Here is a 53955-nt window from a genome sequence, read left to right as displayed (position 1 = left end):
AGCCGCGCCTTCGGCACCGGCCAGCACCAGACGACCGCGGGCTGTCTCGCGATGCTGGGCTGGCTGCGCGCGCGGGGCGTGCGCCCCCGCCGCGCGGTCGATGTGGGCACGGGCACCGGCCTGCTCGCGATCGGTGCGCTCAAGCTCTTCCCCACCGCGAACATGATCGCGAGCGACATCGATCCGGTGTGCGACGAGATCGTGCGCGAGAACGCGCGCGACAATGGCGTCGCGATGGGTCAGCGCCCCGGCGCGCTCCATTACGTCACCGCAGCGGGCATGGATCACCCCGCGCTCAAGGCGCGCGCGCCCTACGACCTGCTGATCGCCAACATCCTTGCCGGGCCGCTGGTGGAGCTGGCGCAGGACTTCTCGCTGGCGCTGCAGCCGGGCGGTCGCGTGATCCTTGCCGGGCTGCTCGACACGCAAGCGGCGCGCGTGATCCGTGCCTACCAGCGCATGGGCCTGCGGCTGGAACGACGGATCGACGACGGCGACTGGTCGATCCTGTGCCTGCGGGCGCCCACTTGGTGAGGCCAGCGTGATGAGCGGGCTGCGGCTGACCGGCAGGATCGCTCTCGGCCTTGCCGGAGCGTTCGCGCTGGTCGTCGCAGGCTTCTTCCTCGCCGCGTGGATCGGCTCCAGCATCCCGCGCAATGCAGACTGGGTCGAGGCCGAGACGGGCATCCCGGTGATGGTCGAGACCAACGGCTTCCATACCGGGATCGTCATGCCGATCGTCACCCCGGTGAAGGACTGGCGCGAGACCTTCCCCTCCGCCGCGAAGCCGATGGCACGCGGCATGCGCCCGACGCACATCTCGGTCGGCTGGGGCGACCGCGAGATGTATCTCGACGTGCCCACCTGGGCCGACCTCAAGCCCGCCAGCGCGCTGCGAATCGCCTTTCGCGGCGGGCCCGCGGTAATGCGGGTCGCGCATTACTATCGGCCCGCAGGGGGGCCGGACCACCGCTGGCTGATCCTGCACGAGGAGGAATATGCGCGGCTGGTGGCCGAGGTCGAGAAAGCGCTGCCGCCGGTCGACGATCCGGAGGACCGCGTGAGCCACCAGGGATTCGATCGGCTGGCGAAAGTCTACGACAGCACCGGGCGCTATACGCTGGGCAACACCTGCAACCAGTGGGTCGGCGACGCGCTCGCCGCAGCCGGCATAAAAATAGGCCTCTGGACACCGCTGGCGGGCGGCGTGATGAAATGGATTCCCGAGGGCGAAGCGCGGCCCTAGCCCGCCAGGCCGTCGCGTCGCGCGGCCAGGAAGCGCGCCTCGGCAGGCTCGGGACCGAGCGCGAGCGCTGCATTATAAGCCGTCCGTGCCTCCGCGTGCCGTCCCGCCCGTGCCAGCAGGTCCGCTCGTCCAGCTTGGAACGGGAGGAAATGGGCCAGCCTCTCCGCGTCGAGTTCGTCCAGCGCCGCCAGCCCGTCTTCCAGCGCATGCGCCCGCGAGAGCGCAACCGCGCGGTTGATCGCCACCACTGGCGTTGGCCGCATGGCCAGCAGCACATCGTAGAGGCGCAGGATCGCCGCCCAGTCGGTCTCGCCCCGCTCCCGCCGCAGGGCATGGGTCAGGTGGATCGCGGCGACCGTCTGCAAGGGCCCCGGCCGGCGCAGCGCCGTCGCCCGGTCTAGCGCGGCGCGCCCCGCTTCGATCCGCTGCGCATCCCACAGGACGACATCCTGCTGCGACAGCGGCACCATCGTGCGCTCGCCATCCACCCGCGCCTGTTCGCGAGAGCGCACGAGGCTGACGAGCGCCAGCAATCCGTGCGCCTCCGCCTCGTCGGGCATCAGCTCGGCCAACAAGAGCGCCAGCCGCTCCACTTCGGGCGCCAACCCCTGCGTATCGCCCTCCCCCGCCGCATTGCGGTAGGCTATGCCGAGCGCGGTCTCGAGCGTGTCGAGAACCGCGCCGACGCGCGCCGCCCACTCCCCGGGCGGCGGGGTCTCGAACGGAATTCGCGCCGCCCTGATCTTCGTCTTGGCGCGCGTGATCCGCTGGTACATCGCAGGCTCGGTGGCGAGAAACGCGCGCGCGATCCGCGCAACCGACACGCCGCAGATCACCCGCAAAGCCAGCGCAATCCGCGCCTCGGGCGCCAGCGCGGGATGGCAGCAGGTGAACAGCAGCCGCAGCCGGTCGTCGGGGATCGGTTCGGGAAAGGGAATGACATCGCCAATCGCATCGCCCTCCGGCTCGCTCGCCAGCGCGCGCGCCTCCCGCTCGGCCCGGCGCACCGCATCGAGCGCGCGGCGCCGCGCCGCGACATAGAGCCATGCCGCCGGGTCGCGGACTTCCGTGCTTTGCCTCAGCAAGGCCTCGCACGCGGCGGAGAACCCGTCTTCCGCCAGGTCGAGATCGCGGAACTGCGCGGCGAGGGCCGCGATGACCCTCGGCCGCGCATCTCCGATCGCGTCCTCTACTCGGGCCATATCGCGCGGATCTCGACCGAGCCCTTGCCCGGGACCGGGATCAGCCTCGCCCAGCGCACCGCTTCGTCGTGGTCCGCTGCCTCGATCACGTAGTAGCCGCCCAGCTCCTCGTGCGTTTCGGCGAAGGGGCCGTCGTGCAGCGTGCCCTCGCCGCCATTGGTGTAGCGGATCGTGGTCGCGCTGTGCGCTTCCTTCAGGCGGTTTCCGCTGAACTCGACGCCGCTGGCCATCAGTTCCTCGACCAGCTTCATGTGCCCGGAGAGCGTTTCCTCGATCCGCGCGGTGCCATCCTCGCCTTCGTAAAAGCTCTCATCCTCGTAGATCATCAGCATGTACTGCATCATGCGCCTCCGGTTCGGCATCGCCCCTGCGGCGATACTCTACACCCGAGACGCCACTCGGCAGCGCCATTCGACAGGCGTGCGAGAATTTTTCCTACGACCGATCGGCAGGCTCGCCTTCGCCCTCGTCATCGCCCCCGTCATCGCCCTCGCCACCGGACGCCGCGCCCGGCCCCGTCACCATCTCGTGGTAGCCCGCGACCGCGCGGACCACGGCGTGCATCATCTCCATGCGGGCGGGGATCGGCACACTGGTGCGGCCGATCATCACCGCCACCGTGTAGGTGCTGCCATCGGGCGCGGTGAGGATGCCGACATCGTTGTAGCCTGCCTGCGGCGCGGGCGCCTGCGTGTCGAGCACCTGCCCCGTGCCCGTCTTGTGTGCGATGCTCCAGCCCTGGGGCAGCCCGCCCTTGAGCCGGTTGGGGCCGCTCTTCACCGCCTCCAGCCACGCGAGGAAGCGTGCGGTATTCTGATCGGACAGCAGTTCGCCCTGCTTGAGTTGCGCGAGCGCGGCGGCAATGGCGACCGGGCTTGCCCCGTCGACCGGATCGGCCACGTAGGCATCGAAGTTTCGCTGGCGGACATCGTCCGGCACCGCCCGGCGGACCTCGAAGAACAGGTCGTCGAAGGCGAAGGCCTGCTGCCATTCCAGCCCTGCAATGGCGGACTGCATGGGCCGCTCGCCCGGCCCGAAACGGATATCGGCGAAGCCCTTGCGCGCAAGCATCTTGCGCACCGCGTCCGGCCCGCCGACGCGGCGCAGGACCATGTCGTTCGCGGTGTTGTCGCTCTGCGTCAGCGCGCGTTCGATGAAGTCCGCATAGCTCGCCGTGAAACTGCCATTGGCGACCACCCCGCCGCGAATGGGGCTGTGGAACACCGCCACATCCTCGCGCCGCACCGTGCCGGTCTGCGCGAGGTCGAGCTTGCCGCGATCCGCCTGGTCGAGTGCGGTCAGCGCGACCCACAGCTTGCTGACGCTCTGCTGCGGATAGAGCGCCGTGCCCTCGAAATGCACCATCCGGCCGCGCGCCGGATCACTCACCGCGATCCCGACCTTGCCGTCGAACCCGGTGCCGATTTCGAACAGCTGGTCGTCGAGCCATTCCTCCTGCTCCGAACGCTCGACCACAACGTCCTCCGCCGCCTGTCCGATCCGCTCCTCGATGCTGGGCGCGGGGTCGCGCTCCTTCGCCTCCCGGCCGAGATGGCACGTGGCGAGCGTGCCGAGCGAAAGGAGGCCGAAGAGGACGAGCAGAATGGTGCGCATGACTCGCGATATAGCTCCAAGTCTTTGAAAAGAAATGGCCTGCGCCGGATACTATCCCGCGTCGGCGACGATTTGCGCCCAGCCCGCCTCGTCGATCACCTCGATCCCGAGCTCCTCGGCCTTCTTCAGCTTGCTGCCCGCGCCCGGCCCGGCGACCAGCAGGTCGGTCTTGGCCGACACGCTGCCCGCGGCCTTTGCGCCGAGCCGTTCGGCCTGCGCCTTGGCCTCGTCGCGGCTCATGGTTTCCAGCTTGCCGGTGAACACCACAGTCTTGCCCGCCACCGGGCTTTCGACCGTCTCGACCTCGTAGACCGGCGGGTCCACCTCGCCCTCACCCGGCTTCGCGCCAATCAGCTCGTCCCATACCCGGCGGTTGTGCTCCTCATGGAAGAAGTCCGCGAGCGCGTGGCCCACCGCCGTGCCGATGCCATCCGTGCGCACCTCGTAGATGCGCCGCACCGCTTCGAGCATCCGCGTGTTGAAGGGGCTGACCTTCTCGTCCTCGCCGCGCGGGTTTTCGGTGCGGTATTGGTGGAATTCGGCGGCCTTGCCCGGCAGTTTCCGGATATCGCCGAGGCCCTTCATCAGGTCGCGCGCGGTCACGCTGCCGACATGCCGGATGCCGAGGCCGAAGAGCAGCCGCGCGGCATCGGGGGCGCGCTTGGCCTCGATCGCTGCCAACAGGTTATCCACCGACTTGTCCTGCCAGCCTTCCAGCGCGAGGATATCCTCGCGGCGCTTGCGCAGGCGGAAGATGTCGACCGGGCTCTCGAGCCAGCCGAGGGCATGGAACTGCGCGATCGTCTTCTCGCCCAGCCCCTCGATGTCGAGCGCACCGCGGCTGACGAAATGCTCCAGCCGCTCGGTCGCCTGCGCGGGGCAGATCAGCCCGCCGGTGCAGCGCACGTCGACCTCGCCCTCCTCGGCCACCGCCTCGCTGCCGCATTCGGGGCAGTGATCGGGGAAGTGGTAGGCCGCGCGCTCGGCATCGGGCGTCAGGTTCTCGACCACCTGCGGGATGACGTCGCCGGCGCGCTGCACGACCACGCGGTCGCCCGGCCGCACGCCAAGCCGCGCGATCTCGTCGCGGTTGTGGAGCGTGACGTTGGTGACGGTCACCCCGCCCACCAGCACCGGCGCGAGGCGGCCCACCGGGGTCAGCTTGCCCGTGCGCCCGACCTGGATATCGATCGCCTCCAGCGTCGTCTCCGCGCGTTCGGCGGGGAACTTGTGCGCCAGCGCCCAGCGCGGTGCTTTCGCGACGAAGCCGAGCCGCTCCTGCCAGTCGAGCCGGTCGACCTTGTAGACCACGCCGTCGATCTCGTAGGGCAGGTCGGGCCGCTGGGAGGCGATCGTCTCGTAATGCGCGAGCAGCGCGTCGAGCCCTTCGACACGCGTGAACAGCTTCGAGACCGGCAGGCCGAAGCCCTCGATCGCGCGGATGACCTCCTGCTGCGTCTTGCCTGGAACATCGCTCGCCGCGCCCCAGCCATGCGCCCAGAAGCGCAAGGGGCGGCTGGCGGTGACCTTTGCGTCCTTCTGCCGCAGCGAGCCCGCGGCGGCATTGCGCGGATTGGCGAACTGGCGGACTTTCGCAGGGTCGAAATCCTCGCCCTTCGCTTCGGCCGCAGCGCGCGCTTCGTCCATCAGCCGCGTGTTGAGGTCGGCGAAGGCGGCGCGCTCCATGTAGACCTCGCCGCGGATCTCGAACAGGTCGGGCGCATCGCCTTCCAGCCGCGCTGGGATGTCCGCGATATGCGCGACATTGGCGGTCACATCCTCGCCCACCTGCCCGTCCCCGCGCGTCGCCGCGCGGACCAGCTCGCCCTTCTCGTAGCGCAGCGAGCAGGACAGGCCGTCGATCTTGTCCTCCGCCGTGAAGGCGATCGGCGTATCGGCATCGAGATCGAGGAAGCGCCGCACGCGCGCGATCCATTCGCCGACCTCCTCGCCATTGAACGCATTGTCGAGGCTCATCATCCGCACTTCGTGCGTCACCTTGGACAGCGGCGATGCGGCAACCTCGTGCCCGACGCCCTGCGAGGGCGAATCGACGCGGACCAGCTGCGGGAAAGCCGCCTCCAACGCGGCGTTCCGGCGGACCAGCGCGTCGTATTCCTGATCGGTGATCTCGGGCGCGTCCTCGGCGTGATACAGCCGGTTATGCTTCGCGATCGTGCGCGCGAGCCGCATCAGCTCGTTCGCGGCGGCGGCTTCGGAGAGGGTTTCGGCAAGGTCGGCGGCATCATCCATGGCGAAATCCGATAGGCCACCGATACGCTCCGACCAAAGCGATTTTCGCGCAGGCCGCCCGGACGTATGATCGGGGTCCGGGTCCGCAGGAGAAATCTGTCATGCGCTTGGGAAAGAAGATCGGTTGTGGTTGCGGCGGGCTCGTCCTGCTGCTCGTGCTGGCGGCGATCGCCATCTGGACCTGGAAACCGTGGGCCAGCATGGTCCCGCTCGAGATGGTCGAGCCCGAAGCCGCGCGGGGCCAGCGCGTCGATACGGGCGACGTGCTCGGCAATTATTATCCCGCGAAGGGCGTGGAGAATGGCCCCGGCATCCTCCTCATCGGCGGCAGCGAAGGCGGCCTCGGTAGCGACATGACACGGCTGGCGCTGGCTCTGCAGGCGGACGGGTTCTCGGTCCTCCAACAGAGCTACTGGCGCGCACCGGACCAGCCCGAACGGCTCGAAGGCGTTCCGCTGGAGACGTTCCAGCGCGGCCTCGCGTGGCTGCGGGCGCGACCCGAGGTCGATCCGGCACGCACCGCCATGATGGGCTGGTCGCGCGGGAGCGAGGCGACCCAGCTGATCGCGATTCGCGATCCGAGGCTGAAGGCGATCGTCCTCGGCATGCCGGGCAATGCCGTCTGGCCGGGCTTTACCTGGGAGGAACCGTGGAAGCAGTTGGGTTCGCCGTGGACGTGGCGCGGCGAGGACCTGCCTTATCTCGACACCAGCGGCGTGCAGATGTTCGGCGCAGACCGCGAACAGGTCGCGCAAGACCTGCTGGCGCTGCAGGACGCTCAGCCCGACGCGGTGATCGCGGTCGAAGAGATCGGCGCGCCCATCCTGATGATCTGCGGCGAAGCGGACAATGTCTGGGCCTCGTGCCCGATGGCCCGCAAGATTGAGAAGCGCGCGGGCACCAACGGCAAGGAGGACGTGACGCTGCTCGCCTACGCCGGTGCCGGGCACTACGGCTACGGCGCACCGGTGAGCGAGGACGATCCCGACTATGCGAACCTGTCACGCCTCGGCGGATCGAAGGACGGCACCGCGCAGGCGCTGCGCGAGGGCTATCGTGAGATCGTGGCGTTCCTGAAGGACGAGCTCGGGGGCGAAGGCGAGGAGCCCTAGGCCCCTTCCAGCAGCCGGTCGGCCTGGGCGCGGGCTTCGGGGGTGATCTCCGCGCCCGAGAGCATGCGTGCGATTTCCTCCTGCCGGCCCGCGTCGTCGAGCAGCACGACCGAGGTCTTCGTCACCGCGCCCGAGCTTGCCTTGGCGATCTGGTAATGGACCCGGCCACGCGCCGCGACCTGCGGACTGTGCGTGACGACCAGCACCTGGCCGTCGCTGGCGAGCCGCGCCAGCCGCTCGCCGATGGCGGAGGCGACCGCCCCGCCCACGCCGCGGTCGATCTCGTCGAAGATCATCGTCGCCGCGCCGCCCTGCTCCGCCAGCGCCACCTTCAGCGCAAGGATGAAGCGCGAGAGTTCGCCGCCGCTGGCGATCTTGTTGAGCGGGGCGAAGTCCGCGCCCGGATTGGTCGCGATCTTGAACTCGACCGCATCCATGCCCGACGGGCCCCATTTCTCCTGCGGCAGCGGCTCCACATCGCTGCGGAACCGCGCAGAATCGAGCTTGAGCGGCGCCAGCTCCGCCGCAACCGCCTTGTCGAGCGTTTTCGCGGCCGCCTTGCGCGCCTTGCGCAGCTGCGTCGCCGCGCCCTCGTAAGCGTCGTAGGCCTCACGCTCGGCAATGCTCAGCGCGTCGAGCTGCGCCTCACCGCCCTCGATCGCATCGAGCTTGGTGCGCAACTCGCGCATCCTGTCGGGCAGTTCGTCCACCTCGCAGCGGTGCTTGCGAGCGAGCGCGCGCAGGTCGAACAGGCGCGTCTCGGCGGCATCCAGCGCCGCGGGATCGTGAACCAGCGCCTCGGCCGCTTGCTCCAGCTTTTCCTCTGCCTCGGTCCCTTCGAGAATCGCACGGTCGAGCGCCGCGAGCGCTTCGGCGAGCAGCTTGTGTTCGCCCGCGATCCGGTCGAGCCGGCGCGCGGCGGTGCGCAGCTCGCTCAGCGGCGAATCCGATCCGTCCCAGATGTGGCGCAGTTCCTCGAGATCGCCCGACAGGCGCTCCCCCTTCTGCATCGAGGCACGCGCCTCGGCCAGCCGCGCCTCCTCGCCCGCCTGCGGCGCAATCTCCGTCAATTCGGCCAGATGGGCGAGCAGCAGATCCTGTTCCGCGCTCGCCGCATCGATCGCCTCGCGCGCCTCTTCCAGCGCCTGCGCCGCGCGCTGCCATTCGCGCCAGGTGCGCGCGACCCTGGCGGTGTCGGCACCGGCGAAACGGTCGAGCAGCTGGCGATGACCGCGCGGATTCACGAGCCCGCGATCATCGTGCTGGCCGTGCAGTTCGACCAGAATCGGTGCGAGCGCGCGCAGCAGCGCGACGCTGGCCGACTGGTCGTTGACGAAGGCCTTCGACCCGCCATCGGCCTTTACCTGCCGGCGGATGATCAGCGGCTCGCCCGGTTCGATCTCGATACCGGCGTCGTCCAGCGCTTCGCCGAGCGCGGGCGGAAATTCGGCGAATTCGAAACTGGCGGTCACGCTCGCCTGCTGGGCGCCGCTGCGGACCAGCGATGTCTCGGCCCGGTTGCCGAGCACGAGGCCGAGCGAATCGAGCAGGATCGACTTGCCCGCGCCCGTCTCGCCCGTGAGCACGCCGAGTCCGCGCCCGAAATCGAGGTCGAGCGCTTCGATCAGCACGACATTGCGGACGGCGAGTTGAGTCAGCATTCCTGGGACAGGTTAGCGCGCGTGCAACGCAAAGTCAGCGCCGCAGCAGGCCGAAAGCCCGTCGTTCATGTGTATAAGCGCCGTTCGCCGCCGCCGCAGCACCTCAGCCGGCGGTCGCGACCTGCACGTCGGGCGCGTGGTCTTCGATCAGCTCGTACGCCTTTTCGTACCACTCGTTGCCCGGATAGTTCGCGCCGAGCACGGCGGCGTACTTCTTCGCCTCGGTCGGGATGCCGAGCGCAAGGCTGGTTTCCGTCAAGCGATAGAGCGCTTCGGGGGCGTGGCTGGTGGTCTGGTAGGTCTCGATCACGTTCTGGAACCGGATCTGCGCGGCAGTCCAACGGCCCGACCGTTCGTAGAAACGGCCGATTTCCATTTCCTTGCCCGCGAGGTGATCGTTCACGAGGTCGATCTTGAGCCTTGCGTCGGATGCATATTCGGACTGCGGGAAGCGCCGCTCCACCTCGCGCAGCGCGGTCAGCGCCTGCTCGGTCGTGCGCTGGTCGCGCGTCACGTCGCTGATCTGCTCGTAATAACTGAGCGCGATCAGATAGTAGGCGTAAGGCGCGTCCTTGTTGCCCGGGTGGATCGACAGGAAGCGCTGCGCGCTCTGGATCGACTTGTTGTAATCGCGCGCGACGTAATAGCTGAATGCGCTCATCAGCTGCGCGCGGCGGGCCCAGGGCGAATAGGGATGCTGGCGCTCCACCTCGTCGAACAGCGCGGCGGCCAGCGACGTCTGCCCGCGATCGAGGCGGTCCTTGGCGCTGGCATAAAGCGTTTCGACATCGCGCGCGACATAGGCTGTGTCTGCCGGCCCCGACCCGCTTCCGCCGGCACAAGCGGTGGTGAGCGTGGCGAGGCTGCCGAGGACGGCTGCGGCGGCGATGTTTTTGCGGAAAGCTCTCATGGCGGCGCGATATAGCGCCGGGCGCCCTGAACGCCAAGTGAAAGGGGGACGCCTTTGAGGCACCTCAGGCGCGGTGCCTCCGACCACCCATGGTTAAGGAGGTTACACCTCTAACTTTCTGCAATCGGAAAGTATTCAAGTAGCAATGCTGCTTTCGACCATTGGGGTCGCCTTATGAGGAGCCTAGGAATGACCAGAAAAAGCATTGTTTCCGCCTTTATGTGCGCGGCCATGTTCGCAACGGCCCCGGTCGCGGCGCAATGGGTTGGCCCGGGCGGGCCCTACCCGGGTGCGCCGAATGCGGAAATTACCAAATATTATTCGGACTCTTCCTATCGCGAGCAGGTTGGCGAGCTCGTCGTGTGGTGCGACGGAAGTTTCCATATGGACGGCATGATAACGGCCTACGACCAGGTCGAAACCTTCCCCTGCCCATAATTGCGAGTGAAAGGCCCGGTCGCTCCAGCTTCCGGGCCTTCAGATTACCGATTCACGTAACCGCCCGGCTGAAGCGCAAGGGCAACCCGCGCCCTTGTCAGCTCGCCGGGCGCTCTCCGTGGCCCGACATTTCGCTGCCCTCGGGCGCGTCCCACAGCAGGTGGCGTCCTTCGAGGCTGACGAGATTCTTGGACCGGATCACTTCGCCCTTGGTCTTGTAGCCCAGCAGCTGTTCCGCATCGAGATGCGGGTTCACCGCAAGGACGCGCAGTTCCTCCGATGTGAAGTCGGAAAGGCCGCGCGCACGCTCCTGCCCCTGCTGATCGTAGATATGCAGCACGTCGCCGCGGCTGAAATCGCCGTCGATCGAGAGGATGTCCTCGCGCCTGATCGCGCGGCTGCCCTCGGCGAGCTCGTCCGCCAGTTCGTCCGAAATGCCGAGGCTGCCCGCCATCTGCAGGCGGTTGGCGATCCAGCGTTCCCAGCCCGAGGTCGGCGTATCGTGCGCGATGAACTTGGTCGCGCGCCGCTCCCCGTCCAGCACCGAGGTGAGCGGATTGTCGTGCTCGCCATGCGCGATGTAAGTGGTGACGCCCGCTTCCTGCGCGATATTCGCAGCCATCAGCTTGGTCGTCATGCCGCCGGTGCCCAGCGTGCTCTTGCCCTTGGTCGCCTCCATGAAGGGGGCGACATCGGTGACTTCGGGGATGAACTCGGCGCCTTCCTCGTCCGGGTGGCGATCGTACAGGCCTTCCACCTCGGTCAGGATGATGAAGTCTTCGGCGTCGACCATCTGCGCGACCTTGGCGGCCAGGCGGTCGTTATCGCCTACGCGGATTTCCTCGGTGGTGATCGAATCGTTCTCGTTCACGATCGGCATCACGCCCGCCTCGATCAGGCGGAAGACGGTGTTGCGCGTGTTGAGGAAGCGGCGGTGATCCTCGAAATCGCCGAGCGTCAGCAGGACCTGCGCGATCTCGAAATCGAATTCGTGCCCGATCTGCTTGTAGGCATTGGTCAGGATCGGCATCCCGCAGGCGGCGGCGGCCTGCTTGTCGCTGACCCCGGCGGTTTCCGGTTTCTCACCCACGATCTTCAGCCCCAGCGCGACCGCGCCCGAGCTGCACAGGATAACGTTGGTGCCCCGCTCGCGCAGCTTGGCGACATCTTCCAGCAGACGCTGGATGAACCCGAAGCGGGGCGTTAGGCGTTCACTGTTCGCAACCAGGGTGGAGCCGATCTTGACGACAACGGTATGCGATTGCGGCATGTTCTATCCATCTTGGCGGCCAAAAGAGTGGCGCGGACATAGGCAAGGGTGCTGCATCGCACAACCCACTGGAAAAAATTGCGTAGGTGTGTTATAAAAGAATAACACAATTCAAAAGGCGGTGCCGGCGCGTCGTGAACACCGATGCGCCAACCGCCGCGGACAACGAACGGAGAGATATTATCTTTCAAGACATACTTCTTATCGGCTGCGGCAAGATGGGCGGAGCCCTCCTCGAATACTGGAAGCGCGGAGACGAAAGCTTCACGATCGTCGATCCGTTTCTGGAAGATGCGCCCGAGGGTGTTGCCCTGGTAAAGGACAGGAGCGCGCTGGGAGACAAGCGCTTCGACGTGATCATCGTGGCGATCAAGCCGCAGATGATCGACGACATCCTGCCCGACTACGCGCCGGTGCTGTCCGATAATGGCTATGTGATCTCGATGGCCGCAGGCGCGGGCATCGCGCGGATTTCCAAGGTGATGGCCACGGGCGACGAGCCTGCCCCCGTCATCCGCATCATGCCCAACCTGCCCGCATTCGTCGGCAAGGCGACCAACGGCCTCGTCGCAGGGCCCGGCGTCACCGACGACCAGCGCAAGCATGCGCACGCGATGATGGAGCGGACCGGGACCGTGGTCGAAGTCGACGACGAGGACCAGCTCGACCGGGTGACCGCCGTCGCAGGATCGGGCCCGGGCTACGTCTTCGAACTCGCCCGCGCCTATGTCGCGGCGGCCGAGGGTATCGGCTTCTCGCACGAACAGGCCCGCGCGCTGGTGCTCGGCACGCTTGAAGGGACGATCGCGATGGCGATCGATCAGGACGGACAGACGCTCGAGGAACTGCGCAATTCGGTCACCAGCAAGGGCGGCACCACCGCGGCCGGGCTCGACGCGCTGAACGGCGACGGCGCGGTCTCGCGCAAGTTCGAGGAAACGCTGGCCGCGGCCTACAACCGCGCCGTTGAGCTGAGGTAGCGACCGTTCGGAACCCGGGGCACGCCTTGCCCGTCTATCAAGCAGAGCTTCAAAAATAACAGATCCGAAGAGGACCACCATGAACGACCAGACACTCGATCCGGCGATCCACATCCACGAACTCGGCAGCAATGCGCGCGCCGCGGCCAAGGGCCTGCTGACCGCGTCGACCGATGCCAAGAACACCGCCCTCACCGCCGCCGCCAAGGCGCTGCGCGACAACCAGAGCGAACTGCTCGACGCCAATGCCAAGGACGTCGAGAGCGTCGCGGGCAAGAAGCCTGAAAGCTTCGTCGACCGGCTGAAGCTGACGCCCGACCGGATCGAAGGCATGGCAGCCGCGCTCGAACAGATCGCCGAGCTGCCCGACCCCGTGGGCCGCAAGCTTGCCGAGATCGACCGGCCCAATGGCCTCAAGATCGAACGTGTCGCCGTGCCCATCGGCGTGATCGGCATGATCTACGAATCGCGCCCCAACGTGGGTGCGGACGCATCGGCTCTGTGCCTCAAGAGCGGCAACGCGGTGATCCTGCGCGGCGGTAGCGAGAGCCGCAACTCGACCCGGGTCATTGTCCGCTGCATGCAGGAAGGCCTCAAGGCAGCCGGCCTGCCCGAACATGCCGTGCAGACCGTCGGCACGACCGACCGCGCCGCGGTGGCCGAGCTGCTCAAGGCGGACCAGTTCGTCGACCTCGTGATCCCGCGCGGCGGGCGTGGCCTTGTCGAGCTGGTACGCGACCAGGCCTCCGTGCCCACGCTGCTCCACCTCGACGGCAACTGCCACACCTACGTCCATTCCAAGGCCGATCTCGACAAGGCGGCCGAGATCATCCGCAACGCCAAGCTGCGCCGCACTGGCGTATGCGGCGCGACCGAGAGCATCGTGGTCGACAAGGCGGTGGCCGAACAGGCCATCCCCAAGATCGCCGCGATCTTCGGCGACGACTGCGAGCTGCGCGGCGACGAGACCGCCGTCTCCATCGCGCCGAGCATCAAGCCCGCGACGGACGAAGACTGGGGCACCGAATATCTCGACCCCATCGCATCCGTGAAGGTGGTCGACGGCCTCGACGAGGCGATCGACTGGGTGGACACCTATTCGAGCCACCACACCGACGCGATCATCACCGAGGATGACGACGCTGCGCGCAAGTTCATGACCAGCATCGACTCCGCGATCCTGATGCACAACGCCTCCACCCAGTTCGCCGACGGCGGCGAGTTCGGCATGGGCGCGGAGATCGGCATCGCGACGGGCAAGATGCACGCGCGCGGCCCGGTCGGCCTCGAACAGCTGACCAGCTTCAAGTACCTCGTCCACGGACAGGGCCAGACGCGTCCGTAGCTTGTCTGGCCTCAAACGCCGGCGGGGCCATCCGGCCCCTTAGGCTTTCCTCGCAGGAGCTCGGGCGGGCGGTCGCCCTTGCCTCCCTGCGGTCGGATTGGCGCATTTAACGCTGTCCTACAGCACAAGGGCCGGGGCATATGCCTCGGCCCTTTTCGCATGAGGAGACCCCGCATGACCCGCAAGGCCGACAACCGCGAACAGCGCCTGCCCGTCCGGCAGGTGGTCGAACAGGGCGGCGAGCTGCCCGACTTCGTCCCCGTCCCCCGGCCAGTGCGAGCGCCACGACGGGTGGACGGTCGAGCGCCAGCGCCGCTTCATCGAAGCGCTCGCCGATACGGGCAGCGTCCACGCCGCGTGCAAGGCGGTCAACATGAGCCAGGCCGGCGCCTACCACCTGCGCCGCCAGCGGGGCGCGGAGAGCTTTCGCAAGGCTTGGGCTGCGGCGATCGACCTCGGCGTGCAGCGGATCGAGGATGTCGCGATGGACCGCGCGCTCAACGGCGTCGACGTGCCCGTGTACTCCTACGGCAAGCTGGTCGGCACGCGGACCGCCTATAACGACCGCCTGCTGATGTTCATGCTCCGCAACCGCGCGCCCGAGCGGTTTACGGAGGGGCGCGCAAAAGGCCTCAACGCGGTCGGCCAGATGGAGCTGAAGCGGCTCAAGAAACAATGGCGCGAAGAATACGAGCGCGAGCGTGCGCAGGGCGGCGAGCAGCGCGTGTACGATGAGCTCGACGCGAAGCTGAACGCCGCGCGCGACAAGTGGCTAAACGCCCTAAGCCCCCGCGCCCGCGCGGCCTACGACGCGTTCCGGGAAATCGAGGCCGAGGACAAGGCCGCAGGCTACCGCTGGTGGGACGACCCTGAGCATCCGGGGTTTGTTGAGAGCGAAGGCGACTAGCGCCGGAGGCTGCGCAGCAGCCGACAAGCTAGGAGCCGGTGCGCGGGACGCGCATCGCGAACACCGGCCGGCGGGTCCGCGAAGCGGAACCCGTTCGACGTCACGCGACGCATGAAGCGTTTGCGCCAGCAAACGCGGAACGTCGCGGGATAAGCTCAAAATTGCGCCAGTTCGACTACAATTCCCATTGTGGATATTTCAATCCCCGGACTTACCCAAATCGCCACAACTGAATAGCAAGGTTAATAAATCGTAATGGGGTCCCAATGTCGAAAGACGAAGTTTACTTGCGAGCTATCCTAGCGACCGTCGCGCGCCAGACATTCAGTTTGGACGAAATTTTGTCTCATGTCGCTCCTCGATCTGGCAGCCTCAAGCAAATAGAAGCTTACAATCTCTGTGACGGCACTCGCTCTGTGACCCAGATTGCCGCTGACACTGGGCTAGACAAGAGCAACCTTCGAAAGTCGATCAACCGATGGACTGACGCAGGTATCGTGATCCGTATTGAAGAGGGACAGGAAATACGGCCAGTCCACGTTTATCCGATCCCCGACGCAGAGGCTAAGAAAGCTAAGTGACCGACAACGTTCTTGAGGAGATCAACGCGAAGTTGGACACGCTTATCCGTATACAAGCGCTCGTCGCCGTACGGGATATGGATATACAGAAGGACAGGATCATCTATCTGAGCGGTGCAGATATTCGCCCGAATGATATTGCTACGATTCTCGGAACGACATCCAATACCGTCAACGTCGCAATTGCCAAACACAAGAAAGCGACTGCACAAAAGACCAAGGATTAGTAAGGTGTCCGAAGATAAGAAGCACGACGAAATTATGGATGTTCTACGGACGCTCTTGAAAGTTCAAGCACTTTACGCCGTACGAGACCTCCCCAACAAGAAGGAGAAAATTCTATTCCTTAATGAGGGAGGCCTAAGTCACTCAGAAGTAGCACTCATTGTCGATAGTTCACCCGCTGCAATCCGTCAGGTGGTGTATGAAGCAAAAAAGAAAGCTGAAAAATGAGCAAATCAGCCGAAGACCTCCTTTCGGAGATGCGCGACGTAAAGCGCCTTCTTATCCTTCAACTTCTTGAAAGCGGAACACCGCAAAGTCGGATCGCCTCGATGCTGGATATTAGCCCCGCGACGATGAGCAGAATGCTCCCAAAAGGGCTCGCAAAGAGCATCAAAGGGGGGGAGTAGACATGACCCAACTCGACGAGGATATTTTGAAAGAACTTCAGATGCTTCGGAAGCTCAAAATGATGGAGCTAACCGAGGCCGGCTTTCCGCAATCCAAGATGGCCGATGCGCTCGGCGTAAGTACCCGCACAATCAGACGGCTCATGGCTAATCCGAAGCAAGGGAAAGACAATGGACAGCAAGAAGCTTGAGCAGCTTGCGGACGATGTGGAGGCGATTAAGAAATTCATGGTTATCGACCTCATTTCCCGAGGTTTCTCGCAGGAAGAAGTTGGCAAATTGCTAGGTGCTGATCAAAGCGCTGTGAGCAAGATGTTTCCCGGCGGAATCTTAAAGAAGGCTAAGGGCCTCAAGAAGGCGTGAACTATCTATGACGATTTCCGTTTCTGACACTGGCTCTAATACTGAAGAAAACATCGAACGGGCAGTCAGAGCATTAGGCCGGTCAAAGCCTCGGTTGACGGTCTTTGAGGCCGTATATTTCCACAAAAAACGCATTAAGACCGTCCAAGAGATCGCTGACAAGACAGGTCTAGACCGAAAGACCGTGCTCACTCATGGAAAGTATTTGGTTGAAAGTGGGCTAGCGGAACAAACGAAGGCCGAAGATGATACAGCGTACCGGACACTTTCATTTTACCAGCATCACAAACAGCGCATCCTCAGATTAGTTGCAGACCCGAAGAAGCTCGAGAAGATGGCGACGACGCGTCGCCCCGAACTCAGCACGCCAACTTCCTTTGTACGAACAACGAAAGCGCGGAGAAGTTCACCAAAGGCACCAAAAAAGATGCTACGGGTAGCTTACCTTGTTACCAATCCAGAACCGGCTTCAACGCTGAACACACTTCAGGAAGCAAAGCAGGTCAAAAAGGCAATCGAGGCGTCATCCTTCGCGAGCAAGATCGAGCTCATGCCATTTCTCGCGCCAAGTTTCGACGACCTGATCGATGCACTTAACAAGTTCAAGCCCCACTTGGTTCATTTTTCGGGTCATGGTGGTGACGAAACTCTTCTTTTCGATAATGAGAATATCGGAGAAACCGGTGGGACTGTTCTAGATTTTGATACCGTCGCTGACCTTCTCGATGCTGTCGATTTTAAGCCCAAAGGCCTGATCCTGATGGCTTGTGACACCGTCGAGGGTGCAGATAAGTTCCTAGAAACCACCGACTTTGTAATCGCAATGGCTGACTCGATCGACGACGATGCAGCCTCGGAATTTTCGGTAAGGTTCTACAAATCCATCAGTTCTGGGGTAGAGCTCGAGACCGCTGTCAAACAGGGAAAGTTGAGTATCAAGTCTAAGGGTTATACAGATTCCGATCTTCCCACTCTAATTAGCAGAAATTCGGGCGTCCGGACTAGGCCCCTTGTAAGCTGACCAGAAGGTTTTCAACCTTCGCAAAAGTTCTCTTCACTCTTCCCCCATCCGCAGCGCAGCGATAAACGCCTCCTGCGGAATGCTCACATTCCTCCCCGCCTTCGCGGGGACAGGCCGCCCTACCGGCGCTCGCGCATCCGGGCCTTGCCCTTCTTCTGCTTGTCGAGCAGCTTCTTCTTGCGGCTGATGTCGCCGCCGCCGTCCCTCGCCGAGAGCTGACCGCGCCCCTACCCCTTCTTCCGCTTCTTGCGGGCAGCATACTTGGCGTCGCGCGCCTCTTTCAGCTCGGCCTCGGTGGGCTCGGGCACGTTGGCGGCGGCTTCCTTTTCCGCCTTGGCCTCGGCAATGGCGGCCTTGCGGGCAGCGCTCTTTTCGGCGGCGGCGGCGGCGCGCTCTTCCTGCTTCGCCTTGCGACGGGCGACCTCTTCGGGGTCCATCGGCTTCTTCGCGGCCAGCTTCTTCAGCGCCTTTTCACGGTGCGCTTGCGCCTGGTCGGCGCGTTCCTGGAACGTGGGTACTTTAAAACCTGCCATAGCGGGTGTTGTTATCCTTCATCGGGCCGGCGCGCACGCCGGCAGGGGTGAGTATCGGGTAAGGGAGCGAGGGGGCAAGCAGGCGGGTGCCTACTCCTCCCCCATCCGCAGCGCGGCAATAAACGCCTCCTGCGGGATGCTCACATTCCCGTACTCGCGCATCCGGGCCTTGCCCTTCTTCTGCTTCTCCAGCAGCTTCTTCTTGCGGCTGATGTCGCCGCCGTAGCATTTGGCGGTCACGTCCTTGCGCAGCGCGGCGATGGTCTCGCGGGCGATCACCTTGCCGCCGATCGCGGCCTGGATCGGGATCTTGAACAGGTGGCGCGGGATCAGGTCTTTCAGGCGTTCGCACATGCCGCGGCCGCGCTCTTCGGCGACGCCGCGGTGGACGATCAGCGACAGGGCGTCGACCGGCTCGTTGTTGACGAGGATGTTCATCTTCACGAGGTCGCCTTCGCGCAGGCCGATCTGCTCGTAATCGAAGGAGGCATAGCCGCGGCTGATGCTCTTCAGCCGGTCGTAGAAGTCGAACACCACCTCGTTCAGCGGCAGCTCGTAGGTCACCTGTGCGCGGCCGCCCACGTAGGTCAGGTCGGTCTGGATGCCGCGCCGGTCCTGACACAGCTTGAGGATGCTGCCGAGATATTCGTCGGGGGTGTAGATCACCGCCTTGATCCACGGTTCCTCGATCACCTCGATCCGGTTGGGGTCGGGATAGTCGGCCGGGTTGTGCAGCTCGATCACCTTGGCATCCTCGGTCTTCGATTTGCCGAGGTGGATGCGGTAGACGACCGATGGCGCGGTGGTGATCAGGTCGAGGTCGTATTCGCGGCTGAGCCGTTCCTGGATGATCTCGAGGTGCAGCAGGCCGAGGAACCCGCAGCGGAAGCCGAAGCCCAGCGCGGCGGAGCTTTCGGTCTCGAAGGTGAAGCTGGCATCGTTGAGGCGCAGGCGCGCGATGCTCTCGCGCAGCTTGTCGAAATCGGCGGCGTCGACGGGGAACAGCCCGCAGAACACCACCGGCTGCGGCTCGCGATAGCCGGGCAGTGCCTTGGTCGCGCCGTTCTTGACCGTGGTGATGGTGTCGCCGACGCGGGCCTGCTCCACCTCCTTGATCTGCGCGGTGATGAAGCCGATCTCGCCCGGCCCGATCTCGGCCAGGTCGATGCGCTTGGGGGTGAAGGCGCCGACGCGGTCGATCAGGTGCTGCGTGCCGCCCTGCATGAACTTGACGTTGAGACCCTTTTTCAGGACGCCGTCGATCACGCGCACGAGGATGACGACGCCGAGATAGGGGTCGTACCAAGAGTCGACGAGGCTGGCCTTGAGCGGCGCGTCGCGGTCGCCCTGCGGCGGGGGGATGCGGGCAACGATCGCCTCGAGCACGTCCTCCACACCGATGCCGGATTTGGCGCTGGTGAGCACCGCGCCGCCGTTCTGCCAGGTACCGGTGGCCTGGATGCCGACGATCTCCTCGACCTCCTCGGCGACCCGCTCGGGCTCGGCCGCGGGCAGGTCTATCTTGTTGATAACGGGCAGGATTTCGTGGTCATGCTCGATCGACTGGTAGACATTGGCGAGCGTCTGCGCCTCCACCCCCTGCGCCGCGTCGACCACCAGCAGCGCCCCCTCGCACGCGGCGAGGCTGCGGCTGACCTCGTAGGCGAAGTCGACATGGCCGGGCGTGTCCATCAAGTTGAGCTGGTAGGTCTCGCCATCGGAAGCGGTATAGTTGAGGCGCACGGTCTGCGCCTTGATGGTGATGCCCCGCTCGCGCTCGATATCCATGTTGTCGAGCAGCTGCTCGCTCATCTCCCGCTCGGTCAGCCCGCCGGTGAGCTGGATCAGCCGGTCGGCGAGCGTGCTCTTCCCGTGGTCGATGTGGGCGATGATGCTGAAATTGCGGATCTTGGAAAGGTCAGTCATTATCGCGCCGCAATAGACTCGGGGCGGGCGTCTGTCAGCATGTTTGACGGCCTGCACGATTTGCCCTGTGCAGGACCGCCACGTTCAGGCGCTGCGGCGCTCGCTTGGGCTCTCGGCCCGCTTGTTGCGGTCGATATTGGGCACCTGCCCTTCGAGAAAGCCGCGCTGGTCGTGGCGCAGTGCCTCGTCGAACTGCACCCCGATGCGGTTTTCTATGCACCAGCGCACTTCGCTATCGACGGCCAGCCGCTCGCTGAGCGCAATGCGGAAGCGCGTGCCGATCGGCACATTCCACAGGCCCTCGATCATTGCCCCCTTCGGCGAGATATTGCGCACCGTTCCGTTGTAGAAATCCTCGCCGTGCTGCAGCACTACGCGGCGCAGCATGGCCTTGCGCGGCTCGCGCGAGAGGCGCGGACCGGTGGCATCGACCGACAGCCCCCGGGACAGAAGCTCGTCGGCCTCCTCGGTCGAAAGCGGCTTGGAGTAGATGTAGCCCTGGATATGGCTGCACCCGTGCATCCGGACCAGTTCCAGTTCGTCCAGCGTTTCGACACCCTCTGCCGTGGTGTCCATGCCCAGCGCACTCGCGAGGCTGCTGATCGCGGCGATGATCGCCCCGTTGCGGCTGCCCGGCGCGGTGGCCCCCCGCACGAAACCCTGGTCGATCTTGATCTTGTCGAACGGCGCATTCTTGAGATAGCCGAGCGAGGAATAGCCGGTGCCGAAATCGTCGAGCGCCAGCCGCACCCCCACCTTTTTGAGCGCGGCGAAGGTCGCATCGGTGCCCTCGTCGTCGTTGAGGAACACGCTTTCGGTAATCTCCAGCTCCAGCCGCGACGGCTCGATGCCCGCCCGGGCGATCGTTCGCGCGACCATCGCGGGCAGGCCGGGGTCGGCGAACTGCAAGGGCGAAACGTTGACGGCGCAGCGCACTTTTTCCGGCCAGCGCGCAAGATCGGTACACGCCTGCTGGATCGCCCATTCGCCGATCGCCGCGATCAGACCGGCGTCTTCGGCCACCGGGATGAACTTTTCCGGGCTGATCCAGCCCTGTTTGGGATGTTTCCAGCGAAGCAGCGCCTCGAAGCCCGAAATCTCCTCGGTCGCGGTATCGACCACAGGCTGATAGTGCAGCTGAAGACTACCGTTGTCGATCGCAACGCGGAGCTCCTCCTCCAGCTGGTTTCGTTCGCGCGCGGCCACGTGAAGGTCGTCCGAAAACAGCCGGAAGCGCCCCCGCCCCGCATCTTTTGCCGCATAGAGCGCAAGATCTGCGCTGCGGATCACCCGTTCGCTCGTCCCGCCATGATCGGGAGCGAGTGCGATCCCCACCGAAACCCCGATGACGAGCCGCTTGCCGTCGATCGAGTAGGGCTGCGAAAGGCTGTGAATAATGTCACGCCCGAGGCTTTCGATCGTCACCGCCTCGCACCTGTAGGGAACGACGACCTGGAATTCGTCGCCGCCGATCCGGCCGACCGTGCCGAGCGATCCGACGACCTTTTCGAGACGTCGCCCCACTTGGGCGAGCAACGCATCGCCCGTCGGGTGACCGAAGGTATCGTTCACATGCTTGAACCGGTCGAGATCGAGCATCAGAATGGTGCACTGGCGTTTGCGTGCGTCGGGATGCGTGAGCAGCTTGGACAGCATCTGCGAAAGCGAGTGGCGGTTGGCGAGACCCGTCAGCGAATCGAACAGCGCAAGGCGCGAGGCACGCTCGGCGCTGCGCCGACGCTCGGTCAGATCGGTGCCCGAGCCGCGGAACCCGCAATAATTTCCGGACTTGTCGAATATCGGCCGCCCGTTGACCGCCCACCAGACGGAGCCTTCGCCATCGCGATCTTCCCCTTTCACGGGCAATTCATGAAATGGCGATTGCGCGGTGAAGTGAAACTTGATCGTGCGCTCGGCTTCGCAGTCTTCGGGATCGACCTCGAACACGTTCGTGAAGATCTTGCCCATCAGCTCGTCGTGATCGAAGCCGTAGCGGCGGGCGAACTCTTCCGAAATGTAGGCGATGCGGCCATTGGCGTCGGTCTCCCAGAACCATCCCTGGCCGGTCGCCTCGTAATCTTGCATGATGTCGATGGAGCGGTTGCGCAGCCGCTCCTGCGCCTCGTCCTCCGCCGCGTCTCTGCGGTTGAAATAGCCTTGGTAGTAAGCGATCGCAACAAGCGCGAGGCTGCCCGCCGCGAAAGCGATGCCAACCATGATGTCGCCCGATACGACGCCTCCGAACGCCAACGGGGCCCACAGGCCGAGCTTGACGAACAGCATGTGGAACGGGCGACCTCCGAGGAAAACCGTCGCCATGCTGCCGATCACGAGGAGCGAGGCCACAGCGAGAACCGGCGGAAGTCCGCCATGGCCCATCCAGTTGGCGAACCCGAAACCGACCAGCAGGTGCGGAGCGAGGCCGAAAACGCTCAGGACCGAGACCCGGCGCACCGATCCGCGCTGCTTCACCATCCGCGAGAGCGAGAAAAGCAGACCGGCACCGAGGAACGCGCTCAACGCAGGGAGCGTCGGAAGGCTCTGATTGATCGCAGCACAACCCCCGGCCGTCAGCAAAAGCACGACCGCAAGCATCGGCCATTGTGCGGGGAGGGTCCGCGTATGGTACTCGGAAATCTGCGACTCGGAATGTCCAGCGCCGGCCGGAGCCGCACGCACGGGGGGCGCGGTTGGGGCACGGGACGTGCGTCCTCGCTTTCTTTCGGGCTCTCCCGCTGCTGCGGATTGCCTCACCCGTATTGACTGCTCGCGTGCGCTCATGCGGATACCCATGCCATGCAGACAATGGAAAAGGATGAAGCGACGTGCCTACTTTTGCCTTAACGCGCGCCTCCGGACGGTCCGATCCTGCTGCTATTGCTTGTGCTCGCGACCAGCAATCGCCATCATCGCGCAATGACCGGTATGGATGTCACTGCGGAGCGGGATCGTCGTACGTGTACCGCGCGCCACGACACGGCGCCCTTGCCAGAATACACCGCTTTTCAAGGACTTCGGCATGATCTGGCGCGGTGACTTCGACCTTTCCATGCCGGGCTGGGGGCTGTTCGGCGCGGCCGCCGGAAATGGCCGGCGGAAGCCGGTGCAAAGCGGCGAACCTGGCGCCCCGTTGAGCGCGGAGATCTCGTTCGAAAAGGTTGACGGCTTCGAACTGCGGGTGGCGCGCTGGCGACTCGATCAGGCGTCCGAACACCCGCCACTGCTGTTCTTCAACGGGATCGGCGCGAACATCGAAGCGGTCGCCCCGCTGGCCGAAGCTCTCACGGAGCGCGGCTTCATCATGTTCGACATGCCGGGCACGGGCGAGTCGCCCGATCCCCTGCTGCCCTACAATCCCGTCACCATGAGCTGGACGGCACGCGCGCTGCTCGAGCGGTTCGGGCTCGACCGGGTCGATGTGATGGGAATGAGCTGGGGCGGCGCGATGGCGCAGCAATTTGCACTACAGCACTGCGCCCAGGTGCGCCGGGTCGTGCTGGCGGCGACGTCCCCCGGCATGATGATGATTCCGGGTGATCCGCAAATGCTGGCGCAGATGGCCGATCCCTACTCGGCCATCAACGAGATGCTGCTGCGCGAATACCTGACCGCGATGGACAATGCGGACGAGCGCAAGCTGGCCCGCAATTCCATCGGCAATATCTCGCCCCCCAGCACGACTGGTTACCTCTACCAGCTGATGGCGTTGGCAGGCTGGACGTCGCTTCCTGCCCTGCCCTTCCTCGACAAGCCGGTGCTGGTGATGATGGGAGAAAACGACCCGATCGTGCCGCTGTCCAACGGGCGGCTGCTGGCGAACACCCTTCCCGATGCGCGTCTGGAGGTGTTCGAGGATGCCGGCCACCTGTTCCTGATGACCCATCCGAAAAAGGCGATTCGCGTGCTGCGGGACTTTCTGGACGCACCCGAAACCTGACCCGCGATAGCCGAGCGGCCTGGCGGCCGTTTCGTGCAGTCGATTCGCAACCCATCTCGTCAACGCGACCGTCGGCGGCGATCCGTCGCGACAGAAGGCTATCCGGCGGGCGGGACGAGGAGAAGAGGTGCAGAACCACCGAGGCAGAGCTTCCGCCACCCCGATGGCACTCCTTCGGCTCCCCCAAGTACCCGAGAGTCGTCCGGTTGGGCGTTACACCCGCATCGGCATGAGGACGTAGAGCGCGGGGCTGTTCTCGTCGCGCCGGATCAGCGTGGGCGAGCCCGCATCCGCCAGATGCAGTTCGACGATGTCAGAATCGATCTGGTTCAGGATGTCCTTGAGGTAGTTGGCGTTGAAGCCGATCTCGAACCCGTCCGACTTGTATTCCGCCGCGATCTCTTCGGCCGCAGTGCCGTTGTCGGGGCTGGTCACCGACAGCGTCACCTTGTCCGCATCGAGGCCCATCTTCACCGCGCGGGTCTTCTCCGTGGCGATGGTCGCCACGCGATCGACGCCGTCGTAGAAGCTCTTGGGATCGAGCTTCAGCAGCTTGTCGTTGCCCGTCGGGATCACGCGGCTGTAATCGGGGAAGGTGCCATCGATCAGCTTGCTGGTCAGCACAACGCCGCCCTCGCCACCCAGCGCGAAGCGGATCTTGCTCGCCGAAAGATCGATCTGGACGTTCGAATCGAGCGCCTCTTCCAGCAGCTTGCGCAATTCGGCCACGGCCTTTCGCGGCACGATGACGTCGGGCATACCCGCCGCGCCTTCCGGCCGGTCGATCGTGTAGCGCGCCAGCCGGTGGCCGTCGGTCGCCGCAGCTTTCAGCACCGGACGCGCCTCGTCGGAGACGTGCAGGAAGATACCGTTGAGGTAGTAGCGGGTTTCTTCGGTGCTGATCGCGAAGCGGGTGCGGTCGATCAGTTCGGCCAGCTCGCGCGCGGGCAGTTCGAAACTGGTCGGCAGCTCGCCCTCAACGATCACGGGGAAGTCGTCGCGTGGCAGGGTGGGCAGCTGGAAGCGGCTGCGCCCCGCCTTCACCGTCATCCGGTTGTCCGCCGTCTCGAGGCTCACCTGGCTGCCATCGGGCAGCTTTCGGGCGATGTCGAACAGCAGGTGCGCCGAAACGGTGATCGCCCCGCCGCTTTCCACGCTGGCTGCGGTCATGGTTTCGACGACCTGCAGATCGAGGTCGGTCGCCATGACCTTCACCCCGCCGCCCTCATCGGCATCGATAAGGACGTTGCTCAGGATCGGGATGGTGTTGCGGCGCTCCACCACCGACTGCACGTGTGACAGGCAGCGGAGCAGCGTTGCGCGTTCGATGGTGGCCTTCATCGGTCCTTCTCTCGTCTCATAAGCGCTGATGGGTGGGCGCGACTCCCCCTCGAGTCTGCCCGGGCGCGAGAAATCTTATCCGGTTTCCTTATCGCGCCTGCACTTAGGGGCAAGCGACAAGCGCGAGTCTGCCGGAAAGGCTGGGGATAAGGCGTTGAATGCGCTTAGGCCAGCGGTAGCTGCCTTTGAAGCACGTTTGTCACACCCTTGCGCCCGTTATGTCAGCCGTCAGCTCAGCATCGCCATGCCGCCGTTGACGTGCAGCGTCTGCCCGGTGACGTAGGCGGCTTCGTCGCTGGCGAGGTAGGCGACTGCGGCGCCGATCTCGTCGCCCTCGCCCATCCGGCCCGCCGGAATGCGGCCGTTGATCGCGGCTTTCTGCTTGTCGTCCAGCGCATCGGTCATCGCGGTGCGGATGAACCCGGGGGCGACGCAGTTGACGGTGATGCCCCGGCTGGCGAGTTCCTGCGCAAGGCTTTTCGACATGCCGGTGAGGCCTGCCTTCGCCGCGGTGTAGTTCATCTGCCCCGGATTGCCGGTCGCGCCGACAACGCTGGTGATCGAGACGATACGCCCCGAACGCGCCTTCATCATCGGGCGGGCAGCAGCGCGCATCAGGCGGAAGGCAGCTTCGAGGTTGATGCGGATCACCTGATCCCACTCTTCGTCCTTCATTCGCATGGCGAGATTGTCACGCGTGATGCCGGCGTTGTTGACGAGGATATCGAGCTTGCCGAGCGTGTCGATGGTTGCGGGCACCAGTTCCTCGACACTCTGCGGGTTCGACAGGTCGCAGGTAATCTCGACATGGTCGCCGCCGACCTCGTCCTGCAACTGCTCGCGAAAGGCGCGCAGCTTGTCGCCGTTCGAGCCCGACAGCGCGAGCCGTGCGCCCTGCGACGCCAGCGCCTTCGCGATCGACGATCCGATCCCGCCACTCGCGCCGGTCACCAGCGCGGTCTTTCCTTCGAGTGAGAACATCAGACGAGCTCCTTCGCCAGTGCTTCGAGGTCTTCCATCGTGATGCAGCTGGAAACCTTGGCTTCCTTGTCGGTGCGGCTGACCATCGGGCCAAGCACCTTGCCGCCCAGCTCCACGAAATGCTCGACACCATCGGCGCGCATCGCGAGCACGCTTTCGCGCCAGCGCACGCGGCCGGTGATCTGCTCGACCAGCAGCTCCTGCTCTGCGGCCGAGTCGGCGACTTTCGCAGCAGTGACATTGGCGTAGAGCGGCAGATCCATTGCCGAGGGGCCGTTGTCCTTCAGCGCGATGCTCATCCGCTGTGCGGCAGGCTTCATAAGCGAACAGTGGAAAGGCGCGGACACCTGGATGCGCACGGCGCGCTTCACGCCGAAATCCTTCGCCATTTCGAGCACGCGAGCGATCGCTTCGGCATGGCCGGAGAGGACGACCTGCGAGGGATCATTGTCGTTCGCGATCTCGCACACCTGGCCCTGCGCCGCTTCGTCCGCCAGCTTTTGCGCGGTCTCGATGTCCGAGCCGAGCAGCGCGGCCATCCCGCCGACGCCGATGGGCACCGCGTCCTGCATCGAAATGCCGCGCAGGCGCAACAGCTTGGCGGTCTCACCCAGCGAGAAGGCGTTGACCGCACACAGCGCGGTATATTCGCCGAGCGAGTGGCCCGCGACGCAGCTGCCGGCGTCCTTCAGCTTCATGCCGAAGTCCTTTTCCAGCACGCGCAGCGTGGCGATGGCATTGGCCATGATCGCGGGCTGCGCGTTGGAAGTGAGCGTGAGTTCCGCATCCGGTCCGTCGCGCATCATCGCGGACAGCTTCTGGTTCAGCGCGTCGTCGACTTCCTGAAAAGTCTCGCGCGCGGCGGCGCTGGCGTCGGCGAGGTCGGCACCCATACCAACCTTCTGGCTCCCCTGCCCGGGGAAAATAAAAGCTCTCATCTAAATCTCCTTATGGCCCGGGGGCCTAGGAACCGCGCGCCGGACTGGCAAGGCCGAAGGGGACGATCCGGTTGTCCGCCGTATGGCCGATCTCCGCCCGCCCTAGATAGGGAATGCCCGCGCGCGCGCACCAGAACTGCGCGATTTCCTCTGCGCTCATGCCGAATTCGCGGTCGTTCTCGGGCACGTTGGTGACCGCGCCCAGCCTCAGCCCCGCGACCCGCGGCAGGGTGTTGGACAGGCTGAAGAACAGCCGGTCGACCGCATAGAGATGCTCGCTCACCTCCTCGACCATCACCACGTGGCCCGAAAGATCGGGCAGCATTGGCGTGTCGACCATCATCGCCAGCGTGATGAGGTTGAACGCCACCGTAGGCGTCTTGCCGTCGAGGCTCGGCTCCAGCCCGCTGCCATCGCCCGAGAACCAGCGCAGCACGCGGCGCACGGCCTCGCGCCCACGCTCGCTGCGCGCGCTGACGGGCATGGAACCGTGGACCGGCTGGCCGATCCCTGCGCGGTAGAGCGCGGCAAGCATGTAGCCCATGTCCGAAAAGCCGACATAGGTCTTCTGCCGCGCGGCATCGTTCATCTGCGCGACCGCCGCCTGCGCGATCCGGTTGGAGCCGTAACCGCCTTTGGCGAACCAAACCGCGTCATACTGAGGATCGTTGGCGCATTCGAGCAGCGCGGTCAGACGCTGCAGGTCGGTCCCGGCGAAATGCCCCCAGCTCTCGAAGCATTGCGGGTGCACATAAACGCTGTGCTCGGGAAATTCCTCGGCGACCAGCTGCTCGATCGCCTCGGCATGGGCGGGCGTGATCGCGGTGGCGGGCGCGCAAATGGCGATGCGTGTCATGGGCGCACCCTACCCCGCTTCCCCTACCCCGTCATCCCCGCGCAGGGGGGGGGGGGATCCCGCTTCCTCTTGCAGTTCGATACGACAAAGAGCGTCACCCCCGCCTGCACGGGGGGTGACGGGAAGAAGGATTGCCAATAGTGCTCACCTCATGACCGACCTTCCCGATCCCACCGCCGACCTGACCGCCCGCCCCTGGTTCTTCTGCGGGATCGGCGGATCGGGGATGCAGCCGCTCGCGGCGATCCTGAAGGGGCGCGGGGCGGAGGTAGCCGGGTCGGACCGCAGCTTCGACCAAGGACGCACGCCAGAGAAATTCGCCGCACTCGAAGCGCAGGGTTTCCAGCTCTTCCCGCAGGACGGCAGCGGGATCGACCGGCCTGAGCAGGTGCTGGTGGCCAGCGCGGCGGTGGAAGACACCGTGCCCGAAATGGTCCGAGCGAGAGAGCTGGAGCTCCCGCGCCTGACCCGCGCAGACCTGAACGCGGCACTGTTCAACGCTGCCGAAACCGGCGTGGCCATCGCGGGCACCAGCGGCAAGTCGACCGTGACCGGCATGCTCGGTTGGATTTTGCACCATGCGGGCAAGAACCCAACGATCATGAACGGCGCGGTGATGAAGAACTTCGTGTCCGAGAACCGCCCCTTCGCCAGCGCAGTGGTCGGCGATGCGGACCTGTATGTGTCCGAAGTGGACGAGAGCGACGGGTCGATCGCGCAATACAAGCCCGCGGTGGGCATCCTGTTGAACGTTTCGCTCGACCACAAGAGCATGGACGAACTGCGCCAGCTATTCGGCGATTTCCTCGAGGCGTCGGAGCGCGGCGTTGTGAATGCCGATGACGAGGAAGCTTTCCGGCTGGTCGCGCATGCCAATGCGCCGCTGACCTTCGGTGTGACCAATGGCTGCGCCGCGCTCGGCATCGTGGACGGCAGTATCGCCGAGGGGCCGACACGGCAGGCCGCGATGGTCCACGACAAACGCGACGATACCCAGCATGCGCTGACACTCAACCTGCCGGGGCGGCACAACCTTTCGAATGCGCTCGCCGCGATTGCGGGCGCGAATGCGGCCGGCGTGCCGGTGGCCGACGCGGTTGCCCGGCTGGCCGAGTTCAAGGGGCTCGCACGCCGGTTCGACATCGTCGGCACCTCGCCATCGGGCGTGACGGTGATCGACGACTTCGGCCACAACCCGGAGAAAGCGGCGGCGACCTTGCGCACGCTCAAGTCGCATCCGGGCCGCGTGCTCGCGTTCTTCCAGCCGCATGGCTACGGGCCGTTGAAGCAGATGGGCGCCGAACTGGCCGAGACCTTCGCCCGCGAACTCGGCCCCGAAGACGTCACGCTGTTGTGCGACCCGGTCTATTTCGGCGGTACGGTCGACCGCTCCGAAGGCAGCGAACGGATCGTCGATCTGATCGCCAAGCACGGCGGAAAAGCGATGTGCATCAACACCCGCGAAGGCTGCGGCGACTGGCTGGTTGCAAATGCCAGGTCCGGCGACCGCATCGCGGTCATGGGCGCGCGAGACGATACGCTGAGCGTGTTTGCGCGCGACATTCTGGAGCGGCTCGGGTGAGCGTCTACGAACGCGCCCGCCGCCACGCGCTTAAGATGCTTGTCGGGGTGGGGATAGGCTTCCTTTTCATCATCGCGGTCGATGCGTGGATCGGCCATTCGAGCATCGCCTTCGCGATCGTCATCTTCGGCCTGTTCATGGCAAATATCGGCATCCTCGGCTTCAACTGCCCGAATTGTCGCAAGAACCTGTTCTTCTATCGCGGCGTCCTGATGCTGCCTTGGCCCAACAGGGTCTGCGGCCGCTGCGGGACGGACCTGACGAAGGAGCCTTGGAAAGGCCGCTAGTGCGCGCCCTCGCCTTCTTCCTTTTCATGCCCAAGCCCGAAGACCTTGTGTAGCACCAGAAAGATGATCGCACCCAGCACCAGGCCGAGTAACGCCGAAGCAGCGGCATAGGCGACCCAGCCAAGGATGCCGCCCAGCGCCCCGGTGGTGCTCTCCACCGCATGTTCCAGCCCGTGGCTCGCATCATAAAGCGTGTGGAAGCCCAGTTCGTGCGTGCCGTGCAGGATGATCCCGCCGCCGACCCACAGCATCGCGGCGGTCCCCACGACCGACAGGATGGTGAGGATATGCGGCATCGCATTGAGCATCAGCTTGCCGACTTTCTTCGCAAAATCCCCCGGCTTCTTCATGAGGTGCAGGCCGATATCGTCCAGCTTCACGATCAGCGCGACCGCGCCGTAAATGCCTACCGTAACCGCCAGGCCGACCAGTGCCAGCACGACCGCGCGCGTCACCAGGGTTTCCGCCGCAACCTCGTTCAGCGCGATGGCCATGATTTCCGCCGACAGGATCAGGTCGGTGCGGATCGCGCCGTCGACCCGCTTCTTCTCGAACGCCTTCTCGTCCTTGATCGGCGCCTCCACGGTCTCGCCGTGCTTCGCGCCGGTCAGCTTCTCGATGATCTTTTCCGCACCCTCGTAGGAAAGGTAGCAGCCACCCAGCATCAGGATGAAGACGATCGCCTGCGGCAGGAACTCGCTGAGCAGCAAGGCACCGGGCAATAATATCAGTAGCTTGTTCTTGATGCTGCCGACCGCGATCTTCCCGATGATCGGGAGTTCGCGCGCCGGGCTGAAGCCGGTGACATAGCTTGGCGTCACTGCCGCATCGTCGATCACCACGCCCGCAGTCTTCGACCCTGCACGGCCCGCGGCCGCCGCGACATCGTCGACAGATGACGCCGCCGCGCGCGCGATGATCGATACGTCGTCGAGTAAAGCGGCGAGACCACCGGGCATTGCAATTCCTTCTCACATTGTGCGTATGCCACGCCAACGCAGCAGAGCCTTCTTTGGCACCGCACGGGCGCCAAGCGAAGCCTTGCATTATTCCCCAATCCAGCTATGTGCCCCGCTTCCCTGCTGTCAGCGACGGCTGGCAGTGGGGAAACCAAGAAAGCCGGAGGGGCCCCGTCATCCGGACGGACAAGCCAGCGATCGGCAGCAACGTGAAAGGACAAGGGATGGCTCTTTACGAGCACATTTTCCTTGCGCGCCAGGATTTGAGCCAGTCGCAGGTCGACGCTCTGGCAGCGCAAGCTACCGAAATCATCGAGTCGAATGAAGGCAAGGTCACCAAGACGGAGACCTGGGGCCTTAAGAACCTCGCCTACAAGATCGACCGCAACCGCAAGGCGCACTTCGTGCTGCTGAACGTGGAAGGCCCCGGCAGCATGGTTGCCGAGCTGGAGCGCCAGACCCGCATCAACGAAGACGTCATCCGCTACATGACCATCCGCGTGGACGAGCACGAGGAAGGCCCCTCGGCGATGATGCGCAAGAACGAACGCGATTCCAAGAAGCGCCGTGAGCGCTCGGATCGGGGAGACGAATAATGGCCCGCCCGTTTTTCCGCCGCCGCAAGACCTGCCCGTTCTCGGGCAAGAACGCACCGGTCATCGACTACAAGGACGTGCGCCTGCTGCAGGGCTTCATGTCCGAGCGTGGCAAGATCGTCCCCAGCCGCATCACCGCCGTCAGCGCGAAGAAGCAGCGTGAACTCGCCAAGGCGATCAAGCGCGCGCGCCACATCGGCCTTCTTCCCTACGTCGTGAAGTAAGAGGAGCGAGACACATGGATATCATCCTCCTCGAACGTATCGGCAACCTCGGTTCCATCGGCGACGTCGTGACCGTCAAGGACGGTTACGCCCGCAACTTCCTGCTTCCGCAGAAGAAGGCGCTGCGCGCCAACGCCGCCAACAAGAAGGTGTTCGAAGCCAACCGCGAACGCCTCGAAAAGGAAAACGCGGAACGCCGCGGCGACGCTGAAAAGTCTGGCGAGAAGATCGCCGGTGCAGAAATCGTCCTGATCCGCGCTTCGTCGAATGCCGGCCAGCTGTACGGTTCGGTCAACGTGCGCGACATCGTGGCGGGCCTCGAAGCCCAGGGCCACGAAGTCGACAAGCGTCAGGTCGTCATGGGTAGCCCGATCAAGACGATCGGCATGCACGATGTCACCGTCGCCCTGCACCCCGAGGTGCACGTGACGGTGAAGGCCAACGTCGCCCGTTCGGACGACGAAGCCGAACTGCAGAGCCAGGGCATCGACGTTCTCGCCCAGATGTTCGAAGACGAACAGAAGGAAATCGAGGAAGCGGCGGCTGCCAACCAGACCGACCCGAACCTCGAGCCGGGCGAAATCCCTGCCGAGCTGATGGAAGACGGCGTGAGCACGCCGGAAGACCAGTCGACCACCGAATCGCTGATCGAAGCGACCGAGCCGGACACGAGCTCGGACGAGGTCACGCCGCAGGGCGAATAAGCCTCGGCTTCCAGCCAGGAACGACGAAGGGCCGCTTGCATCACCCGATGCGAGCGGCCTTTTCTTTTGGCACCGTCAGCGTTCGGGGAAATGACCGACGGGCCCGGCCGCAATCTTCCCCGCTTGGCCCCGCCCCGTCCGCAAGCTAGGACGCGGTGACAATGATGACGATAGACCAAGCTCTCGATGCGCTCGAAGCGCAGTACAACACCGCCATCGATGCCCTGCGGGCCGATATCCTCACCTATGCGGAAAACGGCGCGCTGCCCACCGCGAGTGCGCGCAAGGGCCGCTATACCTACCCGCGCCTGCTGCTCCATTACGACGGCAGCGAGCCGCAGGATTCGCGCAGCCGCGCCTTCGGGCGCCTCGCTCAGGCGGGCATCTACGCCACCACGGTCACGCGCCCGGCGCTGTTCCGCAACTACCTGCGCGCGCAGCTGGAACTGATCGAGAGCGATTATCCGATCCGGCTGGACGTTCAGCCCTCGGACCAGGAAATTCCCTTCCCCTACGTTCTCGACGGCGAGACCGCCGCGAAGCTCGCGGGCATCACGCCGCAGGAAATCGCGCGCCATTTCCCGCATACCGACCTCGCCGATATCGGCGACGAGCTGGCCGACGGGATTGAGCTGGACGATCCCGACGCGATGATCCCGCTGTCGCTGTTCGATGGCCTGCGCACCGATTTCAGTCTTGCACGGCTGGCGCACTATACCGGCACCGACCCCGAGCATTTCCAGCGTTTCGTCCTGTTCACCAACTACCACCGTTATGTCGACGAATTCGTCGACTGGGCGGGCGCGAGGCTGGGCGAAGACGGGTGCAACGCCCTCGCCGGTCCTGGAGGGCTCTACCTGACTGAGCCGACGCAGGACGCGAAGTCGCAGCTGTCCGACGCGGCCTGGCGGCGGCACCAGATGCCCGCCTACCACCTGATTGGAGAAAACGGCGACGGGATCACGCTGGTTAATATCGGCGTCGGCCCCAGCAATGCGAAGACGATTTGCGATCATCTGGCGGTGCTGCGGCCCGAGGCGTGGCTGATGATCGGCCACTGCGGCGGGCTGCGTGCGAGCCAGAAGATCGGAGACTATGTACTCGCCCATGCCTACCTGCGCGACGACCACGTGCTCGACCCGGTCCTCCCGCCCGAAATCCCGCTGCCGGCGATTGCCGAAGTGCAGCAGGCACTGGCCGCAGCTGCGGAAGAGGTTTCTGGCCAACAGGGCAGCGATCTGAAGCAGCGGCTGCGCACCGGCACAGTGGTGACGACCGACGATCGCAACTGGGAACTGCGCTATGCGCTCTCGGCCAAGCGCTTCTCGCTGAGCCGCGCGGTGGCGATCGACATGGAAAGCGCGACCATCGCCGCGCAGGGCTTTCGCTTCCGGGTGCCCTACGGCACGCTGCTATGCGTCAGCGACAAGCCGCTGCACGGCGAGATCAAGCTGCCCAAGCAGGCCAACACCTTCTACGAAGAGGCGATCGCCGCGCACCTGCAGATCGGCATCGCGGCGTGCAAGCATCTGCGCGAGGAAGGCCCGCGCCTGCACAGCCGCAAGCTACGCGCATTCAACGAGCCTGCGTTCAGGTAGGGTCTCTGCAACTTCTCGGCGGAGGTGTTGGTACCTGCCTCACACGCTGACCGAGAAGTTACGCCCTTCGGGCTAGGGACTCGTGCTGGTAGCATGGGAGCCCCAGTTCCATGCCGGATCGCGGGTAACCCCATAGACGGCAAGCGCCATCATCCGGGTGACATTCCCCCGGTCTTTGAGTGAGGGGGGCCGACTTTCCTGGAGGGTTCGTGCAGACGACGGGCCGGAGGTTTGGCCTTCCATCAGACAAACCTAGATAGGCATCCAAGTTCAGACTGGACGGCGATCTCGCTCGCGATCCGGATTAGCCGCCACGCTCTTCGGCGAACACGAGGTTCGCCACCCTGTCGACCGTTTCCGCATAAACGCGAACCGCAGTGGAGAAGGTGCCGACCGGCACGCCATCGCGGCCCGTCACCACGTCCCACGAGATCCACGGATCGCCTTCGTCGTCGAGCCATACCGCCGCGAAACGTTCCTTCTTGCTGACCTCGATCGCCGACACTGCATCCCACTCCTCGTCCCGGTCGAACCCGGTCACGAACATGAGCGAGGTGCATCCGGCATGATCCCGGTCGCAGCCGTAGAACGCGATTGACGAAGGCATGCCCGCAAACTCGGTCCGTATAGTGGGGTCCCCATCCCCATCGACGTCCAGCTCCGCCTTGTAGCCCCCCATTTCCAGCGCGGATACGAGTGACGCGGGATCGTGCGCGCCGACCATTGTCGGCGGGCTCTGCGCCGCTGCCTGTGTGACGATCGTCGGCAGCACGGCGGCTGCCAAAAGCAGTTTTCTCATGAAATTTCCCGTTCCGGCGCGGGTTGTTAACCCGCGCCCTTGGTCTTCGTCGCGCCGATCTTCGCGTTCGCGGCGATAAAATCGATGATCTGCCCGGCGATGTCCTTGCCCGTCGCCGCCTCGATTCCTTCGAGTCCAGGTGACGAATTCACTTCCATGATCACCGGCCCGTGGTTGGACCGCAGCATGTCGACTCCGCATACGTTCAGCCCCATGCGCTTGGCCGCACGCACCGCAGTACTGCGTTCCTCTGGCGTGATCTTGATCAGCTGGGCGCTGCCGCCACGGTGCAGGTTGGAGCGGAAATCATCCGCCGCGCCGGTGCGTTTCATCGCCGCGACCACCTTGCCGCCGATCACCAGTGCGCGGATATCCGTGCCGCCCGCTTCTTTGATGAACTCCTGCACCAGAATGTTCACGTTCGCACCACGAAACGCCTCGATCACCGACTTGGCCGAGGACATCGAGTCCGCCAGCACCACGCCGATGCCCTGCGTACCCTCGAGCAGCTTGATGACCACCGGCGGGCCCTTCACCGCGCGGATGATCTCCTCCGCCTTTTTGGGATCATTGGCATAGGCGGTCAGCGGCAGGCCAAGACCGTGCTTGGCGAAGATCTGCATCGAACGCAGCTTGTCGCGGCTACGGCCGATCGCGACGCTCTCGTTCAGCGACCAGCAGCCGCGCATCTCGAACTGGCGCAGGATCGCGAGGCCGTAATTGGTGACCGAAGCGCCGATGCGCGGGATGATCGCATCGAAGCCCTCCGCAGGCTCGCCGTCGTAGAACACCTCGGGCTTGTGGCTCGCGATGTGCACCGTGCAGCGCAACGTGTTGAGCCAGACGATTTCGTGACCGCGCTCCTCCGCCGCCTCTATGAGCCGTTTGTGCGAATAGAGGTTCGGGTTGCGGGCAAGCAGCGCAATTTTCACAACTTGGTCCTTCTGGGCCGGAATCTCATGGTTTGTGGCCTTTCACCGGATCTCGGCCGGGGGACTGGAGCCAGGAATTGCCCGAATCGACGAGGAAGCGTCGTCGCAAGGCACTCCTTCCTATCAGCATCGGAAACTTCATGTCGCTACGATCTGCTAGACTGATCTCAGCGCGAAAGGTTTCCTCCCCAAGAGTCAGCGGCGTCTTGATGACGTAGCGCAGCTGGGTTTCGCCGTTCGAGCTGGTGATGCCGCGCACGTCGACATGCACCGCCTCACACACCTGCATGACCTTGTTGCCGGGGAAGAACACCTCGAAGCGAACGAACTTCTCGCCATCGCGCCGAAACTCTTCGACCACGATGCCGTGGAGCGAGCTGGTGCGCGCGCCGCTGTCGATCTTGGCGGGCACGCGCTTCAAGCCCAGCTCGGGCAGATCGACCAGTTCGCGCCAACCGACCGTAATCATGCCCGGGCCCGCCCGATGGAGAGCTTTACCATCCGCTCGGCTTGCCGGCGTTCTGTTCGTCGAGCCACTCCTTGAGCGGAGCGAAATACTCCATCATCGCCGCGCCGCTCATCTCGCGGCTGCCGGTGAAGGCTTCGAGCGCGTCGGGCCACGGCTTGCTCGCGCCCATTTCCAGCATGGCGTTCAGCTTCTCGCCGACCTCTTCGTTGCCGTAGAACGAACAGCGGTGCAGCGGCCCTTCCCAGCCCGCCTGGTCGCATGCGGCCTTGTAGAACTGGAACTGCAGGATGCGCGCGAGGAAGTAGCGGGTGTAGGGCGTGTTGCCGGGGATGTGGTACTTCGCGCCCGGATCGAAGGCATCGGCGGGCCGCTCGACCGGCGGGGTGATGCCCTGGTATTCGCGCTTCAGGTCGTGCCACGCGGTGTTGTAGTCGGCCGGGGTGATCGACCCGTCGAACACGCCCCAGCGCCACTTGTCGACCAGCAGGCCGAAGGGCAGGAACGCGACCTTGTCCATCGCCTGGCGCAGCAGCAAGCCGATATCCTTGTCCGCGCTCGGCACGTCGGCACGGTCGAGCAGGCCGATCTGGACCAAATATTCGGGCGTGATCGACAGCGCAATGAAATCGCCGATCGCTTCGTGGAAGCCATCATTCGCGCCGTTGAGGTGCAGGTAGTCCTGCGCGTTATAGGCGCGCTGGTAATAGTTGTGGCCCAGCTCGTGGTGGATGGTGACGAAATCGTCCGCATTCACCTTGATGCACATCTTGATGCGGATGTCGTCCTTGTTGTCGACGTCCCACGCCGATGCGTGGCACACAACTTCACGGTCGGCGGGCTTGGTGAACATGCTGCGTTCCCAGAAGGTTTCCGGCAGCGGCTCGAAGCCGAGCGAGGAATAGAACCCCTCTCCAATCTTCACCATGTCCATCGGGTCCTTGCCCTGCGCCTTCAGCAGGTCGCCGATATCATAGCCCAGATCGCCCGAGCCCTCGGGCGCGACCAGCGGATAGATGTTGCCCCATTCCTGCGCCCACATATTGCCCAGCAGGTCCGCGCGGATCGGGCCGTTCGCGGGCTGGATGTCGTCGCCGTATTTCTGGTTCAGCTTGGTCCGCACATAGGTGTGCAGCGACTGGTAGAGCGGCGCGACCTCCTGCCACATCCGCTCCAGCTCGTCGGAGAATTCCTCAGGCGGCATGTCGTAGCCCGAGCGCCACATGGTCCCGACATTGTCGAACCCGAGCTCTTCCGCGCCTTCGTTGGCGATCTCGACCATGCGGGCGTAATCGTCCTTCATCGGCGCGCCGACATTAGTGTGCCAGCTGGCCCACATCTCGGCGAATTCGGCAGGCGTTCGCTCGAGATTGCCCATCTCGGCTTCGATGTCCGAGCCGCTGATCTCTTCGCCGTTCAACGTGCCCTTGCCCTTGCCGTACTGGCTGTTGAGGCTGGTCGCGATCTCGTTCAGCTCGGTCGCCGCACCGTCGGCGGTCGGTGCAGGCAGCACGATGCCGTTGCGCAGGATGTCGAGCTTGCGCGCGACCTCAGGGTCGAGCCCTTCGACCTCGGCATATTTCGCGGCTTCGAGGGCGTACTGAACCGACTTCTCGGTCCCCTCGGCGCCCACCTGCGCTGCGAGCGCATCGGTATCATGCGTGATGTAAGTGGCGTTGACCCAAGCGATCTGGCTCGAATGCACGGTGAAATCGAACAGATCCTGCTCGACCATCGCGACCCAGTCCGCCGCGCCCTGCGGCGTCATCGGATACTGCTCGGCCGTCTGCTCGCTCTGCGTATGATCATCGGCCAGCGCGGGCGTGGCAAGCGTAGCGGCGGAAATCGCGGCGAGCGAGACGGAAAGCAGTTTCATGGGAGGCATCCTGTGGGCATTTATCATCGCCCGCGAAACTACCGCCGCGCGGTGTAATAGCAAGCGGACGAATTACGCCCCGGCAGGCCCCAGCCACTCGGCCATCGCGCGGCCCAGATCGGGCTTGGTGACGCTGCTCATGTGGGTGCCCGGTACCTCGACATAGGTGGCATCCGGCAGGCGCTCGGCCAGATCCCGGGCAGAGCCGTTGTCGCGGTCCTCGTCCCCGCACACCACCAACGTGGGGCAGGTGATATTGGCCAGTTCGGTCAGGTCCATATCCTCCATGCTGCCCAGCAGAAGCCGGGCGGCGGTGCGATCGACCTTCTGCGATTTGAGGAACTGCATCGAGAAATAAGCCGGGTCGCCCTTGGGAATCGCGTCGAACTCCTCGACCACGCGGATGAAGAAGGCAGCGCGCTTCTGCCATTCGCCCAGCCCGTCGATCCCCATACCGCCCAGGATCAGCCGCCGGGGGCGCAGAACGCCGGACGAAACGGCATGGATCGCGGCCCGCGCGCCGAGCGAGAAGCCTGCAAGATCGTAATCGGTCAGGCCCAGATGATCGACGAGCGCCGCCGCATCCTTCACCAGCACGCCCTGCGGGTATTTCTCCGCCTCGCGCGGCGCCTCGCTCTCCCCGTGGACACGGAAGTCGAGCATCAGGACTTCATAGCCCTGCTGAGCGATCCGTTCCGCATGGCCCCACTTGATCCAGTTCATCTGCGCGCTGGAGAACAGGCCGTGCAGCAGGACGAGCGGCCGCGCGCCGCGATCGCCCAGGCGGTGCAGGGCAAGGCCGGTGCCGTCGAAGGACTGGAAATGTTCGGTGGTCATAGTGGCCCTGATCATTAGCGGAAGTTGCAGTTCGTCCCGCCCCACAAGGTCGCCACCTGATTGTCCTCGATCAGGCCGGAGACGAGCATCTCGCTGTCGCCGAGCATGAACTCTTCGCCCAGCGTGCTGTCTTCCAGCGCATCGTAGCTCGGCAGCTTGCTCACATCGGCTGCGGCCATGCCCAGGCTGACGCCGTCCGGTCCGGTAAAGACCGCGCGTTCGCTCGGCCCGTTGACCATCCAGCCGATGAAGCGCTCGTCCTGGAAGCCGGCGACGAAGGTGTCGAAGGTCGCGAACTCCATAGGCCCCGCGCCGCATTCCTCGTTGCTGCCGAACTGCGGCCCGCCGAAGACCATGGTCAGCTGTTCGACCACCGCATCCTGCGGGTCGCCAAAATCGAGCGCAACGGCAGGACCGCCGGCTTCGGGTGCGGCGATAACCAGTCCGTCGGCGCGCAGCTCGATCGGTCGATCCTTTGGGGCATTGGGAGACTGCGCGGCAATTTCCTCCGCCGTGGGCGGTTCGCTCGGCTGCGGTTCTTCTCCACCGTCGCCACAGGCCGCCAGGGCGAAAGCCGCAGCGCCCGTCAGGGCCAATCCGAAACGCACGCTCATCTCTCTCTCCCGATGGTGTGGTCGCACGGTGTCAGACGCCCGTGCGGATCACAAGCGCGAGTCCCCGTCGGGATCGCGCTGGTCGATAATCACTCCGGCAGGCTCATCATCGGGCGCGCGCCCGGGCGGGTCGGTGCGCGCATCGCCGGTGGCATCGCGCCATTGGCCGTCGATGGTTGAGCCGCCTCCACCCATCGCGCCCATCTGGCCGCGCATCCTCTCCAACCGCTTCATCAGGAAACGCCGGAACAGGAGCGGGACGCCAAGCGAGAGCACCGCGACGGGCACTGCAATCCACCACAGCCAGTCGAGCCAGTCGACCGCCTGCGTCAGCAGGAAGATCACTCCGAGAATCACGGCCCAGCGCACCGCCCAGCGGATCGCAAGCCGTTTGAAGAAGGCCCCGAAATCGCGCTCGACCTGCTCGATCGAGCGGTCCATTTCCGCAGCCATGCGGGCCTGCTGCTCGGGATCGGGGCCGAGCATGGCTCAGCCCTTCTTGAGGTGCCTGCGGCCCAGCAGCTCCGCGATCTGCACCGCGTTGAGCGCCGCGCCCTTGCGCAGGTTGTCGGAAACGCACCACAGGTTGAGGCCGTTCTCCACCGTCGGGTCCTCGCGCACGCGGCTGATATAGGTCGCGCCGTCGCCCACGCATTCGACCGGGGTGATGTAGCCCTCATCCTCGCGCTTATCGACCAGCATGATGCCCGGCGCCTCGCGCAGGATATCCTGCGCGGCTTCGGCAGAAAGCTCACGCTCAAATTCGATGGTCACGGCCTCGGCATGGCCGACGAATACCGGCACGCGCACGCAGGTGGCGGTCAGCTTGACCTTGGGATCGAGGATCTTCTTCGTCTCGACCACCATCTTCCACTCTTCCTTGGTCGATCCATCGTCGAGGAAGACGTCGATATGCGGGATCACGTTGAAGGCGATCTGCTTGGTGAACTTGCTCGGCTCCACCGGATCGCCGACGAAGATCGCGCGGCTCTGCTGGAACAGCTCGTCCATGCCTTCCTTGCCCGCGCCGGAGACCGACTGGTAGGTCGACACCACCACGCGCTTGATCCCTGCGGCATCGTGCAGCGGCTTCAGCGCAACAACCAACTGCGCGGTCGAGCAGTTGGGGTTCGCGATGATGTTCTTCGCGGTGTAGCCGTCGATCGCATCGGGGTTCACCTCGGGCACGATCAACGGCACGTCCGGGTCCATCCGGTAGTGCGAGGAATTGTCGATCACCACGCAGCCCGCTGCGGCTGCCTTGGGCGCATATTCCTTGGCGATGGAGCCGCCTGCCGAAAACAGCGCAATGTCCCAGCCGGTGAAGTCGAAATGCTCGAGGTTCTTGCATTTGAGCATCTTGCCGGTGTCGCCGAATTCGACCTCGGTGCCCTGGCTGCGCGAGCTGGCCAGCGCGACCACCTCGTCGATCGGAAACTCGCGTTCGGCGAGAACCTGCATCATTTCGCGCCCGACATTACCCGTCGCGCCTACGATGGCGACCTTGTAGCCCATCAAAAACTCCTGTCCGTGCTGCGTTGCCACATGGGGCCAAGGACGCCATGTCGCAAGCGGAACCGGGTCAAATCGCGCCGAACATGTGCAGCACCAGCACCGCCAGCGCCGCGAAGGCGAGCACCGCGCCGGGCAGCGTGATCCATCGCCTGCCGACATTCTCTTTTACTGCCAGCGCGTTGAGCGTGCCGAACACCAGCAGGAAAACCACGCTCGCGCCGCTCACCAGCCCGTCGAGCCCGCCCATCACCGCCAGCGTCAGCGCCAGCGCCGCGAGCGCCAGAACCGCCCATTGCGGCGATCCGTGCGCGTTCTTCTTCCCCAGCACATCGGGCAGGCCGCCATCTTGCGCCACTTCGCGTGCCAGCCGGGCGGAGCTGAACAGCGTCGCGTTGATCGCGCTCGCGGTCGAGAATGCTGCGGCGATGGTCACCGCGATCAGCCCCGGCGTTCCCAGCGCGGCCTGCCCGGCGCGCGACAGCGCCACCTCCCCATCCTCGATCACGGCCTGCGTGCCGGTCAGCATCGGCACCGCAAGCGCGACGAGGACATAGATCAGCGCCGCACTGCCGATGGCGAGCGGCATGATCCGGCCCATCAATTCCTTGCGATCCTTCATTTCGTCATAGTCGTAGGCGAGCAGTTCGAAGCCTTCGTAAGCCATGAAGACCGATGCCGCGCCGATCACGATCCCGATCAGGCCGGGCTGCTGCGCGATCGAGAGCTTGTCCGCCTCGAACTGGGAGAGGCCGATCGCGGAGAGCCCCGCCAAGATGGCCAGCTTCACGACGACGATCGCGATCTCCACCCCGGCCGCCTGCCCCGCACCGCGCAGGTTGATCCCGGTCATGGTCAGGATCGCCGCCGCTGCCATCGCCGGTGACAGCCACGCCGGCCCGCCGATCGCCTGCCCCAGATAAGCACCGAAGGTATAGGCATAGACCGCGCAGGTCAGCACATAGCCTGCCAACAGCACCCAGGCGGAGCCGCGTGCGAGTCGGGTGAAGCCCAGATCGCGCAGGAAGGTGTAGATGCCGCCGGCCTCGTCCTTGTCCACCGTCAGCGCGGCAAGCGAGTGGCCGGTGGCATAGGCGACCAGCCCGCCCAGCACGAAGCTGAGCGCGGCCCAGTGCCCTGCATTCGAAATGACGACGCCGAGGGTGGAGAAGATACCCCCGCCGACCATCCCGCCCACGGCGATCGCCCAGACCGCCGCCAACCCCAGCTGGCCGTCGCTTGACGATTTGCCGCTCATTGCGGCGGGGTCACGTCATGGCTTTCGAGGAACCGGAAAATCGTGTTCCACAGATGCGGGCTGATGTTCTCGCCCGATACCCGGTGCGTGTAGCCGGGGTAGAGCATCATCTCGAACGGCACGTTGCCTTCCTGGAGCTTGGCGATCAGCTCGGACGAATTCTCGAACACCACGTTGTCATCGGCCATCCCGTGGACCAGCAGCAGCGGATCCGCGATCTTCTCAGCATCGGGTATCGCGCTCGCCGCCTCGTAGGCTTCGGGCACCTCGCGCGGATCGCCCATATAGCGTTCGGTATAGTGGGTATCGTACAGGCCCCAGCGGGTCACCGGTGCGCCCGAAATACCCGCCGCGTAGAGGCCCGGATCGGCCTCCAGCTGCTTCAGCGTCATGTAGCCGCCATAGGACCAGCCGTAGATCGCCAGCTTGTCGGGATCGACGAAATCGAGCGTCTTGAGATAGTCCGCTCCCGCCTTCTGGTCGCGCACCTCGACGCTGCCCATCGCACGGTAGATCGGCTGTTCGAATTCGACCCCGCGATTGGCCGACCCACGGTTGTCGATCGCGAAATAGATATAACCCTTGTCGACGATCGCCTGCGCCAGCGCGCCCTTCCAGCCACGGTCGACGACCTGCGCGTGCGGCCCGCCGTAGTGCGAGATGAAAACCGGATATGTCTTGCCCGGCTCCATCTCGGGCTTGAGCATCATCCAGTGCAGCGGCGTGCCATCGTCCGCCGGGATCGTGCCGAATTCGGGCAGCACGTGGCTGGCGAGGTAGGGCGCATAGGGGTGATCGGCGCCGAGCGCGTTTTCCTCTACCCATGCAAGCCGCTCACCATTGGTATCGGCAAGATAGCTTTGGGTCGGCTGACTGGGCGAAGAGCGACTGATGAGCAGCGTCTGCGCGTCCTTGTCCATGCTTGCCGAGTGCGTGAAGCCGCGCTCGGTCAGGCGCGTCACACCGCCGGGGGACGCCATGTTGAGCCGGTAGACGTGCTCTTCCAGCACGCTGTCCTTCGTGCCGGTGAAGAACACGTCGCCGGTGTCCTCGTTCACGCCAACCAGCTTGGTGACGACCCAATCGCCGCTTGTGAGCTGCACCGGCCCTTCCCGCGTGCGGCGGTAGAGATGGCCGTAGCCGTCGCTTTCCGACCACCACAGCAGCGTTCCGTCCTTCAGGAAGCGATAATTGTCGGAAAGATTGATCCAGTAATCCTCGATCGCCGCCTTTTCGGTCAGGATCACTTCGCTGGCACCGGTGGCGGGATCGACGGCGAGGAGTTCGAGAACGGTCTGCTCGCGATTCTCCCGCTGGACATAGAGGAAACCATCATGCGCCCAGTCGACCCGCGCGAGGTAGATGTCGGTATCCTCGCCCAGATCGACCTTCACGCGGTTGCCGCCGTCGGGGTCCATCACGAACAGCTCGACAATGGCATTGTCGCTCCCCGCAACGGGGTAGCGCTGGTCGAACACCTTGGTACCGGTCGCGCCGATGGCCGCTCGGGTGACGACGCCCACCGGAGCCTCGTCGGTCCGCTGCACCGCGATCCGCGTGTCATCGGGATTCCACCAGTAGCCGGTCATCCGGCCCATTTCTTCCTGTGCGACGAACTCCGCCTCGCCCCAGCGGATCAACTCGCCTTCCTTCGGCGTGATCGGGTGCGCATCACCTCCGACCGGGCCGACCCACACCTGCCGGTCGCGCACGAAGGAAACATAGGTTCCCTGCTCACTCAGCTTGGGATTGAGCTCGCTCTCCTCGGTGTCGGTCAGCCGCGTGACGGTTCCATCCAGCTTCGCGAGATAGAGATCCCCGTCGAGCGGAACGAGCACCCCCGAACCGTCGGCATTCCATTGGTACGTAATGATGCCCTTGAGGTTGCCGACCCGCGCCCGCTCGCGCTGCATCTTCTCGTCTTCGGACAGCTCGCGCCCCGAACCGAGCGCTTCGCTGTCCACCAACATGCGCCACGCACCGTCCGCGCGGTCATAGGCCCACAGGTCGTAGCGCTCGCGGTCGTCCTCGCGATTGCGCAGCAGGGTGAGGTAACGCCCATCGGGCGAAAGCTTGGCACCGCGCGGGCTGGCCCCGTCGAGGCCGGGGCTCGCGAAGACGCGTTCGAAGGAAAGGTCGCCAGTCTGGCTCGTCTCGGTCTGCATATCCTCGCTTTCCTGCGCCGCGAGCGGCGTTGCAAGCGCGAGAATGGCTGCGGCGGCAAGCAGGTGGCGCATCAGATCGTGTCCTATCCATCGTCATCGCGAGCGCCCCCCATGGGCCGCGCGGCGACCCATGGACCGAACGCCTGACTGTCAGAGCGGCGCGCCATGGATCGCTTCGTCGCCAATGCTCCTCGCAATGACGGGGGAAAATGACAAGCGGCCAACGAAAAAGGGCGGCCCTACCGGACCGCCCTTCTGTGTTTCGCTTGATAGAAAGACGCGCTTATGCGTCTTTCTTCTCGCCCTTGGCAGGGCGCGGATCACGACGTTCGGCGATACGCGCGCTCTTGCCGGTGCGGCCGCGCAGGTAATAGAGCTTCGCACGACGCACGACACCGCGACGGACCACGGTGATCGAGTCGACGATCGGCGAGTAGAGCGGGAACACACGCTCCACGCCTTCGCCGAAGCTCATCTTGCGAACGGTGAAGTTGGAACCCATGCCGCGGTTCGAACGCGCGATCACCACGCCTTCGAAGTTCTGGACACGCTCGCGCGTGCCTTCGACGACCTTCACGCCGACGCGAACGGTGTCGCCGGGGCGGAATTCCGGAATATCCTTGCCGAGGTTATCGATCGCCTCGGCTTCGAGCTGCTGAATCAGGTTCATTGGTCCTGGTCCTTCGTTTCTCGCTGCGCGCCAGAGGCAGACTGGACCGGAGCACCGACATGGCGCTCCCACAAATCCGGCCTGCGTAACCGTGTCATCTCTTCGCTGCGTTGCTTACGCCACGCCGCGATCTTCGCATGATCCCCCGATCGCAGCACTTCGGGGATCGTGCGCCCTTCCCATTCCTGAGGTCGGGTGTAGTGCGGGTATTCCAGAAGGCCGTCCTCGAACGACTCCTCGGTCCCGCTTGAAGCCGCGCCCATTACTCCGGGAAGCAGCCGAATGCAAGCGTCGAGTATGGCCAGCGCGGCAGGTTCTCCGCCGGACAGGACGATATCGGCGAGGCTGACTTCCTCGATCTCGGGCCGCGCTTCGAACAGCCGCTCGTCAAACCCTTCGAACCGGCCGCACAGCAGGGTGACGCCCGACCCGTCCGCGATCTCCCGGATGCGCGCCTGCGTGATCGGCTTACCGCGCGGTGTCATTGCGAGGACGGGCACCTTCGGCTGCAGCCTGCGCGCATGATCGACCGCCGCCGCCAGCACATCGCATTTGAGCACCATGCCAGCCCCGCCCCCTGCCGGCGTATCGTCGACCGTGCGGTGCTTGTCGGTGGCAAAATCGCGGATCTGGATCGTATCGATCGACCAGCGCTGCTCCTCCAGCGCACGCCCGGCGAGCGACTGGCGCAGCGGCCCGGGAAACATCTCCGGGTAGAGGGTGAGGACGGTGGCAGCGAAGGTCACGGGATCGGTTACTCGAAGGTCTGGGGTGAAATCGCGTCCGGACGGCGCCTGGCGACGAGGTAGGCGATCGGGAAGCCGATTATCGCCGTCAGCACAAGCCCGCCGACGAGCAGTGCCATGATCGGAACCAGCATCGCCCCTGCCGAGCGACCGTCCATCCCGGCTACGAGCGCAACGATCCCCGGGATGGCGGGCAGAAAGCCTGCGACAAGCGCCGAGATGGCAGCTCTCTTGCGAATGTTGGCTCCGGCGAACATCACGTTGGCCGCGAATGCGCAGCCGGCCGCAAGGATCGCCACGAAGAGCGCAACGCCCAGGATATAGAGAACCATCGAACCTCTTGCCCTTTCCGGTGTGCGCTTGTGTCAGGCCATATGCGACGGCCCGTCAACCGAACAGGTCACGGGCGTTGCCGGCGGTCATGCTCAGCAACGCTTGGAATAGCCCGAACCGCCCTCGTCGTAATAGGTGTAGACCAGTTCGCGGCTTACGGGGAGGACGGTGAAGGTCGTCGCCGTGGCGCCGCTCCCGAAGGTCAGGCGGTTGCCGTTCAGCGACCATTTGCCGCTTCCCCCACCCGGAGCGGTGAAGGTCCCGTCGGCGCGCATGACCAGCCGGTCCACCTCGCATGAGGGGCCATCGACCCATTCGCCAACGAAATAGCTCGCGGTGAAGGCGTAGGGCAATTCTGGCGCGGCCTGCGCTTGGGCCTGCGCCTGCATCTGGGCACCCGCAGCGGTCGCCATCGAGAGGGACAGCGCGGCAGTGGCGGCGAAAGCGAATATCTTCATGGGACTTCCCTCCTTTTGCGGCGAGGGCTTATCGCAAGCTCCGCCTCGGTCAAGCGGCCGGGCAGCCCCCGCATCCTCCGCAGCCGCCGCGAACTTACTGGCTGGTCTCGGCGAGCCCGCCAGCCCGCGCCGGCGGATCGGCCCGCGATGCGTCCTGCACGATCAGCGTGCCCTCCCCCTGCATGCAGAAGCTCGCATCGGCGATTTCGCCGCGCAGGCGGACGTAGTCGCCGGGGCCGATATCGGTCTCGCGGAAGCTGAGCGCATAGGTCTTGCCGTCGGGCGTGCGCAGCACAGGGCACTCGACGCCGTCCTCGATCCGGCCCTCGACGCTGACGAGATCGGGCTCTCCGGCCGGACGTGTCCCGGCCGCCGCAGCGGTCTCGTCCCCGGCTCCTTCCGACGCCCCGTTTTGGGTCGCTTCGGGGGTCTCAGGATCACCCGCGCAGGCCGCGATGGTCATGAGCGCGGTGATGAGGATTGCGGTGAATTTGCGTTCGCCCATGACGGGTCAAGGGGCGAAAGAGGTTCCTGTTCCGAGATTTATCCGGGCGCCTCGCGCCATTCTTACCCGTGCTTGCGGAAATGCATGATGCCCCAGGTCAGCTTTCCGGCATCCGCACCGCGCACCCAGTGGGCGAGACCTTCCAGCATCCGGTCGACGAAGCCATCGTCGGTCGAAAGCTCGCCACGCTGCGCATCGAGATCCTTCGCGACCTGCGCATAATGGTTGCGCAGCTGCGGGCTGAGATCCTCGATCCGCACCTTCTCCATGCCCCGCTGCTCCAGCGCGTCGCGGTAAAAGCCGAAGGACGCGAGATTGGCGAGATGGATGCGATCGTAGATCGGCTGGAGGGAGGATGTATCCCCGATCCCGTCCGCCTGCATCGGATCGGTGAAGATGAACTCCCCGCCTGGCTTGAGCACGCGGGCAACCTCGCTCAGCACCGCGCCGCGATCGGGCGCGTGCAGGATGGCGTCCTGGCTCCAGACGAGGTCGAAGCTGCCATCGCCGAAGGGCAGGTCGTCGAACGATCCTTCGACCACCGCGATCCGGTCCTCGAGCCCCGCCTCGGCGGTCAGCTTGCGGTTGCGCGCATTCTCGGCCGGGGCGATATTGAGGCAGGTGACATGGCCCGCATTGTGCTTGCTCACCAGCCGCCGTGCGCCGCCGCCATAGCCGGAGCCGATATCGAGCACGGCCTTGCCCCCGACATCGCCGACGCTCGCCGCCATCGCATCGACCGTGCGGCGGCTCGCCTCGCGGATATCGCTCGTGTCGTCGTAGAGGCCAACATGAATATCCTCGCCGCCCCAGACGGTGGAGTAGAACTCGACCGCGTCGTCGCTGGTGTAATAGTCGCGCGCGGTATCGGTGGTGGCTTCAGTCGGCATAGTCTTTCTCCGCCACGTGGATAAAGAAATCGGGCGCTTCCTCGTCGTCGTCCTGCTGGAAATCGCCGTAGGTGCGAATCTGCTGGAAGCCGACATCCTGCAGCAGGCCGCGCACGTAGCTCTTGCGCAGCGGGAACATGTTGAGGAAATATTCGGAGCCGTCGGGGAAGGTATATTTGAACCGCGCGAGGCTCTCGTCGACATGCTCGGGCTCGGCGGTCACCTGGTCGCCGCAGTAGTAATATTTGTGCTTGGTGCTGAACCCGTCGTCGAGAATGCCGTCGTAATTGCGCTGGTCGATGATGAGGATGCCATCGTGCTTGAGCGCGGCGTAGAATTCAGCCAGCGCGCGGCGCCGGTCGTTCTCGTCGTGCAGGTGGGTGAAGCTGTTGCCGAGACAGATGATCGCATCGAACTTGCCGTGCACATCCTTGTTCAGCCAGCGCCAGTCGGCATGGACGGTCTTGAGCACCAGATCGTGATCGGCCGCGTTCTGGAACGCCATCGCCAGCATTTCGGCCGAGCCATCGGCGGAGGTCACGTCGAACCCGTTCCTGAGCAACTGGACCGAATGGAAGCCGGTACCGGTCGCCACGTCGAGGACGGATTTCTTGCCCCGCCCCGCGAGGATGTCGACGAAGAAACGGCCCTCGCTCTGTGCGCGGGCCTCCCAGTCGATCAGTTCGTCCCACTTCTCCACGAAGCCGCGGACATATTCCTTCTGGTAGCTTTCGGTCGTACGCACGGCGTGCGGATCTTCGCCGTAGTCCTGTGTCGCCTCAGGCGCGAAGGCGCGCCTCTTCGTCTCGGTGCTCATCGTAATCGTCCCTCGCGCGTCGAAACCCGGGCCAGCCTTCGCCAGAAAGCCGCCGGTCGTGATGGGAAGCCTGCCGCATGGCAGGCCGGTCGAATGCGTGTTCGCACGTTAGAACATGCCCGGCAGGGGCATTCAAGCGCGCTGGGGGAGTACCCTATCCTAGGGCAGGAACGCGCGGCTTAGCACCAGTCGCTGCGCATCCCACTCGGGAATCGCGGCGGGTATCAGCGGCGCGAGGAAGGCCTTGCCTTCGACCGGCGCGATCTCGACGATGTCGGTCGCGCCGTAATTCATGACGTCGGCGACGGTGCCGACGGATTCGCCGTCATCGGTGACGACGGGCAGGCCGATCAGATCGGCGTGGTAGAATTCGTCGTCTTCGAGCGGGGGCAGTGCCTCGCGCGAGACGGTGAGCAGGGTCCCGCGCAGCGCGTCGGCAGTGGCCCGGTCCGCGATCTCGGCGAAGCGGGCAATCGCACCGCCCTTGTTGTCGCTGCGGATCTTAATGGTGGTCAGCGTGCCTTCGTTGAAGGTCTTGTGCGCCTTGAGCGCGTCGACCCCGTCGCCGAACAGCTTGAGCCGGACCTCGCCCGCGACCCCATGCGCACCGGTGACGGCGGCAAGGGTAATGCCCGAGTCGTCCCTCCCCGCGCTCTGCGGGAGGTTCGGGAGGGCGGAAGCGGAGGACGCGACACTCTGAGCCGCGCCCCCTCTTCCCGACCCTCTCCCCCGCTGGGGAGAGGGAGATGTCATCAGCCTTCGGCCTTTTCTTCGCCTGCGGCCTCTTCAGCCGGAGCGTCTTCCGCCTTGGCTTCTTCTTCGGCCGGGGCTTCCTGGGCAGCCTTCAGCGCTTCGGCGGCTTCGGCTTCCTTGGCGGCCTTTTCTTCAGCGCGTTCCTTGGCCTTTTCACCCGGCTCGGCCTTGTTCGGGTTGTTGCGTGCAGCGCGCTCGCGGATGCCGGCAGCATCGAGGAAGCGGGCGACACGGTCGCTCGGCTGCGCGCCGACGCCGAGCCAGTACTTGGCGCGGTCTTCGTTCAGCGTAACGCGCTTCTCGTCGTCCTTGGCGAGCAGCGGGTTGTAGGTGCCGATCTGCTCGAGATAGCGGCCGTCACGCGGGTAGCGCGAGTCGGCGGCGACGATGCGGTAATAGGGGCGCTTCTTGGCGCCGCCACGGGAAAGTCGGAGTGCAATAGCCATTTCGGTTCGTCCTTGGTCTTAATCTAAGTCGGTTTCGGTTATTTCTTGGGCAAAAGCTTTTTGAGGTCGGGCGGCAGCTTGCTCATATCGACATCGCCCATGCCCTGACCGTCCATTCCCGGCAGCGAGCCGCCCTTGCCGCCGATGCCGGGAAGGCCGGCCATGCCGCCGCCCCCGCCCATCATCGCCGCAAGGCCCTTCATTCCGCCCATCTTCTTGATCTGCTTCATCGCACGGGACATTTCCTGGTGCATCTTCAGCACCTTGTTCACGTCCTGCACCTGCGTGCCGCTGCCCGCCGCGACGCGCTTCTTGCGCTTGGCGTTGAGCAGTGCGGGATTGGCGCGTTCCTTGGCCGTCATCGAGCCCATGATCGCGTCCATATGGACCAGCACCTTGTCGTCCATGCCGCTGGCCTGCATCGCGGCCTTGGCCTTCTTCATGCCGGGCATCATGCCCGCCAGCATGCCCAGGCCGCCCATGTTCTGCATCTGCCGCAGCTGCATGCGCAGGTCGTTCAAGTCGAACTGGCCCTTGGCCATCCGCTTGGCGAGCTCTTCAGCCTCTTCGACCTTGATCGATTCGGCGGCCTTCTCAACCAGCGAGACGACATCGCCCATGCCCAGGATGCGTTCGGCAACGCGGCGCGGGTGGAAAGCTTCGAGCGCGTCTAGCTTTTCGCCGACGCCGGCAAACTTGATCGGCTTGCCGGTGACCGCGCGCATCGACAGCGCCGCACCGCCGCGCGCATCGCCGTCCATCCGCGTGAGGATAACGCCGGTCAGTGGCACTTCGTCGGAGAAGCTCTGCGCAACGTTGACTGCATCCTGCCCGGTCAGGCTGTCGACCACCAGCAGCACTTCGGTCGGCGTCGCCACCGAAGCCACCGCCTTCATTTCCGCCATCAGCGCTTCGTCGACATGCAGGCGGCCCGCGGTGTCGAGCAGGACCACATCGACATTGCGCAGCTTGGCGGATTCGAGCGCGCGCTTCGCGATCTCGACCGGCTGTTGGCCTTCGACGATCGGCAGCGTATCGACCTGCGCCTGCTCGCCCAGCACCGCCAGCTGCTCCTGCGCAGCGGGACGATTGACGTCGAGCGAGGCCATCATAGCCTTCTTGCCGTGCTTCTCGCGGATCAGCTTGCCGAGCTTGGCGGTCGAAGTGGTCTTACCCGAGCCCTGCAGGCCGACCATCATGATGACGACCGGCGGCTTGGCTTCCAGCGTCAGCGGGACGTGGCCGTCCTCACTGTCGGACCCGCCGAGCATCGCCACCAGCTCGTCGTTGACGATCTTGACGACCTGCTGGCCCGGCGTGACCGACTTGAGGACGCTCTCGCCGACGGCCTTCTCGGTAACCTTCGCGATGAAGTCGCGCGCGACGGGCAGTGCCACGTCGGCTTCGAGCAGCGCGATCCGCACTTCGCGCATCGCATCGCGCACGTCCTGTTCGCGCAGGGCACCGCGCCCGCGAAGGCGGTCGAAGGTATTGCCAAGGCGATCCGACAGTGCGTCGAACATGCTACTCCAAACTGCGCTTACCGCAGTAAACGCGAAAAACGCCGGCGGACGAAAACTCGTCGGCCAGCGTCGGGGCGGTGCCCCTTCTGAAACTCACATCGGGATAGCGAGCTATCCCTGAAACCGGTGGTGGAGCCTAGCGGGATCGAACCGCTGACCTCTACAATGCCATTGTAGCGCTCTCCCAGCTGAGCTAAGGCCCCGTGCCGGTTGTGGGAGGCGCCGTTTAGAAAGCACGGCGCCCCTTTGCAAGCGGAATATCCACCTGCGATACGAAAAATCAGGTGTCGTCGCTTTCGTCGTCGTCACCCTTGGATTTGGCAACGCCCAGATCGTCGTCACCACCCAGATCGACCTCGTTATCCGGCGAATCATCGTCGTCGTCGACGTCGATGTCTTCCAGATCGTCATCGGCAAGGTCGCTGTCGGCTTCCTTGTCCTTCTTTTTCTTGTCCTCTTCCTCGAAGGGAATCGGCTGCTTCGACTTGAGCACCGGCTCGGGCGTCCAGGTGTTCTCGCATTCGATGCAGGTCACCGGATCTTCGTTGCCGAGGTCGTAGAATCGCGTGCCGCATTTGGGGCAGGTACGCTTGGTTCCCCATTCGGGTTTGACCATGATCGAGGTATTCCTTGTTACGGGCGCTGCCGTGCTTGCGCGCGCCGGATTGAATTTCGCGTAAATTGACTTGGGGCCAAGCGGCCTGCGAATCAAGAAGGCGCGCGCCTTGCCATGCGCCACAGCGGGTGTCAAAGCCGCCGCCCGATGGATAGTCACACCTCCGCCCGACGCTTTGCCGCTTCCGGCCCCCTGCGGGGCACCATCGCCGTACCCGGCGACAAGTCGATCAGTCACCGCTCGCTGATCCTCGGCGCGATGGCCGTGGGCGAGACTCGCGTCACCGGCCTGCTGGAAGGCGAGGATGTGCTGGCGACAGCCGCAGCGATGCGCGCGATGGGCGCCGACATCGCTCGCGACGAGGATGGCACCTGGCATATTCATGGCGTGGGCATCGGTGCGCTCCTGCAGCCCGAATCCGCGATCGATTGCGGGAATAGCGGCACCTCGGCCCGCCTGCTGATGGGTCTGGTGGCGAGCCACGGGATCACTGTGAACTTTACCGGAGACGCCAGTCTTTCCAAACGCCCGATGGGCCGCGTGATCGATCCGCTCAGCCAGATGGGCGCCAACTTCACCTCCAGCCCCGGCGGCACCATGCCGCTGATGCTGGAGGGCGCGCATCCAGCCGTGCCGATTAGCTACCGCCTGCCGGTGGCGAGCGCGCAGGTGAAGAGCGCGGTGCTGCTCGCGGGCCTCAACACGCCGGGCATCACCACCGTGATCGAGCCAGTCCCCACCCGCGATCACAGCGAACGCATGCTGCGCGGCTTCGGGGCGACGATCGAGCTGGGCGAGGACGATGGCGCACGCGTGATCCGCCTCACCGGACAGGCCGAACTGCAACCGCAAACGCTCGAAGTGCCCGGCGATCCTTCCTCCGCCGCATTCTTCATGGTCGCAGCGAGCCTGGTCGAAGGCAGCGACCTGATGATCCGCAATGTCGGCATGAACCCGACCCGCGCCGGGCTGGTCGGCGTGCTCCGCGCGATGGGCGCGGATATCGAAGAGGTCGATGCGCGCGAGGTCGGTGGCGAACCGGTGTGCGACCTGCGCGTCCGCCATGCCGATCTGAAGGGCATCGAGGTCGACCCGGAGGTCGCGCCGAGCATGATCGACGAATTCCCCGTGCTGTTCGTCGCCGCTGCTTTGGCGCAGGGCACCACGGTCACGCGCGGTCTGGAAGAGCTACGAGTGAAGGAGAGCGACCGCCTCGCCGTCATGGCCGCAGCGCTCACCGCGATCGGCGCGCGTGTCGAAGAGAACGAGGACGGGCTGACGATCCACGGCACCGGCGGCGAGCTGCTGGCCGGAGGCGGACCGGTTGCCACGCATCTCGACCATCGCATCGCGATGAGCATGGCGGTGGCGGCCCTCGTCAGCCGCGACGGGGTGGAGGTGGACGACACCAGCCCCATCGCGACGAGCTTCCCCAATTTCACGCGCCTGATGGACGAGGTGACGCGGTGACCAGCCGCCTCTCTCGTCGCCCCTGCGAAGGCAGAGGCCCATGCAACGGCCCCGATCGACCGACAGCCTATCTGGATCCCCGCCTTCGCGGGGATGACGACAAAGGGTGTGTAAGCACATGACCGGGCTCGACATCTATTCACTCGTCGGTTTCGTGGGGATGGCCTGCATCATCGGGGCCTATTTCTATCTCACCGCCAGCAAGGCGGCGAACCCGTATATCCTGCACGGTACCAACCTGGTGGGAGCGGCGCTGCTGACCGTCAGCCTGC

General features: G+C 64.8%; 59 protein-coding genes, 1 tRNA gene and 1 pseudogene (2 of these 61 cut by a window edge). 22 read left to right on the top strand and 39 right to left on the bottom strand.

Annotated elements, in window-relative coordinates; all coding sequences use genetic code 11:
• Both ACYQ0L_RS11295 and ACYQ0L_RS11290 read left to right on the top strand, forming a co-directional pair.
• On the top strand, positions 1-534 hold the 3' portion of the coding sequence (locus tag ACYQ0L_RS11295) for a 50S ribosomal protein L11 methyltransferase (protein ID WP_459789309.1). It extends 408 nt beyond the left edge of the window; only the last 534 of its 942 coding nucleotides appear in the window; its start codon lies beyond the left edge, outside the window; its stop codon occupies positions 532-534.
• A gap of 10 nt (positions 535-544) precedes the next feature.
• Positions 545-1246 carry a DUF2459 domain-containing protein gene (locus ACYQ0L_RS11290; RefSeq protein WP_459789307.1) on the top strand — a complete coding sequence of 234 codons (702 nt, stop codon included), beginning with the start codon at positions 545-547 and terminating at the stop codon, positions 1244-1246.
• Here ACYQ0L_RS11290 and ACYQ0L_RS11285 read toward each other — a convergent pair.
• The 4 genes from ACYQ0L_RS11285 to ligA form a co-directional block, all read right to left on the bottom strand.
• Positions 1243-2448, bottom strand: a complete 1206-nt coding sequence (locus ACYQ0L_RS11285) for an RNA polymerase sigma factor (protein ID WP_459789306.1) — start codon at positions 2446-2448, stop codon at positions 1243-1245. The two genes, ACYQ0L_RS11290 and ACYQ0L_RS11285, sit on opposite strands and share 4 nt — an antisense overlap.
• Positions 2436-2792 carry a YciI family protein gene (locus ACYQ0L_RS11280; protein ID WP_459789305.1) on the bottom strand — a complete coding sequence of 119 codons (357 nt, stop codon included), beginning with the start codon at positions 2790-2792 and terminating at the stop codon, positions 2436-2438. Before ACYQ0L_RS11280 ends, ACYQ0L_RS11285 begins: the two co-directional genes overlap by 13 nt.
• A 91-nt stretch (positions 2793-2883) precedes the next feature.
• On the bottom strand, positions 2884-4062 hold the full coding sequence (locus tag ACYQ0L_RS11275; protein WP_459789303.1) for a serine hydrolase: 1179 nt from the start codon (positions 4060-4062) through the stop codon (positions 2884-2886).
• Positions 4063-4113: 51 nt separating this feature from the next.
• The gene (ligA, locus tag ACYQ0L_RS11270) at positions 4114-6315 is read right to left on the bottom strand and encodes an NAD-dependent DNA ligase LigA (protein ID WP_459789302.1); all 2202 of its coding nucleotides are present in this window, start codon (positions 6313-6315) and stop codon (positions 4114-4116) included.
• Between the two features lie 101 nt (positions 6316-6416).
• Here ligA and ACYQ0L_RS11265 point away from each other — a divergent pair, with 101 nt between their 5' ends.
• Positions 6417-7427 (top strand): acyl-CoA thioester hydrolase/BAAT C-terminal domain-containing protein, encoded by a 1011-nt coding sequence (locus ACYQ0L_RS11265; RefSeq protein ID WP_459789301.1) that lies wholly within the window; start codon positions 6417-6419, stop codon positions 7425-7427.
• On the opposite strand, the gene recN is transcribed toward ACYQ0L_RS11265, so the two are convergent.
• The gene (gene recN / locus ACYQ0L_RS11260) at positions 7424-9088 is read right to left on the bottom strand and encodes a DNA repair protein RecN (RefSeq protein ID WP_459789300.1); all 1665 of its coding nucleotides are present in this window, start codon (positions 9086-9088) and stop codon (positions 7424-7426) included. The two genes, ACYQ0L_RS11265 and recN, sit on opposite strands and share 4 nt — an antisense overlap.
• A gap of 103 nt (positions 9089-9191) precedes the next feature.
• Positions 9192-9998, bottom strand: coding sequence for an outer membrane protein assembly factor BamD (locus ACYQ0L_RS11255; RefSeq protein WP_459789299.1), 807 nt, complete (start codon positions 9996-9998; stop codon positions 9192-9194).
• 189 nt (positions 9999-10187) lie between these two features.
• On the opposite strand from ACYQ0L_RS11255, the gene ACYQ0L_RS11250 reads away from it, so the two are divergent.
• Positions 10188-10436 (top strand): DUF6289 family protein, encoded by a 249-nt coding sequence (locus tag ACYQ0L_RS11250; RefSeq protein WP_459789297.1) that lies wholly within the window; start codon positions 10188-10190, stop codon positions 10434-10436.
• 97 nt (positions 10437-10533) lie between these two features.
• Here the strand turns inward: ACYQ0L_RS11250 and proB are convergent, their stop codons facing one another.
• Positions 10534-11706, bottom strand: a complete 1173-nt coding sequence (proB, locus tag ACYQ0L_RS11245; RefSeq protein WP_459789296.1) for a glutamate 5-kinase — start codon at positions 11704-11706, stop codon at positions 10534-10536.
• A gap of 86 nt (positions 11707-11792) precedes the next feature.
• Here proB and ACYQ0L_RS11240 point away from each other — a divergent pair, with 86 nt between their 5' ends.
• Together ACYQ0L_RS11240 and ACYQ0L_RS11235 are read left to right on the top strand one after the other, a co-directional pair.
• Complete coding sequence (locus ACYQ0L_RS11240; protein ID WP_459789295.1) at positions 11793-12686, top strand: pyrroline-5-carboxylate reductase family protein; 894 nt, start codon at positions 11793-11795, stop codon at positions 12684-12686.
• Positions 12687-12765: 79 nt separating this feature from the next.
• Positions 12766-14031, top strand: coding sequence for a glutamate-5-semialdehyde dehydrogenase (locus ACYQ0L_RS11235; RefSeq protein WP_459789294.1), 1266 nt, complete (start codon positions 12766-12768; stop codon positions 14029-14031).
• Positions 14032-14148: 117 nt separating this feature from the next.
• Here the strand turns inward: ACYQ0L_RS11235 and ACYQ0L_RS11230 are convergent, their stop codons facing one another.
• The gene (locus ACYQ0L_RS11230) at positions 14149-14406 is read right to left on the bottom strand and encodes a hypothetical protein (protein ID WP_459789293.1); all 258 of its coding nucleotides are present in this window, start codon (positions 14404-14406) and stop codon (positions 14149-14151) included.
• Between ACYQ0L_RS11230 and ACYQ0L_RS11225 the strand changes: the two genes are divergently transcribed.
• From ACYQ0L_RS11225 to ACYQ0L_RS11195, 7 genes are all read left to right on the top strand, one after another.
• Positions 14405-14938, top strand: coding sequence for a hypothetical protein (locus ACYQ0L_RS11225; protein ID WP_459789292.1), 534 nt, complete (start codon positions 14405-14407; stop codon positions 14936-14938). The two genes, ACYQ0L_RS11230 and ACYQ0L_RS11225, sit on opposite strands and share 2 nt — an antisense overlap.
• A 577-nt stretch (positions 14939-15515) precedes the next feature.
• Positions 15516-15746: a hypothetical protein gene (locus ACYQ0L_RS11220; RefSeq protein WP_459789291.1), complete on the top strand. Its 231-nt coding sequence runs from the start codon at positions 15516-15518 to the stop codon at positions 15744-15746.
• 4 nt (positions 15747-15750) lie between these two features.
• Positions 15751-15972, top strand: a complete 222-nt coding sequence (locus ACYQ0L_RS11215; protein ID WP_459789289.1) for a hypothetical protein — start codon at positions 15751-15753, stop codon at positions 15970-15972.
• Complete coding sequence (locus tag ACYQ0L_RS11210; RefSeq protein ID WP_459789288.1) at positions 15969-16151, top strand: hypothetical protein; 183 nt, start codon at positions 15969-15971, stop codon at positions 16149-16151. Before ACYQ0L_RS11215 ends, ACYQ0L_RS11210 begins: the two co-directional genes overlap by 4 nt.
• Before the next feature lie 2 nt (positions 16152-16153).
• A complete protein-coding gene (locus tag ACYQ0L_RS11205) occupies positions 16154-16342 on the top strand; it encodes a helix-turn-helix domain-containing protein (RefSeq protein WP_459789286.1) in 189 nt (62 codons plus the stop codon).
• Positions 16323-16514 (top strand): hypothetical protein, encoded by a 192-nt coding sequence (locus ACYQ0L_RS11200; protein WP_459789284.1) that lies wholly within the window; start codon positions 16323-16325, stop codon positions 16512-16514. Before ACYQ0L_RS11205 ends, ACYQ0L_RS11200 begins: the two co-directional genes overlap by 20 nt.
• 7 nt (positions 16515-16521) lie before the next feature.
• Positions 16522-17535 (top strand): CHAT domain-containing protein, encoded by a 1014-nt coding sequence (locus tag ACYQ0L_RS11195; protein ID WP_459789283.1) that lies wholly within the window; start codon positions 16522-16524, stop codon positions 17533-17535.
• Between the two features lie 33 nt (positions 17536-17568).
• Here ACYQ0L_RS11195 and ACYQ0L_RS11190 read toward each other — a convergent pair.
• From ACYQ0L_RS11190 to ACYQ0L_RS11175, 4 genes and pseudogenes are all read right to left on the bottom strand, one after another.
• Positions 17569-17759: pseudogene (locus ACYQ0L_RS11190) on the bottom strand (hypothetical protein); the annotation flags it as partial.
• A gap of 3 nt (positions 17760-17762) precedes the next feature.
• Positions 17763-18068, bottom strand: coding sequence for a DUF6481 family protein (locus tag ACYQ0L_RS11185; protein WP_459789282.1), 306 nt, complete (start codon positions 18066-18068; stop codon positions 17763-17765).
• 90 nt (positions 18069-18158) lie between these two features.
• Entirely contained in the window at positions 18159-19994 is a 1836-nt protein-coding gene (gene lepA / locus ACYQ0L_RS11180; RefSeq protein ID WP_459789281.1) for a translation elongation factor 4, read from the bottom strand.
• Positions 19995-20078: 84 nt separating this feature from the next.
• Entirely contained in the window at positions 20079-22514 is a 2436-nt protein-coding gene (locus tag ACYQ0L_RS11175; RefSeq protein WP_459789279.1) for an EAL domain-containing protein, read from the bottom strand.
• A 499-nt stretch (positions 22515-23013) separates the two neighbouring features.
• On the opposite strand from ACYQ0L_RS11175, the gene ACYQ0L_RS11170 reads away from it, so the two are divergent.
• Positions 23014-23931 carry an alpha/beta fold hydrolase gene (locus ACYQ0L_RS11170; protein WP_459789278.1) on the top strand — a complete coding sequence of 306 codons (918 nt, stop codon included), beginning with the start codon at positions 23014-23016 and terminating at the stop codon, positions 23929-23931.
• A gap of 213 nt (positions 23932-24144) precedes the next feature.
• Here ACYQ0L_RS11170 and dnaN read toward each other — a convergent pair whose 3' ends face one another.
• The 4 genes from dnaN to ACYQ0L_RS11150 all read right to left on the bottom strand — a co-directional run bounded on the left by dnaN (position 24145) and on the right by ACYQ0L_RS11150 (position 28047).
• A complete protein-coding gene (dnaN, locus tag ACYQ0L_RS11165; RefSeq protein ID WP_459789277.1) occupies positions 24145-25272 on the bottom strand; it encodes a DNA polymerase III subunit beta in 1128 nt (375 codons plus the stop codon).
• A 228-nt stretch (positions 25273-25500) separates the two neighbouring features.
• Positions 25501-26253 (bottom strand): 3-oxoacyl-[acyl-carrier-protein] reductase, encoded by a 753-nt coding sequence (gene fabG / locus ACYQ0L_RS11160; protein ID WP_459789275.1) that lies wholly within the window; start codon positions 26251-26253, stop codon positions 25501-25503.
• On the bottom strand, positions 26253-27191 hold the full coding sequence (fabD, locus tag ACYQ0L_RS11155; RefSeq protein WP_459789274.1) for an ACP S-malonyltransferase: 939 nt from the start codon (positions 27189-27191) through the stop codon (positions 26253-26255). The genes fabG and fabD overlap by 1 nt, the downstream gene beginning before the upstream one ends.
• A 25-nt stretch (positions 27192-27216) precedes the next feature.
• Positions 27217-28047, bottom strand: coding sequence for an LD-carboxypeptidase (locus tag ACYQ0L_RS11150; RefSeq protein WP_459789272.1), 831 nt, complete (start codon positions 28045-28047; stop codon positions 27217-27219).
• A gap of 151 nt (positions 28048-28198) precedes the next feature.
• On the opposite strand from ACYQ0L_RS11150, the gene ACYQ0L_RS11145 reads away from it, so the two are divergent.
• Both ACYQ0L_RS11145 and ACYQ0L_RS11140 read left to right on the top strand, forming a co-directional pair.
• Positions 28199-29629: a Mur ligase family protein gene (locus tag ACYQ0L_RS11145; RefSeq protein ID WP_459789271.1), complete on the top strand. Its 1431-nt coding sequence runs from the start codon at positions 28199-28201 to the stop codon at positions 29627-29629.
• Positions 29626-29916 (top strand): hypothetical protein, encoded by a 291-nt coding sequence (locus tag ACYQ0L_RS11140; RefSeq protein WP_459789270.1) that lies wholly within the window; start codon positions 29626-29628, stop codon positions 29914-29916. Before ACYQ0L_RS11145 ends, ACYQ0L_RS11140 begins: the two co-directional genes overlap by 4 nt.
• Here ACYQ0L_RS11140 and ACYQ0L_RS11135 read toward each other — a convergent pair.
• The gene (locus ACYQ0L_RS11135; protein ID WP_459789269.1) at positions 29913-30875 is read right to left on the bottom strand and encodes a DUF808 domain-containing protein; all 963 of its coding nucleotides are present in this window, start codon (positions 30873-30875) and stop codon (positions 29913-29915) included. The two genes, ACYQ0L_RS11140 and ACYQ0L_RS11135, sit on opposite strands and share 4 nt — an antisense overlap.
• Positions 30876-31099: 224 nt before the next feature.
• Between ACYQ0L_RS11135 and rpsF the strand changes: the two genes are divergently transcribed.
• The 4 genes from rpsF to ACYQ0L_RS11115 all read left to right on the top strand — a co-directional run bounded on the left by rpsF (position 31100) and on the right by ACYQ0L_RS11115 (position 33997).
• Entirely contained in the window at positions 31100-31471 is a 372-nt protein-coding gene (gene rpsF / locus ACYQ0L_RS11130; protein WP_459789268.1) for a 30S ribosomal protein S6, read from the top strand.
• Complete coding sequence (gene rpsR / locus ACYQ0L_RS11125) at positions 31471-31695, top strand: 30S ribosomal protein S18 (RefSeq protein ID WP_010240048.1); 225 nt, start codon at positions 31471-31473, stop codon at positions 31693-31695. The genes rpsF and rpsR overlap by 1 nt, the downstream gene beginning before the upstream one ends.
• A gap of 14 nt (positions 31696-31709) precedes the next feature.
• Entirely contained in the window at positions 31710-32399 is a 690-nt protein-coding gene (gene rplI / locus ACYQ0L_RS11120; RefSeq protein ID WP_459789267.1) for a 50S ribosomal protein L9, read from the top strand.
• A gap of 161 nt (positions 32400-32560) precedes the next feature.
• Positions 32561-33997: an AMP nucleosidase gene (locus ACYQ0L_RS11115; RefSeq protein ID WP_459789266.1), complete on the top strand. Its 1437-nt coding sequence runs from the start codon at positions 32561-32563 to the stop codon at positions 33995-33997.
• Positions 33998-34301: 304 nt separating this feature from the next.
• Here ACYQ0L_RS11115 and ACYQ0L_RS11110 read toward each other — a convergent pair whose 3' ends face one another.
• The 22 genes from ACYQ0L_RS11110 to ACYQ0L_RS11005 all read right to left on the bottom strand — a co-directional run bounded on the left by ACYQ0L_RS11110 (position 34302) and on the right by ACYQ0L_RS11005 (position 52213).
• Complete coding sequence (locus ACYQ0L_RS11110; RefSeq protein ID WP_459789264.1) at positions 34302-34796, bottom strand: YbjN domain-containing protein; 495 nt, start codon at positions 34794-34796, stop codon at positions 34302-34304.
• Positions 34797-34822: 26 nt separating this feature from the next.
• Positions 34823-35728 (bottom strand): 30S ribosomal protein S6--L-glutamate ligase, encoded by a 906-nt coding sequence (gene rimK / locus ACYQ0L_RS11105; protein ID WP_459789263.1) that lies wholly within the window; start codon positions 35726-35728, stop codon positions 34823-34825.
• Between the two features lie 25 nt (positions 35729-35753).
• Entirely contained in the window at positions 35754-36197 is a 444-nt protein-coding gene (locus ACYQ0L_RS11100; protein WP_459789262.1) for an ATP-dependent zinc protease family protein, read from the bottom strand.
• 25 nt (positions 36198-36222) lie between these two features.
• Positions 36223-38070, bottom strand: a complete 1848-nt coding sequence (locus ACYQ0L_RS11095) for a M2 family metallopeptidase (RefSeq protein WP_459789261.1) — start codon at positions 38068-38070, stop codon at positions 36223-36225.
• Positions 38071-38142: 72 nt separating this feature from the next.
• Positions 38143-38907: an alpha/beta fold hydrolase gene (locus ACYQ0L_RS11090; protein WP_459789259.1), complete on the bottom strand. Its 765-nt coding sequence runs from the start codon at positions 38905-38907 to the stop codon at positions 38143-38145.
• 14 nt (positions 38908-38921) lie between these two features.
• Positions 38922-39521 carry a hypothetical protein gene (locus ACYQ0L_RS11085; RefSeq protein ID WP_459789258.1) on the bottom strand — a complete coding sequence of 200 codons (600 nt, stop codon included), beginning with the start codon at positions 39519-39521 and terminating at the stop codon, positions 38922-38924.
• 48 nt (positions 39522-39569) lie between these two features.
• Positions 39570-40007, bottom strand: coding sequence for a hypothetical protein (locus ACYQ0L_RS11080; protein WP_459789257.1), 438 nt, complete (start codon positions 40005-40007; stop codon positions 39570-39572).
• Between the two features lie 3 nt (positions 40008-40010).
• Positions 40011-41036, bottom strand: coding sequence for an aspartate-semialdehyde dehydrogenase (locus tag ACYQ0L_RS11075; protein WP_459789256.1), 1026 nt, complete (start codon positions 41034-41036; stop codon positions 40011-40013).
• Positions 41037-41103: 67 nt separating this feature from the next.
• Positions 41104-42291 (bottom strand): APC family permease, encoded by a 1188-nt coding sequence (locus tag ACYQ0L_RS11070; RefSeq protein ID WP_459789255.1) that lies wholly within the window; start codon positions 42289-42291, stop codon positions 41104-41106.
• A complete protein-coding gene (locus tag ACYQ0L_RS11065; protein WP_459789253.1) occupies positions 42288-44528 on the bottom strand; it encodes a S9 family peptidase in 2241 nt (746 codons plus the stop codon). The genes ACYQ0L_RS11070 and ACYQ0L_RS11065 overlap by 4 nt, the downstream gene beginning before the upstream one ends.
• 211 nt (positions 44529-44739) lie before the next feature.
• Positions 44740-45126, bottom strand: coding sequence for a 50S ribosomal protein L19 (rplS, locus tag ACYQ0L_RS11060; protein ID WP_459789252.1), 387 nt, complete (start codon positions 45124-45126; stop codon positions 44740-44742).
• Positions 45123-45872: a tRNA (guanosine(37)-N1)-methyltransferase TrmD gene (gene trmD, locus ACYQ0L_RS11055; RefSeq protein WP_459789251.1), complete on the bottom strand. Its 750-nt coding sequence runs from the start codon at positions 45870-45872 to the stop codon at positions 45123-45125. Before trmD ends, rplS begins: the two co-directional genes overlap by 4 nt.
• Positions 45873-45880: 8 nt before the next feature.
• The gene (locus ACYQ0L_RS11050; protein ID WP_459789250.1) at positions 45881-46204 is read right to left on the bottom strand and encodes a hypothetical protein; all 324 of its coding nucleotides are present in this window, start codon (positions 46202-46204) and stop codon (positions 45881-45883) included.
• 93 nt (positions 46205-46297) lie between these two features.
• A complete protein-coding gene (locus tag ACYQ0L_RS11045) occupies positions 46298-46663 on the bottom strand; it encodes a hypothetical protein (RefSeq protein WP_459789249.1) in 366 nt (121 codons plus the stop codon).
• A 94-nt stretch (positions 46664-46757) separates the two neighbouring features.
• Positions 46758-47168 carry a DUF5818 domain-containing protein gene (locus ACYQ0L_RS11040; protein WP_459789248.1) on the bottom strand — a complete coding sequence of 137 codons (411 nt, stop codon included), beginning with the start codon at positions 47166-47168 and terminating at the stop codon, positions 46758-46760.
• A gap of 62 nt (positions 47169-47230) precedes the next feature.
• Positions 47231-48058: a methyltransferase domain-containing protein gene (locus ACYQ0L_RS11035; RefSeq protein ID WP_459789247.1), complete on the bottom strand. Its 828-nt coding sequence runs from the start codon at positions 48056-48058 to the stop codon at positions 47231-47233.
• On the bottom strand, positions 48048-48875 hold the full coding sequence (locus tag ACYQ0L_RS11030) for a glycine/sarcosine N-methyltransferase (RefSeq protein ID WP_459789246.1): 828 nt from the start codon (positions 48873-48875) through the stop codon (positions 48048-48050). The genes ACYQ0L_RS11035 and ACYQ0L_RS11030 overlap by 11 nt, the downstream gene beginning before the upstream one ends.
• 159 nt (positions 48876-49034) lie before the next feature.
• The gene (gene rimM, locus ACYQ0L_RS11025; RefSeq protein ID WP_459789664.1) at positions 49035-49505 is read right to left on the bottom strand and encodes a ribosome maturation factor RimM; all 471 of its coding nucleotides are present in this window, start codon (positions 49503-49505) and stop codon (positions 49035-49037) included.
• Between the two features lie 122 nt (positions 49506-49627).
• Positions 49628-50074 carry a 30S ribosomal protein S16 gene (rpsP, locus tag ACYQ0L_RS11020; protein ID WP_459789245.1) on the bottom strand — a complete coding sequence of 149 codons (447 nt, stop codon included), beginning with the start codon at positions 50072-50074 and terminating at the stop codon, positions 49628-49630.
• Positions 50075-50112: 38 nt separating this feature from the next.
• Positions 50113-51597 (bottom strand): signal recognition particle protein, encoded by a 1485-nt coding sequence (gene ffh, locus ACYQ0L_RS11015; protein WP_459789244.1) that lies wholly within the window; start codon positions 51595-51597, stop codon positions 50113-50115.
• Positions 51598-51724: 127 nt separating this feature from the next.
• Positions 51725-51800, bottom strand: a tRNA-Ala gene (locus ACYQ0L_RS11010).
• Positions 51801-51877: 77 nt separating this feature from the next.
• Positions 51878-52213 carry a TIGR02300 family protein gene (locus tag ACYQ0L_RS11005; RefSeq protein ID WP_459789243.1) on the bottom strand — a complete coding sequence of 112 codons (336 nt, stop codon included), beginning with the start codon at positions 52211-52213 and terminating at the stop codon, positions 51878-51880.
• Positions 52214-52360: 147 nt separating this feature from the next.
• On the opposite strand from ACYQ0L_RS11005, the gene aroA reads away from it, so the two are divergent.
• Both aroA and ACYQ0L_RS10995 read left to right on the top strand, forming a co-directional pair.
• Positions 52361-53683 carry a 3-phosphoshikimate 1-carboxyvinyltransferase gene (aroA, locus tag ACYQ0L_RS11000; RefSeq protein ID WP_459789242.1) on the top strand — a complete coding sequence of 441 codons (1323 nt, stop codon included), beginning with the start codon at positions 52361-52363 and terminating at the stop codon, positions 53681-53683.
• Positions 53684-53801: 118 nt separating this feature from the next.
• On the top strand, positions 53802-53955 hold the 5' portion of the coding sequence (locus tag ACYQ0L_RS10995; RefSeq protein WP_459789241.1) for a CBU_0592 family membrane protein. 110 nt of this gene lie beyond the right edge of the window; only the first 154 of its 264 coding nucleotides appear in the window; it begins with the start codon at positions 53802-53804; its stop codon lies off the right edge, out of view.

The sequence above is a fragment of the Alteriqipengyuania triglochinis genome, from assembly GCF_054655655.1.
Note: the sequence above shows the minus strand (reverse complement) of the source record. Positions and strands in the feature narration are given on the sequence as shown.

Bases quoted from the DNA above. Each gene is read 5' to 3' on its own strand.
- rpsR (WP_010240048.1), top strand. From the start codon at position 31,471: ATGGCCCGCCCGTTTTTCCGCCGCCGCAAGACCTGCCCGTTCTCGGGC.
- fabG (WP_459789275.1), bottom strand. From the start codon at position 26,253: ATGTTCTCACTCGAAGGAAAGACCGCGCTGGTGACCGGCGCGAGTGGC.
- ACYQ0L_RS11185 (WP_459789282.1), bottom strand. From the start codon at position 18,068: ATGGCAGGTTTTAAAGTACCCACGTTCCAGGAACGCGCCGACCAGGCG.
- aroA (WP_459789242.1), top strand. From the start codon at position 52,361: ATGGATAGTCACACCTCCGCCCGACGCTTTGCCGCTTCCGGCCCCCTG.
- ACYQ0L_RS11205 (WP_459789286.1), top strand. From the start codon at position 16,154: ATGACCCAACTCGACGAGGATATTTTGAAAGAACTTCAGATGCTTCGG.
- lepA (WP_459789281.1), bottom strand. From the start codon at position 19,994: ATGACTGACCTTTCCAAGATCCGCAATTTCAGCATCATCGCCCACATC.
- ACYQ0L_RS11085 (WP_459789258.1), bottom strand. From the start codon at position 39,521: ATGAGCGTGCGTTTCGGATTGGCCCTGACGGGCGCTGCGGCTTTCGCC.
- ACYQ0L_RS11200 (WP_459789284.1), top strand. From the start codon at position 16,323: ATGGACAGCAAGAAGCTTGAGCAGCTTGCGGACGATGTGGAGGCGATT.
- dnaN (WP_459789277.1), bottom strand. From the start codon at position 25,272: ATGAAGGCCACCATCGAACGCGCAACGCTGCTCCGCTGCCTGTCACAC.
- ffh (WP_459789244.1), bottom strand. From the start codon at position 51,597: ATGTTCGACGCACTGTCGGATCGCCTTGGCAATACCTTCGACCGCCTT.
- rpsP (WP_459789245.1), bottom strand. From the start codon at position 50,074: ATGGCTATTGCACTCCGACTTTCCCGTGGCGGCGCCAAGAAGCGCCCC.
- ACYQ0L_RS11235 (WP_459789294.1), top strand. From the start codon at position 12,766: ATGAACGACCAGACACTCGATCCGGCGATCCACATCCACGAACTCGGC.
- ACYQ0L_RS11285 (WP_459789306.1), bottom strand. From the start codon at position 2,448: ATGGCCCGAGTAGAGGACGCGATCGGAGATGCGCGGCCGAGGGTCATC.
- ACYQ0L_RS11045 (WP_459789249.1), bottom strand. From the start codon at position 46,663: ATGAAGATATTCGCTTTCGCCGCCACTGCCGCGCTGTCCCTCTCGATG.
- rplS (WP_459789252.1), bottom strand. From the start codon at position 45,126: ATGAACCTGATTCAGCAGCTCGAAGCCGAGGCGATCGATAACCTCGGC.
- ACYQ0L_RS11195 (WP_459789283.1), top strand. From the start codon at position 16,522: ATGACGATTTCCGTTTCTGACACTGGCTCTAATACTGAAGAAAACATC.
- rplI (WP_459789267.1), top strand. From the start codon at position 31,710: ATGGATATCATCCTCCTCGAACGTATCGGCAACCTCGGTTCCATCGGC.
- recN (WP_459789300.1), bottom strand. From the start codon at position 9,088: ATGCTGACTCAACTCGCCGTCCGCAATGTCGTGCTGATCGAAGCGCTC.
- ACYQ0L_RS11225 (WP_459789292.1), top strand. From the start codon at position 14,405: ATGAGCCAGGCCGGCGCCTACCACCTGCGCCGCCAGCGGGGCGCGGAG.
- ACYQ0L_RS11255 (WP_459789299.1), bottom strand. From the start codon at position 9,998: ATGAGAGCTTTCCGCAAAAACATCGCCGCCGCAGCCGTCCTCGGCAGC.
- ACYQ0L_RS11265 (WP_459789301.1), top strand. From the start codon at position 6,417: ATGCGCTTGGGAAAGAAGATCGGTTGTGGTTGCGGCGGGCTCGTCCTG.
- ACYQ0L_RS11210 (WP_459789288.1), top strand. From the start codon at position 15,969: ATGAGCAAATCAGCCGAAGACCTCCTTTCGGAGATGCGCGACGTAAAG.
- ACYQ0L_RS11170 (WP_459789278.1), top strand. From the start codon at position 23,014: ATGATCTGGCGCGGTGACTTCGACCTTTCCATGCCGGGCTGGGGGCTG.
- ACYQ0L_RS11075 (WP_459789256.1), bottom strand. From the start codon at position 41,036: ATGGGCTACAAGGTCGCCATCGTAGGCGCGACGGGTAATGTCGGGCGC.
- fabD (WP_459789274.1), bottom strand. From the start codon at position 27,191: ATGAGAGCTTTTATTTTCCCCGGGCAGGGGAGCCAGAAGGTTGGTATG.
- ACYQ0L_RS11090 (WP_459789259.1), bottom strand. From the start codon at position 38,907: ATGACCACCGAACATTTCCAGTCCTTCGACGGCACCGGCCTTGCCCTG.
- ACYQ0L_RS11150 (WP_459789272.1), bottom strand. From the start codon at position 28,047: ATGACACGCATCGCCATTTGCGCGCCCGCCACCGCGATCACGCCCGCC.
- ACYQ0L_RS11110 (WP_459789264.1), bottom strand. From the start codon at position 34,796: ATGAGAAAACTGCTTTTGGCAGCCGCCGTGCTGCCGACGATCGTCACA.
- ACYQ0L_RS11030 (WP_459789246.1), bottom strand. From the start codon at position 48,875: ATGAGCACCGAGACGAAGAGGCGCGCCTTCGCGCCTGAGGCGACACAG.
- ACYQ0L_RS11280 (WP_459789305.1), bottom strand. From the start codon at position 2,792: ATGATGCAGTACATGCTGATGATCTACGAGGATGAGAGCTTTTACGAA.
- proB (WP_459789296.1), bottom strand. From the start codon at position 11,706: ATGCCGCAATCGCATACCGTTGTCGTCAAGATCGGCTCCACCCTGGTT.
- ACYQ0L_RS11275 (WP_459789303.1), bottom strand. From the start codon at position 4,062: ATGCGCACCATTCTGCTCGTCCTCTTCGGCCTCCTTTCGCTCGGCACG.
- ACYQ0L_RS11230 (WP_459789293.1), bottom strand. From the start codon at position 14,406: ATGTTGACCGCCTTGCACGCGGCGTGGACGCTGCCCGTATCGGCGAGC.
- ligA (WP_459789302.1), bottom strand. From the start codon at position 6,315: ATGGATGATGCCGCCGACCTTGCCGAAACCCTCTCCGAAGCCGCCGCC.
- ACYQ0L_RS11040 (WP_459789248.1), bottom strand. From the start codon at position 47,168: ATGGGCGAACGCAAATTCACCGCAATCCTCATCACCGCGCTCATGACC.
- ACYQ0L_RS11115 (WP_459789266.1), top strand. From the start codon at position 32,561: ATGATGACGATAGACCAAGCTCTCGATGCGCTCGAAGCGCAGTACAAC.
- ACYQ0L_RS11005 (WP_459789243.1), bottom strand. From the start codon at position 52,213: ATGGTCAAACCCGAATGGGGAACCAAGCGTACCTGCCCCAAATGCGGC.
- ACYQ0L_RS11250 (WP_459789297.1), top strand. From the start codon at position 10,188: ATGACCAGAAAAAGCATTGTTTCCGCCTTTATGTGCGCGGCCATGTTC.
- ACYQ0L_RS11290 (WP_459789307.1), top strand. From the start codon at position 545: ATGAGCGGGCTGCGGCTGACCGGCAGGATCGCTCTCGGCCTTGCCGGA.
- ACYQ0L_RS11080 (WP_459789257.1), bottom strand. From the start codon at position 40,007: ATGCTCGGCCCCGATCCCGAGCAGCAGGCCCGCATGGCTGCGGAAATG.
- ACYQ0L_RS11135 (WP_459789269.1), bottom strand. From the start codon at position 30,875: ATGCCCGGTGGTCTCGCCGCTTTACTCGACGACGTATCGATCATCGCG.
- ACYQ0L_RS11145 (WP_459789271.1), top strand. From the start codon at position 28,199: ATGACCGACCTTCCCGATCCCACCGCCGACCTGACCGCCCGCCCCTGG.
- ACYQ0L_RS11035 (WP_459789247.1), bottom strand. From the start codon at position 48,058: ATGCCGACTGAAGCCACCACCGATACCGCGCGCGACTATTACACCAGC.
- ACYQ0L_RS11070 (WP_459789255.1), bottom strand. From the start codon at position 42,291: ATGAGCGGCAAATCGTCAAGCGACGGCCAGCTGGGGTTGGCGGCGGTC.
- rpsF (WP_459789268.1), top strand. From the start codon at position 31,100: ATGGCTCTTTACGAGCACATTTTCCTTGCGCGCCAGGATTTGAGCCAG.
- ACYQ0L_RS11095 (WP_459789261.1), bottom strand. From the start codon at position 38,070: ATGAAACTGCTTTCCGTCTCGCTCGCCGCGATTTCCGCCGCTACGCTT.
- ACYQ0L_RS11065 (WP_459789253.1), bottom strand. From the start codon at position 44,528: ATGCGCCACCTGCTTGCCGCCGCAGCCATTCTCGCGCTTGCAACGCCG.
- ACYQ0L_RS11050 (WP_459789250.1), bottom strand. From the start codon at position 46,204: ATGGTTCTCTATATCCTGGGCGTTGCGCTCTTCGTGGCGATCCTTGCG.
- ACYQ0L_RS11100 (WP_459789262.1), bottom strand. From the start codon at position 36,197: ATGATTACGGTCGGTTGGCGCGAACTGGTCGATCTGCCCGAGCTGGGC.